The 57,671-nt window shown below is 47.2% G+C and carries 54 protein-coding genes, 1 tRNA gene and 2 pseudogenes (1 of these 57 running past the window's edge); 30 read left to right on the plus strand and 27 right to left on the minus strand.

Annotation, left to right across the window (positions count from 1 at the left end; all coding sequences use genetic code 11):
- Nucleotides 1-198: 198 nt before the first annotated feature.
- The 4 genes from K4A83_RS04045 to sigC all read right to left on the minus strand — a co-directional run bounded on the left by K4A83_RS04045 (nt 199) and on the right by sigC (nt 4,615).
- Complete coding sequence (locus tag K4A83_RS04045; protein WP_265263135.1) at nt 199-1,002, minus strand: EI24 domain-containing protein; 804 nt, start codon at nt 1,000-1,002, stop codon at nt 199-201.
- Between the two features lie 4 nt (nt 1,003-1,006).
- Entirely contained in the window at nt 1,007-1,681 is a 675-nt protein-coding gene (locus tag K4A83_RS04050) for a cysteine hydrolase family protein (RefSeq protein WP_407809807.1), read from the minus strand.
- 34 nt (nt 1,682-1,715) lie between these two features.
- Nucleotides 1,716-3,254 (minus strand): ABC transporter ATP-binding protein, encoded by a 1,539-nt coding sequence (locus K4A83_RS04055; RefSeq protein ID WP_407809808.1) that lies wholly within the window; start codon nt 3,252-3,254, stop codon nt 1,716-1,718.
- Nucleotides 3,255-3,337: 83 nt separating this feature from the next.
- Nucleotides 3,338-4,615 carry an RNA polymerase sigma factor SigC gene (gene sigC, locus K4A83_RS04060; RefSeq protein ID WP_456154564.1) on the minus strand — a complete coding sequence of 426 codons (1,278 nt, stop codon included), beginning with the start codon at nt 4,613-4,615 and terminating at the stop codon, nt 3,338-3,340.
- Nucleotides 4,616-5,198: 583 nt separating this feature from the next.
- Between sigC and carA the strand changes: the two genes are divergently transcribed.
- From carA to K4A83_RS04085, 5 genes are all read left to right on the plus strand, one after another.
- The gene (gene carA, locus K4A83_RS04065) at nt 5,199-6,347 is read left to right on the plus strand and encodes a glutamine-hydrolyzing carbamoyl-phosphate synthase small subunit (RefSeq protein ID WP_265263139.1); all 1,149 of its coding nucleotides are present in this window, start codon (nt 5,199-5,201) and stop codon (nt 6,345-6,347) included.
- Nucleotides 6,348-6,454: 107 nt separating this feature from the next.
- The gene (locus K4A83_RS04070) at nt 6,455-6,826 is read left to right on the plus strand and encodes an STAS domain-containing protein (RefSeq protein ID WP_265263191.1); all 372 of its coding nucleotides are present in this window, start codon (nt 6,455-6,457) and stop codon (nt 6,824-6,826) included.
- 276 nt (nt 6,827-7,102) lie between these two features.
- The gene (locus tag K4A83_RS04075; protein ID WP_265263140.1) at nt 7,103-7,558 is read left to right on the plus strand and encodes a Mini-ribonuclease 3; all 456 of its coding nucleotides are present in this window, start codon (nt 7,103-7,105) and stop codon (nt 7,556-7,558) included.
- 67 nt (nt 7,559-7,625) lie between these two features.
- Nucleotides 7,626-8,690 carry a 23S rRNA (guanosine(2251)-2'-O)-methyltransferase RlmB gene (gene rlmB, locus K4A83_RS04080; RefSeq protein ID WP_265263141.1) on the plus strand — a complete coding sequence of 355 codons (1,065 nt, stop codon included), beginning with the start codon at nt 7,626-7,628 and terminating at the stop codon, nt 8,688-8,690.
- Between the two features lie 117 nt (nt 8,691-8,807).
- Complete coding sequence (locus K4A83_RS04085; protein ID WP_265263142.1) at nt 8,808-9,092, plus strand: DUF1816 domain-containing protein; 285 nt, start codon at nt 8,808-8,810, stop codon at nt 9,090-9,092.
- Nucleotides 9,093-9,180: 88 nt separating this feature from the next.
- On the opposite strand, the gene K4A83_RS04090 is transcribed toward K4A83_RS04085, so the two are convergent.
- From K4A83_RS04090 to psbD, 9 genes and pseudogenes are all read right to left on the minus strand, one after another.
- On the minus strand, nt 9,181-10,008 hold the full coding sequence (locus K4A83_RS04090; RefSeq protein ID WP_265263144.1) for an alpha/beta fold hydrolase: 828 nt from the start codon (nt 10,006-10,008) through the stop codon (nt 9,181-9,183).
- Between the two features lie 28 nt (nt 10,009-10,036).
- The gene (locus K4A83_RS04095; RefSeq protein WP_265263145.1) at nt 10,037-11,083 is read right to left on the minus strand and encodes a polysaccharide pyruvyl transferase family protein; all 1,047 of its coding nucleotides are present in this window, start codon (nt 11,081-11,083) and stop codon (nt 10,037-10,039) included.
- 276 nt (nt 11,084-11,359) lie between these two features.
- Nucleotides 11,360-11,965, minus strand: coding sequence for a vWA domain-containing protein (locus K4A83_RS04100; protein WP_407809809.1), 606 nt, complete (start codon nt 11,963-11,965; stop codon nt 11,360-11,362).
- Between the two features lie 99 nt (nt 11,966-12,064).
- The gene (locus K4A83_RS04105; protein ID WP_265263147.1) at nt 12,065-12,751 is read right to left on the minus strand and encodes a J domain-containing protein; all 687 of its coding nucleotides are present in this window, start codon (nt 12,749-12,751) and stop codon (nt 12,065-12,067) included.
- Nucleotides 12,752-12,787: 36 nt separating this feature from the next.
- Nucleotides 12,788-13,083 (minus strand): annotated as a pseudogene (locus K4A83_RS04110) (RNA-guided endonuclease TnpB family protein); the annotation flags it as partial.
- Nucleotides 13,084-13,237: 154 nt separating this feature from the next.
- On the minus strand, nt 13,238-13,702 hold the full coding sequence (locus K4A83_RS04115; RefSeq protein WP_265263148.1) for an RrF2 family transcriptional regulator: 465 nt from the start codon (nt 13,700-13,702) through the stop codon (nt 13,238-13,240).
- A gap of 166 nt (nt 13,703-13,868) precedes the next feature.
- The gene (locus tag K4A83_RS04120) at nt 13,869-16,043 is read right to left on the minus strand and encodes an iron uptake porin (RefSeq protein WP_265263149.1); all 2,175 of its coding nucleotides are present in this window, start codon (nt 16,041-16,043) and stop codon (nt 13,869-13,871) included.
- Nucleotides 16,044-16,335: 292 nt separating this feature from the next.
- Complete coding sequence (locus K4A83_RS04125; RefSeq protein WP_265263150.1) at nt 16,336-16,617, minus strand: 4a-hydroxytetrahydrobiopterin dehydratase; 282 nt, start codon at nt 16,615-16,617, stop codon at nt 16,336-16,338.
- Between the two features lie 589 nt (nt 16,618-17,206).
- Nucleotides 17,207-18,265 (minus strand): photosystem II D2 protein (photosystem q(a) protein), encoded by a 1,059-nt coding sequence (psbD, locus tag K4A83_RS04130; protein WP_017306012.1) that lies wholly within the window; start codon nt 18,263-18,265, stop codon nt 17,207-17,209.
- A 257-nt stretch (nt 18,266-18,522) separates the two neighbouring features.
- On the opposite strand from psbD, the gene K4A83_RS04135 reads away from it, so the two are divergent.
- The 6 genes from K4A83_RS04135 to K4A83_RS04160 all read left to right on the plus strand — a co-directional run bounded on the left by K4A83_RS04135 (nt 18,523) and on the right by K4A83_RS04160 (nt 23,977).
- Nucleotides 18,523-18,786 (plus strand): hypothetical protein, encoded by a 264-nt coding sequence (locus tag K4A83_RS04135; RefSeq protein WP_265263151.1) that lies wholly within the window; start codon nt 18,523-18,525, stop codon nt 18,784-18,786.
- 272 nt (nt 18,787-19,058) lie between these two features.
- Entirely contained in the window at nt 19,059-19,721 is a 663-nt protein-coding gene (locus K4A83_RS04140) for an energy-coupling factor ABC transporter ATP-binding protein (RefSeq protein WP_265263152.1), read from the plus strand.
- 117 nt (nt 19,722-19,838) lie between these two features.
- Nucleotides 19,839-20,384: an NYN domain-containing protein gene (locus K4A83_RS04145; RefSeq protein WP_265263153.1), complete on the plus strand. Its 546-nt coding sequence runs from the start codon at nt 19,839-19,841 to the stop codon at nt 20,382-20,384.
- A gap of 271 nt (nt 20,385-20,655) precedes the next feature.
- Nucleotides 20,656-20,728, plus strand: a tRNA-Glu gene (locus tag K4A83_RS04150).
- A gap of 221 nt (nt 20,729-20,949) precedes the next feature.
- Nucleotides 20,950-21,921, plus strand: a complete 972-nt coding sequence (locus K4A83_RS04155) for an ABC transporter ATP-binding protein (protein WP_265263154.1) — start codon at nt 20,950-20,952, stop codon at nt 21,919-21,921.
- 355 nt (nt 21,922-22,276) lie between these two features.
- Nucleotides 22,277-23,977, plus strand: a complete 1,701-nt coding sequence (locus K4A83_RS04160; RefSeq protein WP_265263155.1) for a hypothetical protein — start codon at nt 22,277-22,279, stop codon at nt 23,975-23,977.
- A gap of 159 nt (nt 23,978-24,136) precedes the next feature.
- On the opposite strand, the gene K4A83_RS04165 is transcribed toward K4A83_RS04160, so the two are convergent.
- The 3 genes and pseudogenes from K4A83_RS04165 to K4A83_RS04175 all read right to left on the minus strand — a co-directional run.
- Nucleotides 24,137-25,171, minus strand: coding sequence for a fatty acid desaturase (locus tag K4A83_RS04165; RefSeq protein ID WP_265263156.1), 1,035 nt, complete (start codon nt 25,169-25,171; stop codon nt 24,137-24,139).
- A gap of 109 nt (nt 25,172-25,280) precedes the next feature.
- The gene (locus K4A83_RS04170) at nt 25,281-26,414 is read right to left on the minus strand and encodes a 5-(carboxyamino)imidazole ribonucleotide synthase (RefSeq protein ID WP_265263157.1); all 1,134 of its coding nucleotides are present in this window, start codon (nt 26,412-26,414) and stop codon (nt 25,281-25,283) included.
- 130 nt (nt 26,415-26,544) lie between these two features.
- Nucleotides 26,545-26,700 (minus strand): annotated as a pseudogene (locus K4A83_RS04175) (transposase); the annotation flags it as partial.
- Nucleotides 26,701-26,751: 51 nt separating this feature from the next.
- On the opposite strand from K4A83_RS04175, the gene K4A83_RS04180 reads away from it, so the two are divergent.
- The 4 genes from K4A83_RS04180 to rpsN all read left to right on the plus strand — a co-directional run bounded on the left by K4A83_RS04180 (nt 26,752) and on the right by rpsN (nt 30,229).
- Nucleotides 26,752-28,074 carry an RNA-guided endonuclease InsQ/TnpB family protein gene (locus tag K4A83_RS04180; RefSeq protein ID WP_265263158.1) on the plus strand — a complete coding sequence of 441 codons (1,323 nt, stop codon included), beginning with the start codon at nt 26,752-26,754 and terminating at the stop codon, nt 28,072-28,074.
- 169 nt (nt 28,075-28,243) lie between these two features.
- Nucleotides 28,244-29,131: a M23 family metallopeptidase gene (locus K4A83_RS04185; RefSeq protein ID WP_265263159.1), complete on the plus strand. Its 888-nt coding sequence runs from the start codon at nt 28,244-28,246 to the stop codon at nt 29,129-29,131.
- A gap of 6 nt (nt 29,132-29,137) precedes the next feature.
- Nucleotides 29,138-29,905, plus strand: coding sequence for a pantothenate kinase (locus tag K4A83_RS04190; RefSeq protein ID WP_265263161.1), 768 nt, complete (start codon nt 29,138-29,140; stop codon nt 29,903-29,905).
- Nucleotides 29,906-29,926: 21 nt separating this feature from the next.
- Complete coding sequence (rpsN, locus tag K4A83_RS04195) at nt 29,927-30,229, plus strand: 30S ribosomal protein S14 (protein ID WP_265263162.1); 303 nt, start codon at nt 29,927-29,929, stop codon at nt 30,227-30,229.
- Between the two features lie 69 nt (nt 30,230-30,298).
- Here rpsN and K4A83_RS04200 read toward each other — a convergent pair whose 3' ends face one another.
- Nucleotides 30,299-30,631: a hypothetical protein gene (locus tag K4A83_RS04200; RefSeq protein ID WP_265263163.1), complete on the minus strand. Its 333-nt coding sequence runs from the start codon at nt 30,629-30,631 to the stop codon at nt 30,299-30,301.
- 285 nt (nt 30,632-30,916) lie between these two features.
- On the opposite strand from K4A83_RS04200, the gene K4A83_RS04205 reads away from it, so the two are divergent.
- The 3 genes from K4A83_RS04205 to K4A83_RS04215 all read left to right on the plus strand — a co-directional run bounded on the left by K4A83_RS04205 (nt 30,917) and on the right by K4A83_RS04215 (nt 35,658).
- On the plus strand, nt 30,917-33,364 hold the full coding sequence (locus K4A83_RS04205; RefSeq protein WP_265263164.1) for an ATP-binding protein: 2,448 nt from the start codon (nt 30,917-30,919) through the stop codon (nt 33,362-33,364).
- A gap of 610 nt (nt 33,365-33,974) precedes the next feature.
- Nucleotides 33,975-34,958: an RNA polymerase sigma factor, RpoD/SigA family gene (locus K4A83_RS04210; protein ID WP_265263165.1), complete on the plus strand. Its 984-nt coding sequence runs from the start codon at nt 33,975-33,977 to the stop codon at nt 34,956-34,958.
- A 100-nt stretch (nt 34,959-35,058) separates the two neighbouring features.
- Nucleotides 35,059-35,658, plus strand: a complete 600-nt coding sequence (locus tag K4A83_RS04215) for a cation diffusion facilitator family transporter (protein ID WP_265263166.1) — start codon at nt 35,059-35,061, stop codon at nt 35,656-35,658.
- Between the two features lie 94 nt (nt 35,659-35,752).
- On the opposite strand, the gene prmA is transcribed toward K4A83_RS04215, so the two are convergent.
- Together prmA and serA are read right to left on the minus strand one after the other, a co-directional pair.
- On the minus strand, nt 35,753-36,643 hold the full coding sequence (prmA, locus tag K4A83_RS04220) for a 50S ribosomal protein L11 methyltransferase (RefSeq protein ID WP_265263167.1): 891 nt from the start codon (nt 36,641-36,643) through the stop codon (nt 35,753-35,755).
- An 89-nt stretch (nt 36,644-36,732) separates the two neighbouring features.
- Entirely contained in the window at nt 36,733-38,313 is a 1,581-nt protein-coding gene (gene serA, locus K4A83_RS04225) for a phosphoglycerate dehydrogenase (protein ID WP_265263168.1), read from the minus strand.
- 204 nt (nt 38,314-38,517) lie between these two features.
- On the opposite strand from serA, the gene K4A83_RS04230 reads away from it, so the two are divergent.
- The 3 genes from K4A83_RS04230 to xseB are packed head-to-tail and all read left to right on the plus strand — an operon-like array spanning nt 38,518 to nt 39,681.
- Nucleotides 38,518-39,024: a hypothetical protein gene (locus K4A83_RS04230; protein ID WP_265263169.1), complete on the plus strand. Its 507-nt coding sequence runs from the start codon at nt 38,518-38,520 to the stop codon at nt 39,022-39,024.
- Entirely contained in the window at nt 39,024-39,479 is a 456-nt protein-coding gene (dtd, locus tag K4A83_RS04235) for a D-aminoacyl-tRNA deacylase (protein ID WP_265263171.1), read from the plus strand. The genes K4A83_RS04230 and dtd overlap by 1 nt, the downstream gene beginning before the upstream one ends.
- The gene (gene xseB, locus K4A83_RS04240) at nt 39,472-39,681 is read left to right on the plus strand and encodes an exodeoxyribonuclease VII small subunit (RefSeq protein ID WP_265263172.1); all 210 of its coding nucleotides are present in this window, start codon (nt 39,472-39,474) and stop codon (nt 39,679-39,681) included. The genes dtd and xseB overlap by 8 nt, the downstream gene beginning before the upstream one ends.
- A gap of 523 nt (nt 39,682-40,204) precedes the next feature.
- Here the strand turns inward: xseB and K4A83_RS04245 are convergent.
- The 3 genes from K4A83_RS04245 to K4A83_RS04255 form a co-directional block, all read right to left on the minus strand.
- Nucleotides 40,205-40,534: a type II toxin-antitoxin system PemK/MazF family toxin gene (locus K4A83_RS04245; RefSeq protein ID WP_265263173.1), complete on the minus strand. Its 330-nt coding sequence runs from the start codon at nt 40,532-40,534 to the stop codon at nt 40,205-40,207.
- Complete coding sequence (locus K4A83_RS04250) at nt 40,522-40,782, minus strand: AbrB/MazE/SpoVT family DNA-binding domain-containing protein (RefSeq protein ID WP_265263174.1); 261 nt, start codon at nt 40,780-40,782, stop codon at nt 40,522-40,524. The genes K4A83_RS04245 and K4A83_RS04250 overlap by 13 nt, the downstream gene beginning before the upstream one ends.
- Nucleotides 40,783-41,307: 525 nt before the next feature.
- Nucleotides 41,308-42,483 (minus strand): WD40 repeat domain-containing protein, encoded by a 1,176-nt coding sequence (locus K4A83_RS04255; RefSeq protein ID WP_265263175.1) that lies wholly within the window; start codon nt 42,481-42,483, stop codon nt 41,308-41,310.
- Between the two features lie 262 nt (nt 42,484-42,745).
- On the opposite strand from K4A83_RS04255, the gene ffh reads away from it, so the two are divergent.
- Nucleotides 42,746-44,200, plus strand: a complete 1,455-nt coding sequence (gene ffh, locus K4A83_RS04260) for a signal recognition particle protein (protein ID WP_265263176.1) — start codon at nt 42,746-42,748, stop codon at nt 44,198-44,200.
- Nucleotides 44,201-44,465: 265 nt separating this feature from the next.
- Here ffh and K4A83_RS04265 read toward each other — a convergent pair whose 3' ends face one another.
- On the minus strand, nt 44,466-45,044 hold the full coding sequence (locus K4A83_RS04265; RefSeq protein WP_265263192.1) for a pentapeptide repeat-containing protein: 579 nt from the start codon (nt 45,042-45,044) through the stop codon (nt 44,466-44,468).
- A gap of 175 nt (nt 45,045-45,219) precedes the next feature.
- On the opposite strand from K4A83_RS04265, the gene K4A83_RS04270 reads away from it, so the two are divergent.
- The 3 genes from K4A83_RS04270 (at nt 45,220) to K4A83_RS04280 (ending at nt 49,235) form a co-directional block, all read left to right on the plus strand.
- A complete protein-coding gene (locus tag K4A83_RS04270) occupies nt 45,220-46,773 on the plus strand; it encodes a phosphomannomutase/phosphoglucomutase (protein ID WP_265263177.1) in 1,554 nt (517 codons plus the stop codon).
- Complete coding sequence (locus K4A83_RS04275; protein WP_265263178.1) at nt 46,766-47,872, plus strand: DUF3419 family protein; 1,107 nt, start codon at nt 46,766-46,768, stop codon at nt 47,870-47,872. The genes K4A83_RS04270 and K4A83_RS04275 overlap by 8 nt, the downstream gene beginning before the upstream one ends.
- Before the next feature lie 118 nt (nt 47,873-47,990).
- On the plus strand, nt 47,991-49,235 hold the full coding sequence (locus K4A83_RS04280; protein WP_265263179.1) for an FtsX-like permease family protein: 1,245 nt from the start codon (nt 47,991-47,993) through the stop codon (nt 49,233-49,235).
- A gap of 434 nt (nt 49,236-49,669) precedes the next feature.
- Here the strand turns inward: K4A83_RS04280 and K4A83_RS04285 are convergent, their stop codons facing one another.
- A complete protein-coding gene (locus K4A83_RS04285) occupies nt 49,670-50,722 on the minus strand; it encodes a pentapeptide repeat-containing protein (protein WP_265263180.1) in 1,053 nt (350 codons plus the stop codon).
- A gap of 213 nt (nt 50,723-50,935) precedes the next feature.
- On the opposite strand from K4A83_RS04285, the gene K4A83_RS04290 reads away from it, so the two are divergent.
- The 4 genes from K4A83_RS04290 (at nt 50,936) to K4A83_RS04305 (ending at nt 53,580) form a co-directional block, all read left to right on the plus strand.
- Entirely contained in the window at nt 50,936-51,352 is a 417-nt protein-coding gene (locus tag K4A83_RS04290) for a hypothetical protein (RefSeq protein ID WP_265263181.1), read from the plus strand.
- Between the two features lie 39 nt (nt 51,353-51,391).
- A complete protein-coding gene (locus K4A83_RS04295) occupies nt 51,392-51,766 on the plus strand; it encodes a DUF1257 domain-containing protein (protein ID WP_265263182.1) in 375 nt (124 codons plus the stop codon).
- Between the two features lie 115 nt (nt 51,767-51,881).
- A complete protein-coding gene (locus tag K4A83_RS04300; RefSeq protein ID WP_265263183.1) occupies nt 51,882-52,442 on the plus strand; it encodes a DUF4340 domain-containing protein in 561 nt (186 codons plus the stop codon).
- 109 nt (nt 52,443-52,551) lie between these two features.
- Entirely contained in the window at nt 52,552-53,580 is a 1,029-nt protein-coding gene (locus tag K4A83_RS04305; protein ID WP_265263184.1) for a tetratricopeptide repeat protein, read from the plus strand.
- Nucleotides 53,581-53,588: 8 nt separating this feature from the next.
- Here the strand turns inward: K4A83_RS04305 and K4A83_RS04310 are convergent, their stop codons facing one another.
- Nucleotides 53,589-54,443, minus strand: a complete 855-nt coding sequence (locus K4A83_RS04310; RefSeq protein ID WP_407809810.1) for a TVP38/TMEM64 family protein — start codon at nt 54,441-54,443, stop codon at nt 53,589-53,591.
- Between the two features lie 367 nt (nt 54,444-54,810).
- Between K4A83_RS04310 and K4A83_RS04315 the strand changes: the two genes are divergently transcribed.
- Entirely contained in the window at nt 54,811-55,362 is a 552-nt protein-coding gene (locus K4A83_RS04315) for a 2'-5' RNA ligase family protein (protein WP_265263186.1), read from the plus strand.
- A gap of 148 nt (nt 55,363-55,510) precedes the next feature.
- Here K4A83_RS04315 and K4A83_RS04320 read toward each other — a convergent pair whose 3' ends face one another.
- Nucleotides 55,511-56,242, minus strand: coding sequence for a Tic22 family protein (locus tag K4A83_RS04320; protein ID WP_265263187.1), 732 nt, complete (start codon nt 56,240-56,242; stop codon nt 55,511-55,513).
- Nucleotides 56,243-56,846: 604 nt separating this feature from the next.
- Nucleotides 56,847-57,671, minus strand: the final stretch of a protein-coding gene (locus K4A83_RS04325; RefSeq protein WP_265263188.1) for an endonuclease MutS2. Its footprint extends 1,572 nt past the window's final position; the window shows 825 of its 2,397 coding nt (coding positions 1,573-2,397); its start codon lies off the right edge, out of view — the gene reads right to left on this strand; the stop codon is at nt 56,847-56,849.

Below are 57,671 nucleotides of genomic sequence, written 5' to 3' on the forward strand. Positions count from 1 at the left end.
TGCGGTCGGTACTGTGCCTCAACTGTGGTGCAGAACAAGACCGGGATGTGAATGCCAGTGTAAATATTATGGCGGCAGGGCTTGCCGACCTGAATGGACAGGCGTTAAGCAGTGTGAGACCCCAATCGGGGGCGGTTGCTTGTCTGTCTACCCATCAGGAGTCCACTTAATGTGGACAGACTGGGAATCCCCGTGCCTTTAGGCCGGGGAGGATGTCAATTTAGGATACACCCGATCACACCAGAATAATGTTCCAGCACTGACACAGAGGGGAATGGTCAGTAAGTTTAACAAGGGAACACTACATAAAACCCAACAAACAAGGCTAAAACTGGCACTAGCAGGTAAGGTCATTAAGACAATTTTGACTTTTTTCCGAAAGGGAAAGCGACGACGTTCTGATGGACCGTCGAGGAAGTCAAGGCAAGCAATAAACGCGGTGAGGGATACCCAACAAATGGTTAAAAAAAGGGGGCCAACTCCCGGAATAAAACCCAAAATCAGTAAGGGAATAGCTAGACCTAACCAGAAAACCAGTTTTTTGAGTTCAAAGAGTAAGGCTCGCCAAATATCCCGGATGATGCCAATATCAATGGTGGTGGCCTGACCGAGGCGCTGTTCTTCTAGTTTTTCTGAGAGTAAACCATACCAAGGTGAGCCTAAAATGCTGCCAAATTGTAGCAATAAAAACCCGGTGATTAAGAGTAAGAGGATTAATATAAGACCTTGGAATACATAACCTAGGGCGAGGATAAGATTATCTAATAAGCCTAACCAAGGGGGTAAGGTGGCGATCGCATTATTCACCCCTTGAGTGACTTGTAAGGTCAACCGTTCCACCCCCCGAAGACCCGGCAGGAGTAAGCTGAGATATAATACAACCCCAATGATCAAATTCACCAAAATGGGCAAGATGAGATAAGCAAGGAGTTTAGGCGTTTGCCAAAAAACCGCGATCGCACGGAACGGATAAATTGCCCCAGAAACCAATCCACGCACCATGAATTCACCTAATCCCGTCTAACGCATTTAACACTTGATTAGCCGTTGCCGTCCACCCCACAATTCCCCCCTGCGCCGAAATCATCGCTAAAGTGGCCTGTTTAAACTCCGGGAAATAACTAGCTGTAGCATCTTCCACCAACAAACATTCATAGCCTCGATCATTGGCTTCCCGCATGGTACTTTGAACACAGACCTCCGTAGTGACTCCCGTTACAATTAAATGGGTGATACCTTGGGTCTGTAAAATGTCCTCTAAAGGGGTATTATAAAAAGCCCCCTTGCCCGGTTTCGGGATGATAAATTCTCCTCGTTCAGGGGTCAATTCCGGGATAATGGCGTTACCCGGTTCTCCTTTAATCAAAATTCTACCCATTGGCCCCTCATCTCCAATTTTCAGTAGTCCTTCCCCCCGCATTAACTTACTCGGAGGACAGTCAGAGAGGTCAGGAGCATGGGATTCTAGAGTATAAATAATCGGCCATTGTTCTTGGCGAAACTTCTCTAGCAGACGCTGGAGAGTAGGGACAATTTCCCGTAGGGTGTTCACTTCATTGCCCAGAGATTCACCGAAACCCCCTTGTTCAAGAAAATCCCGTTGCATATCAATGATGACGAGGGCAAATTGACCGGGTTTCGGGAGGGGATAGGGATAGGGTTGAGCGAGAATAAAAACCATAGGGACTATCTCAGGATCAATGGTTACTTCTTCATTATTGCCCTTGTGGGTGGACATGATCATGGCCAGCCATAGCTTGACCAATTTGCAGGAGATCCGCCTCAGAGATCGGGCTTTCATAGACTAAACGCCCTTCACTAATCACCAAAATGCGATCGCCCAAGCTTAACAACTCATCTAAATCCTCACTCACTAACAAGACCCCAACCCCCCGGTTTCGTGCCGCCACAATTTGCTCATGAATATAGTCTACCGCCGCAAAATCTAAACCAAAACAGGGATTCGCCGCAATCAGCAGTTGAATCTGAGGAGACGATAATTCTCGCGCTAAAACCGCCCGTTGAATATTCCCCCCCGATAACTGCTCCATAGGCGTTTCAGGGGAAGGAGTTTTAACCTTAAACCCTTGAATTAACTCCTGGGCCCGCTCCCGCATCGCTTTGAGGATTAACCACACCCCCCAACGAGTTTGGGGTGGACGGTCAAACGTGCGCAGAGCCATATTTTCCGCCACCGAAAAATGGGGAACACAAGCATTGCGCAGGGGTTCTTCCGGCAAAGCCACCACCCCATAGTCCAACATTTCTCGCCTTGTGGCATGGTAAACCTGACCTTGAATTGTGACCCGTCCCCCCGTAGCAGAACGCTGACCCGCCAAGACTTCCACCAGTTCCTTTTGTCCATTCCCCGAGACTCCCGCGATCGCCACAATCTCCCCCCGTCCCACCCTTAAACTCACCCCCCGCACCGCCTCCAGCCCATTATCTTTCAAAACATGGAGGTCTTGAAGCTCTAAAATCGTCTCCCCTTCCAGCCAAGGCGTTTTATTCAAGACTTTAGGCGGTTTCGCCTCCCCCAACATCATCACGGCCAAATCCGCCACCCCCAAATCCGCCACCTTTCCCTGACCAGCCACCGCACCCCGACGCAACACCGTCACCTCATCCGCAAACGCTGTCACCTCCCGAAACTTATGGGTAATCAGCAGAACACTCAACTCCCCCCGTTCAACGGCCTGATGGAGCAGTCCTAACACCTCATCGGCCTCTTGGGGAGTCAAAACAGAAGTCGGTTCATCTAAAATCAACAAACGGCTTTGTAAATACAGTTGCTTGAGAATCTCTAATTTTTGCTTCTCTCCTGCCGCCAACTGGCTCACAGGAACATCTAACGGCACTCGAAAGGGGGTAGTCTCCAAAAACGCCGCCAGGGCTTCATACTCTTGAGGCCAGTTCAGCCAATTTTTGCGATCATAACGAGCTAAGACCAAATTTTCCGCCACCGTCATGGCCGGAATCGAGGTGAAATGTTGATACACCATACCCACCCCATACTGATGGGCCCGGCGAGGAGAGTCAATGGTGCGAGATTGACCATTAATCACAATATCCCCTCGGTCAGGATGATAGTAGCCCATAACACATTTCACCAGCGTACTTTTTCCCGCCCCATTCTCCCCCAGCAAAGCGTGAAACGTCCCCGGTTTAATGCGTAGGGAGACGTGATCTAAAGCCACTAACGGACCAAAATGCTTGCTTAAATGGACAATTTCTAGGTTAGGGGGAGGGGTCATCATTGAGCCACCAAAAACGGAAAGACACCGCCTATTATAGGGGTGTCTTCCGGGTGAAAATTTATGCTAGGAGCTTAAACCCCCTAACTTAAAGACTCTAAATAGTCTCGCACCCGATTACGCCGTTTGGGTTGACGAAGTTTTTGTAATGCTTTGGCTTCAATTTGTCGCACTCGTTCCCGGGATAACTCCAGCGCTCGCCCGATTTCCGCTAAAGAATAAGGCTGTCCGTTGTTCAAACCGTACCGCATTTGAATCACATCCCGTTCCCGACTGGTCAAATCCGTGAGCATATGTTGCAATTCTCTAACCAAGGCTTCCCGCATTAGGGTGTCTTCGGGAGAAGCTTCTTCGGTTTCTAGGAGATCCCCTAACTCCGTGTCTTTTTCCTTACCGACTTTAATTTCTAAAGATACGGAACGAGGAACCCGTAATAAGACTTCCCGCACCTGATCCGGGGTCATATCCAGTTCCTTGGCGATGTCCTCGGTTTTGGCAGTCCGTCCTTTTTCTTGGGAAATCTTGCGTTGGGCCTTCTTGATTTTGTTTAACTTCTCGGTGATATGGACTGGGAGGCGAATGGTGCGGCTTTGAGTGGCGATCGCCCGAGTAATCCCCTGACGAATCCACCAGTAAGCATAGGTACTGAAACGATACCCTTTCGTGGGGTCAAATTTTTCTACCGCTCGTTCGAGTCCCAGCGTTCCCTCTTGGATTAAATCCAACAACTCCAGACCCCGATTTTGGTATTTCTTCGCCACGGAAACCACTAGGCGCAAATTCGCCTTAATCATATGTTCCTTAGCGCGAATCCCCGATTTTTGGATTTCCTCCAACTCCTCACCATTCAAATCTGCCAAAATTGCCCAGTGCAGTTTCCCGCTCCAGAGTGCCTGTTTCAGGTCCACCACATCCAAATTCACCTCCTTGGCCCAACGTTCCCAAGAAGGGCGATGTCCTAATTGTGCCGCTAAACGATCATGCGCTTCAATCAAATTCATAAAGCGCGCCATCAATCGGTTCTGATAGGATGCTAGGAGATGAGCAACCACTAACTGTTCCTGTACCCACTGTTCCTGTACCCACTGTTCCTGTACCCCAAGAGAACCCACGCCCTCTAAAATGGCTTTAATCAGGATGACAGAAGTTGGTCTGCGAGCGGCTGCCGCCCCCTGAGCCCGCAAATTCAACAAAGCAACATAGCGTTGAATGATTTGCGCCTCAGAAACCTCCTCATCTCGTTTTAATAACGGGACGCGGCCAATTTCGGTTAAGTATAAACGCACGAGGTCAGTAGTGTAGCGACCCGACCGTTTCGGAGCTTCTAGATTGGGTTCGGAGCCGTCCCAATCCTCCTCCATGAAGTCTGACGACAGGACTTGTGCCGCGTCATTGGACTCCTCAAAGGGAAAATCAAGGGTGTGAGACAATTCTAGATTGTCTTCCGGGGGGCTGATAGAGAAAGGAGGGGTTGGCATGGTAATTTCTCAATAACAAGCGGGGGCAACAACAGCATTAATCCGATTGGTCTGATTAAAGTTAATCCTAGTCAAGATTTTGCGTTGTGATGCAAACTGTGATCCATATCCCCGGGATAGAGTTGGTTTAAGCAAATCGGTTATAAATGATATAGGGAAATTGTGTGGATACAGTGAGGACATGAGAACATCCTTGACCTTCAGTATAAAGAGAAAGTAAGTCCTCAGTAGTGACTTTCGTCAAAGGATATGTTAATCTACATCACTTCTTACCCCGATTCCTGAAAAGTAAGTGATTTTCTCTCGGGTCGAATCTATAATGATTTTGGCATCACCACGAGTTGAGTCGTGACATCCTCCCAACTCTGAATCAATTGTTTAATTCCAGTGGATCTGGAAAAAAGGACTGGTAAAGTGGGGGATGGCTAAAACTAGCCATCTTTTATCGATTCATCTGAAAAGACCTATGCCCATTTCCCACGCTCAACCTGCTCTACTGGTGCTGGCTGATGGTACCTCCTACCGTGGCTTTTCCTTCGGTGCGCCTGGCACAGCGATTGGTGAAGTTGTGTTTAACACCGGAATGACCGGGTATCAAGAGGTTTTGACCGACCCCAGCTATTGCGGCCAAATTATCACCTTTACTTATCCAGAGTTGGGCAACACGGGAGTGAATGCCGAGGATGAAGAGTCTGCCCATCCCCAAATCCGCGCCGTGATTGCCCGTAATATTTGCTATCGTCCCAGTAATTGGCGCTCTACCCAATCTTTACCGGATTATCTCAAACAACATCGTATTCCGGGGATTTATGGCATTGACACCCGTTCCCTCACTCGAAAAATTCGCACAGTGGGAGCAATGAATGGGGCATTGTCAACCGAAATTCTGGATCCTGATGAGTTACTCCGTCAAGTTCAAGGCGCTCCTTCTATGGCTGGACAAAATTTAGTCAAAGAGGTGACGACTAAAACGCCCTATGAATGGTCTGATGTGACTGAGGGAAACTGGGAGTTTAAGGAAGGGGAAGCCATCACGGGTGAACCTTTACGGGTGGTGGCGGTGGATTTTGGGGTGAAACGGAATATTCTCAAGCGTTTGGCGAGCTATGGCTGTCAGATTACGGTGGTTCCGGCTAATACGCCCCCAGAAGAGATTCTCAAGTACAACCCGGATGGTATCTTTCTCTCCAATGGCCCTGGGGACCCCTCTGCGGTTCAGGAAGGTATTGTAACGGTGAAAAGCCTCTTGGAAAGTCAAAAACCGATGTTTGGCATCTGTATGGGGCATCAGATTTTAGGGCTGGCGCTGGGGGCGGAAACCTTTAAGTTGAAGTTCGGCCATCGGGGGTTAAATCAACCCTGTGGTTTAAGTCAGAAGGTGGAAATTACCAGCCAAAATCATGGTTTCGCGGTGACGGCGGAATCTTTAGGGGAGGATATTGAGATTACCCACTTTAATTTGAATGATCAGACGGTGGCGGGTTTGGCTCATAAGAAATTGCCCTTTTTCTCGGTGCAGTATCACCCTGAAGCGAGTCCAGGTCCCCATGATGCAGACTATTTGTTTGAAAAGTTTGTTCGTCTGATGGCGGAAAATCGGGCGGCGCAGAATTGATTGAGGGCAGGGGGCGATCGCCGCTTTTCCAATTCTTTTACCCAAAAAGACCGAATAACCGATATACTAGAGCATTGATTCTATAAGGCTACAGTGAGGAGGAAGTTATTCCTGAAGCACTTAACCTAACCGTAAGCTTAAGGGGCACGCGAGAAGTTAGGAAAGATTGCCAAATATTTCGGCTGACTGGGCTACTTGACGCTTTTTCTGAACCAACTTTTCGGAAAGTGTTAAGTGCCTGCATTGAGGATGGCCCCAAAAACACCATTCTAGTGCTATCACAAATTGATTTTGTCGATAGTTCCGGTCTAGGTGCGCTTGTGCAATTAGTTAAGCAAGCGCAAACCTTGGGTGGAAAGGTTCAAATTGTGACCAACGCCCGTGTGACTCAAACCGTGAAGCTCGTTCGCTTAGAAAAGTTTCTGTCTTTACAACCCTCGGTTGAGGTAGCACTGGAAAATATTCAAAGTGCTTCCTAGGGGGTCAGGCTCAGAGGGCCAAGCTCTGTTAAACGCTTTCTGATGTAATATGCTAGGAAAGCGTTTTAGCAGTTGTTTCGCCCGGCCTATCTTTAAATGTCACTCGTAAAATGTCAATCATAGGACTCCCGTTAGAACCGATGGGTTTAACGGTGGGAGTGTCAAAGTCTTCAATTATGGCGATCGCGTCCGAAAATCAGGAGGGAGGACGGGGTTTTGTTGTCCCATCCCCTCCGACCCTGCTCCAATCCCTGTTTTACGGGAAGGTCGTTTTTTGTGATTCAACCCTCGCCCTCAAGCCAATCTGATCCCGGTTCTCTGTTGGGGGAGCCTTGGGGAGAAGTGGATGCCCTGACCTCTTCCCTAGAGGGGCAGCCCGTGGAACGTCTCTCTCCCATCGCTTTGGCCTATTTGGGGGATGCCATCTATGAGCTTTATATTCGTCAGTATTATCTGTTTCCCCCCCGTCGGATTGCTCAATATCACCAGCTTGTGGTGGCTCAAGTCCGTGCAGAACGCCAAGCAACTCAGTTACAATTATTGTTGCCCCAATTAACGCCGGAAGAGTTAACGATGGTAAGACGGGGACGCAATGCTACCCATCGCCGTCCTCCCCGTTTGGCTCCCGAAATTTACCAACAAGCGACCAGTTTAGAAACTTTGGTTGGCTATTTGTATTTAACGAATCCCCAGCGCCTTCATGATTTGCTGGTGCAGTTGCAATTGGATTAGAGTTTTTAAGTTTTGCCTTTAACTTCTACCCGTTTTTTTCTTCAGTACACCCTAGGACTATTGTATTATGGATTTACCTCGTTCTTCCGCTAAACCTTCTTCGGCCCGTCCCACTCGGGGGGTTGGCAAACCTGCCGGGAAACGGATTCGCGCTCGGGTGAAAGGCAAACCCGCCCGGCGCGATCGCACCTTTGGAGAGGAGTCATTTTCGGCTCAGAATCCCTCAAACCGCCAAGGGACCCCCCATCGGGTGACAAAACGCTCAGAACAACCTGAAAGTCAAGAGTTAGGCGGTCGCAAGAAAATGATTTCCTCGGGTTATCACAGGAATCCCCTAGCCAAAGACCCATCAGAAACCCCAGAAAATCCCGATTTGATCTATGGTCGTCATGCCGTGTTAGCCGCCTTAGAAAGCGATCGCCAACTCAATCGCCTCTGGATTATTCCCCGTCTGCGCTATGATCCCCATTTTCACTCCCTGATTGAACAGGCCAAGGCTAAAGGCACCGTCGTGGATGAAGTAGCACCCCGTCGTCTGGAACAAATGACCCAAGGGGCAAACCATCAAGGAGTCGCCGCCCAAGTCGCCCCCTATACTTACTGGGAATTAGCCGATTTAATCACCCAGGCGAAAAGTAAAACAGAGCATCCGGTGATTTTAGTAGCCGACGGGATCGAGGATCCCCATAATTTAGGGGCGATGATTCGCACGGCCGAAGCGATGGGATCGCAAGGATTGGTGATCCCCCAACGGCGCGCCGTGGGGATCACCTCTGGCGTAAGTAAAGCGGCCACGGGAGCTTTAGAAAATTTTCCCGTAGCTCGGGTTGTCAATCTCAGTCGAGCGTTGGAAGAATTGAAGGCCGCCGGTTTTTGGATTTACGGCACAACAGCCGGGGCGGAAACCCCCCTCCATAAGGTGAAATTTGAGGGTGCGATCGCCCTAGTCATTGGTTCCGAGGGCAAAGGTCTGAATTTATTAACCCAGCGCAACTGTGATGTTCTGGTATCTATCCCCACCACGGGCAAAACCCCCAGTCTTAATGCCTCTGTGGCCACAGCCATGACCCTCTATGAAGTCTATCGTCAACGCTGGAGCGAAGCGGTTTATTTGGAAACTGTGTCTGAATAGACTTTAAAAAAATGAGCATCCAGAGTATAAAGGGAGTGAAAAATCCGTCATCGTTAAGTATTGTAAAGAGCAAGGCATTATAATGCCAGGTTGAATCCTGCTAAATCGGGGAAGAACATGAAAGATACTGTGGTTCAGATTCTTAACTTCTTTGGCTGGGCATGGTGGGTGGAAGTGAAAACCGAAAACCCCCGTTGCACCTATTATTTTGGCCCGTTCGCCAATCAACAGGAAGCCCAAGAAATGAGTAGTGGATACGTTGACGACCTCAAAGACGAGGGAGCGCAAGGCATTAGTGTTTATATCCAACGCATGAAACCGGATGACTTAACGGTTTTTGATGAGTTGGGGGAGACTCCTGACCATGAGAGATTCCCCACTCTTAGTGGTCAGTTATCCTAGGGGCGCAGGGGAGGAGAAATGAAGGGCAGTCTAAACCCTGTTGTTAGGGTCTGGTGAGTGGGTATTAGCCTGCCCGACATTCATCTCCTTACTGCGTCACTTCGGGATGAGCCTTTAGCCACTCCTGAAGGCGTGTTTGTAGAGCGCTGGGAACTTCCCAAGGGAATAAATGGGCTGTGTGGTGATAACAGTGCCATTCACAATTTGGTAACGCGAGAGCCGTTTCCTGACTTGACTCGGGGGTAATGTGAACATCCTCTGACCCGGCGAGCATAAGACAAGGAACCGTGATCTTCTGGAGATCCGGCAGTCGGTTATAACCCGATTGGAGGGCTTGACGAAGGGCTTGATGAGCCAAAGGAGAGGTTTGGTAATACGCGGGGGTTCCCTCACGAGCTAAGTAGCCATAAGCTTCGGTCGTGTGTTGTTGGAGCAAATAACGAAAGAGGGAGCGTTTGCCCCATTGTTCAATATTCCAAGACCAGCCCGGTCGCCAAGTATTTAGCAGTCCGGCGATGCCTGTCGCCAATAATTCAAAGGGGGTGGTTTTAGGATGACGACCTCGGGGACGGGCAGCGGTGCCGATGAGAATTAACCCAGAATAGCGTTGAGGCGATCGCAACATTAATTCCAACGCCAAAATCCCCCCCAAAGACCAGCCCAACAGCAGACAGCGTTCAATCTGTCTCTGATCCAGTAGTGCCTCCAAATCCTGCAAATGTTGGGACAAGGTGAAAGGGATTCCGGTGCGACTCCGACCATAGCCCCGCAAATCCGGAGCCAAAGTTAAACACTGTTGGGAGAGGGAATCCGTAAAAACCGACATAGCCCCTCCTGATCCCGGATGGCCATGTATACATAACACAGGGAAACCTTCCCCCCTGACATGAGTATAGATTGAACTACTCCCCAACATTAGATTAACCTCCAGATTAATCTTCTCCTTAGCGAATTTGCTCCAAACATTTTTGAGCCTGTTCAGATTCATTATTAATAAAATCTTCAGGTCTTTTATACTCCCTAAAAATTTTTTCAATTCTTCCTAAAGAAATTTCCTCCATAAAAGCAACTCTTCTTTCCTCGTATAATACGCCAGTTTTCTCAATATAGTTGCCAATCTTAGATTTTTTTTCACCAATTCCAATATTAGGAATACCTAAAATATCAGCCATAATGATTGAGTGTAACCGATTTCCAAAATGGAAGTCCATTTTACCCAAAACCTCTAAAACTTCTTCGGTCTTACTCCATGAATGAACTAGACAATTTTTCTCAGGAATATACTTTCTTAACAACTCATGAAACCGATTATCATTATTTTCCTGTCCCACATGACAGGGCAGTAAATGAATAACTGTATTATATTTTTCGATCAGTGGCATTAATTGCCGGCCATAAAATTGCGCTCGACCATCCCCCCACCAAAACATTCCAGAAAAGGATATTTCTTTAATTTCAGAATTGCGAAACCGACTTAAAAATGGATGGTATATGCTTAAATCTAAAAAGGCTAAATCTCCGCCTAAACCAACATTTTCATGATCCTTATTTAATTTTTTAGCCAATTCATAGGAAGAAGAATCTCGACAATATAGTAAGTTAGCCTTTTTAAATAATTCGTAGCTTGCATCTTGTACTTCTGACTTTATTCCTTCTAAACCAATTCCTAAGAATCCAAATTGTTTCCCCATGAGTTGAGCAATACTTTGCATCCTCAATAAATTGGTAGGTTTACTATCAATATTTAAAGTTCCTCCACCCCAAAAAATCTTATCCGCTTTCACAATCAACCCTAGACGTTTTAGCTTAGAGAGTTGCTGACTTGACCAAAAATTAATCTTTTCGCTGGTTTTAGGGTAATAGTTTGCTTTACATATCACATCAACTTGACCCACATCAGATCTCTGATCAAAATAATTAGTAAGCTGCTTAACAAATAAATCATCTCCGAGGTTTTTCTGTCCGTAATAACCCATCAACAAAATTTTCATAAGCTGGTTTCAAATTATTTTGATAATTAATAAGTTTTCACACTTAAATATGGCATCTATTGCGACGAAGAAGGGTTCACTCCTTTGATAATTCTTGCCTTGATTAGTTAAAAAGAACTGGTTTTTGGATGGAAAGATCAAAGTCTTACAGTCGTGTCAACGGCAATTGACCCAGAATGGTCTTGAGGCGATCGCAACATTAACTCCAACGCCAAAATTATCCCCCAAGACCAGCTTAATACCCCGCTCTTGACACTATCTCCCAAAGTGCCTAGCTTAGTCGGTGACAGCCTTTAACAACACATCCGTTAAGCTCATACTTTCCATATCATAAATCGTAATCGTATTGACAATATCAAACTTAGCCCCAATATCCTCTAGTTGCTTATCTAAAGCCACTAGAAACTGAGTTGCTAACTTATCCCGTCCCACCTGAATCAGGGAGATCCCCAATTCTTCATCCCGATCAATTTTGCGCGACGCTTCCACAATCAACCGCATCACAGGTTTCCGCTCATCTGGCTCCCCATCGGTGATCACCACAATCGTCTCCCCATTGGGTTTCGCCTCCCCAGCCTCCTTACGCTGGAAATAATTATCTAACGCATCAAACAAAACACTGGCCAGATCCGTTTTCCCCATCGGTTCATGTTCTTCAAACACCTGAGAGACTTTATCCGAGGTTACATTGTCATAGCGCTTAAACCGACCAGAAAATAGATAAACCGTGATCCCGTCAGGATCCAACTCCTCGCAGCGCTTCGCCAAAGCAAGAGTCGATTCTTGCACCGCTTGCCAGCGACTTTTGCCACCCGGTTGGTCTTGGGTGGACATACTGCCGCTTTTATCGATAATCAACGTATAGTCTCGTTGTTCAACAATCGAACCACTACCCACAGTTGGATTAACCTCCTCGTCTTGTGCTGTTCTTAATCTAGCCGATTCCGTCCCCTCCAGACCTTGAGAAAAAGCAAAAATTTCTCAAGAAAAATGGGACACAGAACATTGAGCCTCTTCGCGCAATCGTCGGGCCCGACGAAAGAGTTCTTTTCCGGTGGCTAAATAATGGTCATCGTAGTTCAACGTAAACCATTCCAATTCTTCCAGCGCGTCACTAATATGATTGAGACAATAGTATAAATTAGCCGCCACTCCCGCCACTTTGGCCGGATTGGGTTGGGAGACGAACAAGGACTGGGCTTGATTTAAGTCCTGACGACAGTTGTAGAGATAATTCTGAAACAGGCTCATTAATTCATCATCGAAAGGATCGGCGGCTAATTGCTCAATTTGCGCCTCTAGGGGGTTCAAAATCTGGCTAATGAGGAGGTTAACGGGCTGATAGACTCCTTGACACCAACGGACAAAATGGAGATCGCGATCGCGCCCGGTTTCCTGGGTCGTCTGATACTCCTCTTGAGAAGCCTTACTCCGCCTTTGTCGCTGACTTTGGACAACCGTTTGTTGTTGATCATATACTGAGCGCTGTTGAGGATCCCCCAACACCTCATAGGCCGCATTTAACTGGACAATCTTCTCGTGATTTGCCCGTTCATGCTGACTATCGGGGTGATATTGTTTCACTAAACGGCGATAAGCGCGTTTAATGTCGCCCTGACTAGCATGGGGACTAAGACCTAGCACCTTATAGGGATTATAATCTGACATAACAACCTAACATAGAGGCTTATTCCCCATTGCGAACTACCCCACCCTGCCGTTGGCGAGGATGGGGCTTCCTGATTCAACGGGAACTGCATCTAACAAAACCGATGTTTTGCCAAGTTGTCTTACACTCCCTCCCCAGGCATTATCGCTGGTTCCCAACGACAAGATCCGCAAGGCTTCATTTCTGATATTTTGTGCTTGGCTAGCTTGTGGTTTCGTAACATCCCTTTTACCTTCAGATTCTCTACAGCAATAACTTGGTTTTCGTTGACTATCTTGCGGGATAGTTTTTGTAGAAAGTCCTCACGGCAACGGGCAGTCTTGCCATAAACCGCCGATCACATTGTACCTGATCATCCGAGGATTCGCGATCGCTCAGTTGGTTTATTGGTTGCTATTCATCCCCTCCCTGCAAGGGAGGAAGGGGAATTCCGCAACATTTTGTTAAAATTCTTTTCCCCTAGCAACCCAAATCCCTCGCCCAGTTCATATGTAATACATAATATCTACTTTTTCTTGACGAGCATCCCGTTTTTCCAATAAATCTTGCAACGTATAACTCTGTAACAGTCTCTGCATTTGATCATACATCTCTCGCCAAACTTCCTCCACAACCATCGCCTCCACCGTTTGAGGGAGTCCTTCCGGTTTCATGCGACTATCCCCCTCCAAACAGTTAATAATATCTAACAGGGTGATTTTCCAAGGATCCTGTGCCAACAGATACCCCCCCTTTGCTCCCCGTTGACTTTGCACAAATCCCCCCCGTCGTAAAATAGCCAAAAGCTGTTCTAAATAGCGATCTGGGATATTTTGTTGGGCAGCAATCTGTTTGATTTGTAATGGTTCTCCTTGGGGATAGTGGCGTGTTAATTCCAACAAGGCCAAGAGAGCGTATTCGGTGCGGCAAGAAAGTTCCACAATGGTTTTAATCCCTTGGGAATAGAGCATTATTTCCAGTATACTCCCATTCTCCGGTCGGGTTTGCAGGATTCGTTCACAAAACGACAAGAAACCCCACTCGCTCTGAGTGGGGTTTCTCCTGTTGTAATCTGAACAACTCAGGGTAAAGTTAGCCCAATTTTTCAGAGTCTAACCATCCTGAACCTAACTTTCTTTAGAAGGAGAAGGTCGTTCTGAGTGTCCCGATAATCGCCGAGTCATTGCCTTTCCGTTGGTTAGGATCGGTAATCCAAAGCACACCGGGGGTAATACTGATGTTGTCAGTCAACTGGAATTTGTAGAACCCTTCAATGGTCCAAGAGGTGTCACGAGTCACCAGATTGCCATTGACTCCGGCCGCTTCAATGCTGCGTAAGGTCGGTTGAACCCCACCGAAGATTCCGAAAACGCTGCCAGGACGCCCTAAATCAGGAACGGCAAGTCCAGCACCATAGGTCCAGATATCCCCATCACCGCGACCCAACAGGCGGAAATCGGTGCGAGTCACAAAACCACTCAAGGACAGGCTATTCCCTAAACGGAAGGCTAATTCTGCCCCGTAGGAGTTGGTGACAGTAGGCACTGGACCACCATCTAGTAAGGCAGAGGGGTTATTGGCAATAAAGCTACCCACGGTTCCGGTTTGGGTATTGCGGGCGCGACCTTCAGCGAAGATGGGGCTGTTGGTGGCGTGATAACCGTGAACGTAGGTTAAGCCCAAGGCGATGGTATCGCTGATGTTGGCATTGATTTGGCCCAGGATGGCGTAATCTCCATCCACTAGTCCGGCGCCTGCTTGGGGAGTGCCGGGATTCCCAGCCATGTAGCCAATGGTTACGGTACTGGGTCCGAGAACGTTTTCTAGAGGGCTGAAACCAAAGCTCAGGGCTGCCCCTGCTCCACCACCAATGCGGTAGATGGGGTTGCGTTGGGCAAAGCTGGACAGGGAACCTTTCCCACCATCAAAGTCTTCAAAGTAGGGATTCAAAGTGGGGGCAATATCACTCCATTTCCCACCGACGGCGGAGATATAGGCTTGAGAGTTGCCAAAGGGGAAGTAATATCCTAACCAACCTAAATCTACGTTGTTAGGACGCGCTCCCGTGCCGAAGCCCAGTTGAGGATTATTGAAGGTTTGACCTGCTTCAAAGCTGCCAGAGTTGGCTAAGGTAGCTCCTGTTAGGGTGTTGGCGACGTTGGCGGGTCTAAACACGCCTAAGTTGCCAGCTTCTAAGCGAGTCACTAAACGATCTCGACCTGTAAAGCTGGTGTTTAAGTCTAAACGGACGCGGTTGCCGAGGACGGCTTTGCCGAGATCCCCCACTACGGCGGACACACCGCTATCGCTGCCAAAGTTGGTGGTAACAGCAATGATGGCTTCCCCAGACAGTTTGGTGGTGGTGGAGAATTGATTATCTTCGAGGAAGGCAACTCGACCTTCTAAACTATCGACTCGGGTTCCGAGGGTGGCTAGTTCTGCTTCAAACTCTTGGATGAGGCGTTGCAGGGTTTCTAGGTCGGCTTGGGTTACAAAGTCGGCAGTAGAAGCGGCAATTAAACGCTCAATTTGTTGTAAACAAGCGTTTAAACCGGCGGCGAATTCAAAACGACTGAGGGGACGTTGACCGCGATAGGTTCCGTCGGGATACCCTTTTAAACAGTCATAGCGACGAACTAGATCGTCTAAGGCTTGGAATGCCCAATCGTTGGGGGAAACGTCGCTAAATTGGGCGGCACCCGGGACTCCTTGACCCATTGAACCGTTAACGTCTTCGTTGCTATAACGGTTCAGTTGATCCAGCAGGGCGGGATTGGTTTCGGAGGGTAAGGCTTGAGCGACTTGGGCATTTTGCCCGGCTTGAATACCTAATAGTTCGGCAACGGAAGGTTCGTTGCTGGATTCGGTGCGCGCTAATTCTTCTAAGTTGTCTGGGTTGACGCGAACTTGGTTTAAGTTGGCTTCACTCTGACGAGTCAGGGGTTTAGCGGCAGTGGTTACGGGAGGAGTTGTGTTGTCTGAACGAACCAGTTCCTCTAAAACTTCTGTGGTGTCGTTCGTTCCTAATAGGGCTGAGAAATCAATTTCTGTGGCGGTTTCAGGCGCGACAGAAGCGGCAGCAAGTTCTACGGGTTGCTGCTGTGTTGCTTTCTTGGCTGGTTCTTGAGATAAACCTTCGGCTACTTCCTGAGAAAATAAGTCCTCAGAGAGTGTGGAAAATTCAGTGGAATCGGAAAATTGAGAAAATTGACTGGAACTGGGAACTGATTTAGTTTCAGTCGGGGAACCTGCTGCGATCGCAACAGTCGAAGAAGAAAGTACAAGAGCCGCCCCCATCAGGGCAGGACTCATCAATTGCAGTCTCCAAAGCTTGTTAAACATTGTCCTACTGGTCCTCACACCTTGCTAACAAGTGACATCCTGATTGTGTTTTAGCCTATCATACACTACTAGAATCAAGACTAACAGTCCTAGATACTGACTCAGCTTCCACTATTCAGATTGCTCGGTCTACCGATTATCTTCATTATAGATTGACCAGACAACCAATCAAGACAACAAATAATGGGTTTCCCGTTCAACTGATTTCGGGCCCTTTTAGGGCTTTCATCCTCCCATCATAGCGATTCTTAAAGGGATTGACTTAAATGATTTGGGAAATTTCCTGAGCGAGGGCAAAATCCTTGCTAGTTAAGCCTCCTGAATCATGGGTGGTTAAAGAGACGGTGACTTTATTGTAAGAAATTTCGAGATCCGGGTGGTGTCCGGCGGCCTCGGCTGGGTCTACTAATTGGTTGACAAAGGCGATCGCCGCCACAAAATCTTTGAATTGAAAGGTTTGATAGATTTTTTTCCCGTCCTGCTGCCAGCCGGACAGTTGACCTAGTTGTTCCTGAATTTCGCTGGCTGTTAAGAGTTGCGCCATCTGTTGATCTCCTGTGTTTTTGAAATTGCTATCCCTTTAAACACAAACTATCCGCCCTTACAAAAAAGTTAATATAACTTTCCTGTAAGGGCGGTCTAGCGGGTTTCCGTTGTTGAAGTCTGACTGCTGGATGGAACTCTACCAGCCCAGAAAATGTACTCGGTACTGTGTCCCCAATGGGTTTGTCCCGATTGGAAATTTTTCTTAGCTGTTAGAGAACAGCCCCAGCGCACAGCCGACTGTCACCAACTTGGAAACCCATGCTTTTACTACTATCACTCATGGGCATCACCTCCTTGTTGCCTAGACGGTTCTTCGTTTCAATGGTTTAGTCGTGGTTCGACGTGAACGACTTGCCCAATACCATAGCACAAACTTGTGAACTACGCCACCCTGCCGTTGGCGAGGATGGGGCTTCCTGATTAAAAGGGGGCAAAAATTTTTTAATTTTTGAGGGGGTCGGGGGGCTATAAATCCCGCGCTGTAACCGTGGGGTGAGCATCGGGAGGATGTCACCCTAGGGGAGAATAGCCAAAAGACTCCCGACAGTTGCCGGAAGTCTTTTGGAGTGAGCTAAAAAGCTTAACCCTTACAGAGCGTTACCGCGAGGTAGAACTTCTTCGGGGAATTCAAAGTTTTCGTGGGGTTGGTCTTGAGGAGCCATCCAAGCTCGCAGACCTTCGTTTAACAGGATGTTCTTGGTGTAGAACGTTTCAAATTCGGGGTCTTCTGCTGCCCGGATTTCTTGGGATACGAAGTCGTAGGCGCGCAGGTTTAAGGCTAAACCGACGATGCCCACTGAACTCATCCACAAACCTGTTACGGGAACAAACAACATGAAGAAGTGTAACCAACGTTTGTTGGAGAAGGCAATACCAAAGATTTGACTCCAGAAACGGTTAGCTGTCACCATGCTGTAGGTTTCTTCCGCTTGGGTGGGGTTGAAGGCGCGGAAGGTGTTGGCTTGGTCGCTGTCTTCAAACAGGGTGTTTTCTACGGTGGCGCCGTGGATGGCACAGAGTAATGCACCGCCGAGGATTCCGGCTACCCCCATCATGTGGAAGGGGTTTAGTGTCCAGTTGTGGAAGCCTTGCAGGAACAGGATGAAACGGAAGATGCCCGCTACTCCGAAACTGGGGGCAAAGAACCAACTGGATTGTCCCAAGGGGTACATTAAGAACACGCTGACGAAGACGGAGATCGGACCGGAGAAGGCGATCGCATTGTAAGGACGAATCCCTACTAAGCGGGCAATCTCAAACTGACGTAGCATGAAGCCAATCAGCCCGAATGCGCCATGTAAGGCCACGAAGGGCCACAGTCCGCCAATTTGACACCAACGGGTAAAATCCCAGTTGGCTTCGGGTCCCCACAGGAAGAGCAGGGAATGTCCGAAGGCATCGGCGGGGGAGGACACGGCTACGGTGATGAAGTTTGCCCCTTCCAGGTAGGAGGAGGCGAGTCCGTGGGTGTACCAGGAGGTGACGAAGGTGGTTCCGGTGAGCCAACCGCCCAAGGCCATGTAGGCACAGGGGAAGAGCAATAAACCTGACCAACCGATAAATACGAAGCGATCGCGCTTTAGCCAGTCATCGACTGAATCAAACCAGCCTCGTTCCTGCTGTACGCGCCCGACTGCAATTGTCATAGTGCGTAAATCTCCAAATAGTTATATATGGCTTTTCGACTTTACCCTTCACCCAAACTGAGAACATTAAGCAGATAAAGGGGTGAATTGTGAGTAAAGTTTACTTTTCTTTACTTAACTATAATAAGGGATACTGTTCAAGATGGCTACCCTAATCTTTAATAAAAGCTTAAAAGTCCCTGAGAATCCAAAGCGGATGCAAGGGGGACGGAGTAGCCGATAATCTAATCATTAAGTGAAAAACTGAGAAAAGCTGAATGTTCACAATTGATCTCGTTCTAAAATTTTCCCCCATCCCCGTATCCGTACAACGGAAGGAAGAAGCCGACGCGAAGGCTCTCTATCAGCAAATTGTCCAGGCTTTACCTCAAACTCCCCCCCAACTCATTCAACTGACCTGTGAAAAGCAACCGGATAAACAGGTAGCCGTGCTGAGTGATCAAATCAGTGCTGTCGTAGTGTCGGAAAAATCAGCCGCTATGGCAGGGCGTTCTACAGGATTCTTTGTGTCCGGTGAGTGAACCGCACCGAGATCGTAAATATTGCCCCATTCTCCCCCTAAGGGTGGAGGGTGGGGAATGGGTAATCTTGACAAGTTAAGACCCAAAGTTAGAAGTCAAGAGCATCGGGAGTCGGGAATCGGGGGTAATGTCATTGCGAGGTACGAAACAATCTAGTCGGGAGTCGGAAATAATTGTCAATTGTCAATTATCAATTCCCTGCTCCCCCTCTCCCCTGCTCCCCTGCTCCCCCTCTCCCCTGCTCCCCCTCTCTTACTGTTTACTGTTTAAACATGAAACAATCCGCCATTCGTGTTCATGACCTTAATTTTAGTTGGCATCCTAACGGGACGGTCTTAGATGCTTGTTCCCTCAGTATTCCTCGGGGAGAATTTTGGATGTTGTTGGGGACAAACGGCAGTGGCAAATCTACGTTACTCAAACTTTTAGCGGGTTTATTGACTCCCCAAGGCGGAGAAATCGATATTCTACAACCTGTGGGCTTTGTTTTCCAAAACCCTGATCATCAGTTAGTGATGCCCACCGTTGGGGCTGATGTGGCCTTTGGTTTAGTGGCGGAACAGTTATCCGATGAGGCCGTGATGGAACGGGTGCGGGAGGCTTTGCAAGCGGTGAACTTGTTGGAATTCCAGCGCCGCCCCATCTATGCCCTCAGTGGGGGGCAAAAACAACGCATTGCGATCGCCGGAGCCTTAGCCCGTCATAGTGAAGTCTTGATCTTAGATGAACCCACCGCCCTCTTAGATCCCGACACCCAAATTGAATTAGTCGCCCAAGTGAGAAACTTAGTTAAAAGTCGAGGCATTACAGCCCTCTGGGTGACTCATCGTTTAAATGAACTGGACTATTGCGACGGGGCGGTTTTATTAGAAGGGGGCAGAATTGTCGATCAAGGAGAACCAGAACGCCTCAAACAGCGATTAATGCAGCATTAGCTGACCGCTCCCTTAATGTGAGGAAATGTGAACAAAACTAAATTTACTGTTAAGATTAGTCAAGCCATATGAAGACTATGATTGCTAATTTTTTGTTACTGACCATACACTTGAACTATGAAACCCTCTACTACTCGGGCTTTTCTCCTGGTTGATGGCTATAACATCATCGGTGCTTGGCCCACATTAAAAGAAGTGCGCGATCGCGACAGCCTCGAAGCCTCCCGTCAACACCTCATTGAAGCCCTGATTAATTACAGCGCCTTCCAAGGCCTAGAAGTGCAAGTCGTGTTTGACGCCCATCTCCAACGCACCCCCGCCTACCGAGAACCCCACACCGACCATTTATCCGTTTATTACACCAACTTTGAGCAAACCGCAGACACTTATATAGAAAGAACCTGCGCCACCTTTAGACATACCCTAGAAGGCTTTCAGCGTCGGCTTATAGTCGCCACATCAGACCGCGCTCAACAACAGACCGCCATCGGCTACGGTGCCGAATGGATGTCCGCCTTGCAACTGGTGAACAATCTAGAACAATCTCATCACCAGCACCGCCGCCAACACCGACCCCAGAAAAAGCATCAGGGTCGTTTTTTATTCCATTCCCTCGATCCCCAAGCTCAACAGCGTTTAGCTCAGTTACGGACAGGCTTTTAACAAAATGTTGCGGAATTCCCCACTTCCTCCCTTGCAGGGAGGGGATGAATAGCAACCAATAAACCAACTGAGCGATCGCGAATCCTCGCCAACGGCAGGGTGGGGTAGTTCGCACGACCCCACTCTTGCCGGATGGGGCATTCTCAGCAATGTTTTCCTAGGCCTCCGAATCAATTCTCAATTCTCACTGAGCAAGTTGCCAAAAAATTTGAGGAAAACGGTTGACATATCCTGACCAGTTCGCTATATTTAGAAATGTCCGAAAAAACAAGCCCCCATCGTCTAGAGGCCTAGGACACCTCCCTTTCACGGAGGCGACAGGGATTCGAATTCCCTTGGGGGTACTCAGAAAGGAAGCTTAGGAAAATTTCCTAAGCTTCCTTTTTTGTGAAGTTCTCCCCCGCTAACCCTACGGGTATAACGGGCGACCCCTGCTGACTTTAGGTTGGGTTTTTTGGTTTCCCATAGCTGCGGGAGGGGGGAGACTTGAAGCCTCAAAATGATCCGAAATTTCTAGACTAGAATCTGAAGAACGGTCTAAAGTGTAACGGATCTGATCTGACCTATGATGCAACCGGAAACGACTCTAAACCGAGAATTGGCGATCGCAACCCACGGACTAACCAAGCAATTTGATCGCCAGATTGCCATTAACGACCTAGATTTGCGCGTAGAAGCCGGAGAAGTTTATGGTTTAATCGGCCCCAACGGAGCGGGAAAAACCACCCTCATCCGAATGTTAACCGCCGTCGAAGAACCCACAGCCGGAGAAATTTATTTATTTGGCGATCGCCTGCTCCGAGACGACAGCAACCCCAAACTCAAGCAACGTCTAGGCTACCTCCCCGACGATTACCCCCTCTACGATGATCTCAACGTCTGGGACTACCTCGATTATTTCGCCCGTCTCTATGGTTTAAAAAACCCCCGTCGTCGTGAACGCATCTATGAAATCCTCGAACTCATTCAACTCGCCGAAAAACGCCACAGCCCCATCACCACCCTCTCCCGAGGCATGAAACAACGCCTCAGTTTAGCCCGCACCATCATCCACGAACCCATCCTACTCTTCCTAGATGAACCCGTCTCCGGCCTAGACCCCATCGCCCGGATGCAATTCCGCGAAATCATCAAAATCCTGCAAGAAGCAGGCATGACCATCCTCATCTCCTCCCATGTTCTCAGCGACCTCGCCGAACTCTGTAGTTCCGTTGGCATTATGGAACTAGGGTTTCTCATTGAAAGCACCTCCCTCCAAGACCTCTACCAACGTCTCGCCAGTCCCTATATCACCCTAAAAGCCCTCAACAACCTCGACATCCTCAAGGCCGAACTCAATAACTGTCCTTGGGTGTCCAGTTGGGAAGCCCTCCCAGAAAACGGACACTTTCGCCTCCACTTCTGTGGCACCCCAGAAAACAGCGCCACCCTCCTCCGTACCCTCGTTCAGTCTGGTATTGCTATCACAGAATTTACATTAAGTCAAGAAGATTTAGAAAGTATTTTCTTAAAAATGGGACATAAACAGGCCTCCTAGGGGAAATTTCCCAAAACCGGGAGCAGTTCGCTACTCTAGTGAAGGGATGTCAACAAACCAGACACTTTTTCTCGTCCCCCACGTCATCAACGGTTAATTCATCGACGGTTCAGTTAGCCCAAGTTCACGATGAATAGTCTAGGGAGCATAAAATATTTGCCCGTTAGACCTTTCCAGTTGGGACAATCCTTGAACAGAATAGTGTAAGCATCGCCCTTTTTTCCTCTAGTCTCATGGGTGATCTCCCCCCATCATTAACGTTTATTCCTGAACGTTTATTCCTTAGTATTTTTTCAAACCTAAGTGCATCTAAACTTAGTCCAAAACCTAACCCAATTGGAGGTTAATTTACACTATGCCGCTTAATATTCTAAACAGAATAGGGGAATGGAATCCCCAAATATTTCGGGAATTTAAAGGTCGTTGGAAATCTCGCAATGTAATCGTCACCCTCGGAATTTCTGCGGTGACTCAACTGATTACCCTCGTTTTTTTCTGGAGTCAGATTCCCTTCATTAAACAATATACCAGTCGTTATTGTTTACATCCCATTGATTTTGACAATAAATGTCTTCAAGATGCGGGGAGTCGAGTTTTAACTGAGTCCATAAACTATGAACTCTTATGGCTAGATTGTTTTGTGACCATTGCCATTGGAGTAATCGCCATTTTATGGATACTCGGGACTTATTTCCTAATTGAAGATATCTCCAAAGAAAGCAACCGAGGCACCTTAGAATTTATCCGTCTCAGCCCTCAAACTAGCTGGAAAATTATCGGAGGGAAATTAGCGGGTGTTCCCTCCTTATTATTCTTGGCTGTCCTTGCTGCTCTACCCTTTCATCTCTGGACAGGATTAGCGGCTCATATTCCTTTAAACCTGATTTTAAGCTTTTATCTGTTAGTCGCCCTGAGTTGTTTATTTATCTACAGTGCGGCTTTATTAGTGGGTTTTGTCACCAATGGATGGGGAGGAACGCAAACCTGGTTAGCCAGTGGATTACTAGCCATTATCTTTGCTGGTTTTACCCTATTTAGTCTAGGCTTAAATAACTCATCTGATGTCGTTATTCACAATGCCCTAGACTGGTTCACTATCTTATTGCCCCAGCGTATATTGCCCTTTTTAGTCAGTCAAACCCCTCATAGTTTAGGCACTATTGGCTATTTGAATATTAATGACTTCACCCTAAAGTGGTTTGGGTTCTCCCTTGGGCAGTCTTACGGCATGACCTATGCTTTTATCTCCGTCAATTATTTGTTAGGAATTTATTGGCTGTGGCAAGCCTTAATCCGACGTTTTCATCAGCCCAATACAACCCTTTTAAGCAAGGCTAAAAGTTACTGGTTTTCTGGTGGGCTAAGTCTTGTATTATTAGGATTTACTACCCAACAACCTGCTTGGGGAACAATGAATGATCATTTGCCCAAAAATGTGGGGGCGTTTTGCTTCTTAATCGCGCTGTTTAGTTATCTATTGATGGCGGTTTTAACCCCTCATCGGCAAACTTTACAAGACTGGGTGCGCTACCGTCATCAACAACCCAAGGAAAAACGGGGATTGTTGCGGGATTTGGTGTGGGGAGAAAAGAGTCCGGCCACTCTTGCGATCGCACTTAATTTGTTGATCATCTTCTCCATTTTACACCTCGGTCTGGTGCCATTCTTCCCCCATCTGACCCTAAACATCTTGCAAGCTAGTTTAATCACCAGTACAGTGATTTTAATGTATGCCAGTGTGATTCAGTGGATTTTACTCATGAAATCTCCCCGTCGTAGCGCTTGGGCATTAGGGACATTCTGTGGGATGCTTTTAACCCCCATTTTACTCTCGTTCCTCTTTGGTCTTCATTATCCCAACGAGGGGTTACTATTGTGGTCGATTGTATCCCCTACCATAGTATCTGACAGACCTCTCGCTTTTACTCACCTTTTGTTAAACGTCATTAGTCAAACCTTAGTGATTGTTACTGTAAATGCAGAAATGTCTCGTCAATTGCGAAAACTGGGCGCTTCTCAAACCCAAATGTTACTGACGGCAAAATCAGCCCCTTAAAAGCTTGTCTCTGCTAAAAGTTACGATGTTTAGACAAGGCAAAGGGAGGAAAATTAATTTTCCTCCCTTTCTGCTAGTCGGGAGAGGGGGAGCAGGGAATTGATAATTGATAATTGACAATTGATAATTGACAGCAGAACCTTCACTTGATCTTAACTTTCACTTGATCTTAAAAGGACGATACCCTTGTTCTGGGTCGTATAAGTGACATTGGGTGGTGATTTGGTTCATTAAGTCCCAAGAAAATTGGCGGGTTTTGATGGCGCTGCCCCACTGGGTGATCAGACTCTCGTGAGCTAGTCGTAGATTGTAGGAGGGGATGGCAACAGAAAGATGATGGGGAACATGAACATTGATGTCGTGACAGAGAATTTCCACCCAACGGGGATAGGTACAATGGACGGTTCCGGCGAGTTGGGCCTCTACTTCGTGCCAGTCTTGGGGGGATTTAAAGTGAATTTCGGGGATGGTGTGATGGACGATGGTAAAGGTACTCATCCAGAAGTGATAGACTAACCAGGGCATCAGCCAGAGTTTCACGAAGCCCCAGAGTCCGGTGGTGGCGAGGAGGAGGGGAAAGGCGATCGCCGCAAATAGAATCACCACCCCAATGGACAGTTTCACTTTCCCCTGATCTCGGGCTTGAAAGTTATCTAATTTAAAGTGCATTAACCCCCAATGGGCAATAGACCCAATCCACCACAAACGCCCTCGGATAGCTTGGTAAAAGACGCGAATTAACCAAGGTTTGGCTTGATAATCGCTCTCAGTCCACGGTTCCCAAGCGTTATCTAACTCTAGTTTGTTGGTGTGGGCGTGGTGTTGGTTGTGCAGAATCCGCCAACTGTGGAAGGGGTAAATGAGGGGCATCATGAAAATGTGACCCACTAAATCATTCACCCAGCGACGTTTAGCAAAAGAACGATGACCACAATCATGACCGATGACAAACCATCCCGTCAGGGCGGTTCCGGTCCAAATCCAAGTCAGGGGTAAACAGTACCAAGGCAGGGCAATAATACCGAGATACCCGATGAGAACCGCACAAAGGCTGATTACTACAGAAGTCCAAGCTTTACGGCGATTTTTCTCAAAGCATTGGCGGGGTAGGGTTTTTAAAACATCTTTGAGTTGCAGCGTGGCGAGTTTGGGGGAAACCAATGTCTGGATAAACTTTTCCGTCGTGGCGGTCATGAATTTTTTTCCGTCTCCGTAAAATATTAAAGGCAGTTAATAAACCTTTACATATATACCACGCTGGGACGGAATTACTTGCATCACCTAGGAATTTGTACTGATTTGTTCAAGAAGGATACCAAAGCTGCTCAATGGGCTGTGCGATCGCCAACCCCCCCGCCTCATCCAAAGGCTCCTCACTCAAAACCGTGATATGAGCCAGTTTCCGACCCGGACGCGACTCCGCCTTTCCATACCAATGCAAAGTAGCCCCCGGAATTTCACTCAAACGCGCCCGCTTCTCTTGATAATCATGGTAAGCCGTCTCATAGCCCAATAAATTCACCATCACCACCCCCCCCGTCTTCAACTGCGGCACAGGCAACGGTAAACCAGCCACAGCCCGCAACTGCATTTCAAACTGAGACACTTCACAAGCATCTAAAGTGTAATGACCAGAATTGTGGGTACGGGGTGCAATTTCATTCACTAACACCCGTTGATCTTGAGTTAAAAAAAACTCAATGCCAAAAATCCCCACCACCTCAAGACTATTTAACAACGTCGTGGCCGCGTGAATAATCTCCGCTTCTAACGCCGGAGCCAAAACCGCCGGAGCCATCACCCGACGACAAACTTGATTAATCTGTTGAGTTTCCACCACCGGATAAACCACCACCTCCCCCGTTAGGCTTCTCGCCGCCATCACCGCCAGTTCTCGCTCAAAGGGGATAAAAGACTCCAAGAGAATCGAAGGCCGTCCTAGACGCTCCCAGAGTTCAATCAGTGCCTCCCGACTTTTGAGAATAAAAGTCCCCTGACCATCATAGCCATGTCGTCTCGCCTTCAGGACAACGGGAAAATCACAGGGCGGAATAGTCCCATCTGGTTCTAATAATTGATAATCTGGGACTGGAAGCCCCATCTGTTCAAGGGATTGGTGTTGAGTATATTTATCCAACAGGGGAGCTAGAGCATCCAAACGCGGCCGAAAACACACCCCCGCCTCTTCAAGGGGTCTAAGTGCATCTAGGTCGATAAATTCGTTTTCAAAGGTAATCACATCACAGCATTGGGCTAATTTAGCCGTCGCTGCTGCGTCTGCAATGGGAGCATAAATAACCTGATCGGCAATGCTCACGGCCGGATCATCCGGGCTAGGTGTTTGTATGATTAATTGCAGTCCTAATTTTTGCGCGGCCGCGGCCATCATCCAAGCGAGTTGACCGCCGCCAATTATCCCAATTCGTTGGACTGTCATGGTTTTTCCCTCTTGACTCGAAATGTTCCACTGGATGGTTGATCATAGAAAATATGGCGGTAAGCGGGAAACTCAGCGGCTTTAGCCCTGAGAGGGAATCGACTCGTCGAATTTATTCGACGTGGTCTTTTTAATTTTTAGCATGATGCGGGTCTTCAATATATCGTTTGATGACTGCACTGCTGACATTACCCGCTGTACTGACCAAGTAACTGTTAGTCCATAACGTAGGTAACTTTTTGAGTTCTGGAAATTCTTTTCTGAGATAGTTACTACTACGTCCTTTTGACAACTACTAATTTAACTGATAGTCTAAATTCAGTCAACTAAAAAGGATATGCCTACATCCAAAAAATTGATCGGTGTTCAACAAATATTGTTGCACCCTGACCAAGAAACAGAAGCGATTTTAAGGTATTTGTGTGAGCAATCAGGCAAGCTTTACAACACGGGTGTTTATTTCGCTCGCCAAATATTTTTTAAGACTAGCAAGATTTTAACAGGTAAGTTTGATTTAGCTTATGAACCCTCGGTTTCTAAATCAATGGTTGCTCGGTCTTTACCATCCACACCAGCGCAACAAACACTATTGTCTGTACTGGAGGCTTTTAAGTCTTTTAAAAAACTCAGGGAGAAATACCTTAAAGAGCAGTTACATTTTAAGCCTAAACTACCTGATTATCTTCAAGGTACTAAGTTATTTAAAGTGGCTTACCCCAATAGTGGAGGTCAAAAGCCTAAGCTTATTGATGGACAATTGCGATTTTCTTTGGGTTTAACAGTTAGACGTTGGTTTGGTCTGTCGGATTTGAAATTACCAATGCCTTCTAATTTTGATTATTCAAGGGTTAAAGAGTTTACCATTCTTCCCAAAAATGGGGCTTTTTACCTTGAGTTATCTTATAATATTGACCAAGAAAGCCATGACTTAGACATTAATCAAGCGTTATCCATTGACCTTGGCACTGCCGATAATCTGGCCGCTTGTGTTGATACTTTGGGTCATTCTTTCTTGATTGATTCTCGTGCAATGAAGGCCTTGAATCAGCTCTGGAATAAGAAAGTATCAACCCGGAAGGAAGGTAAACCAGAAGATTATTGGGATAGCTGGTTAGACCGTGTAACCCGTAAGCGTAACCATCAAATACGTGATGGTACAAATAAAGCGGCAAAACTGATTATTGACCACAGCCTAAAATATGGGATTGGTACATTGGTAATCGGTTGGAACGATCGATTTAAAGCTAATGCTGATCTGGGTAATTTAAACAATCAAAAGTTTGTTCAAATGCCATTAGGCAAACTTAAAGACAGGCTGAAACAGCTTTGTGAATTACACGGTATCAGATACCAAGAAACTGAAGAAAGCTACACTTCAAAAGCCAGCTACTTAGATGGAGACTCCCTACCCCAATACGGTGAACAACCGTCAGGGTGGAAAGCATCGGGAAAGCGTGTTCAACGTGGGCTATATCGTTCAGCTAATGGTTTTGTTGTCAATGCAGATTTGAATGGGGCGGCAAATATCCTCAGAAAAGTAGCCAGAAAGCTAGGCTTAGACCTTAGCCAACTGGGTAGACGGTGTTTGACGACCGTAGCGAGAGTCAGACTTTGGACAATACCAAAATCTACTCTGTCCGCAGAATCTCAGTGTCTTTAGACCTGAGAGTGTCAAAGCGTGACTTGGGGTGGGGAACTCTCAACTCCGTTGTTGCTTCTTGTACTGCACTAAGATTCTCCTGAAAACCCCCCATCATGGGTGAAAGCAAAATTTAGGCTGAATTTTAGCAGATCAACCCTATTGGGGGTTGTAATTTTTGAATGGGTTTATGAAAAGAAAACAAGATTTCGCAAAAAACTGGCGCAGAATTGGCTTATTCTTCACCCTGAGTTTATCGGTTCTCTTTGCCACAACTTCCAGCGCGACCGATGATCCGACGGTGGTTAGACCCCCATCTTCGGGTCAACCGGCCCAAGTCGCCCGTCAGATGGGCAATGGTTTGGTCTGGCCGACGACGGGGATTATTTCCCAAGGATTTCACACTTACCACACCGGGATTGATATTGCAGGCGCTCCCGGAACCCCCATTGTGGCGGTTAAAGAGGGGGTCGTGGTCACGGCAGGTTGGGATGATTGGGGTTTGGGGTATGCGGTAACGTTACAACATCCGGATGAATCCCGGACGGTCTATGGTCACAATCGCCGTTTACTGGTGCGTCAAGGGCAATCTGTCCAACAAGGACAACTGATTGCGGAAATGGGCAGTACAGGCAACAGTAGCGGCCCGCATCTCCATTTTGAGTTTTATCCGTCTCAGAGTCGTCAAGCGGTCAATCCAATGTATCAGTTGCCGCCCTTGGTGGGGGGGCGCATTCCTACCACGGAGTCTCAGGCCGCAGAACCGAATCTGGGGGTAATGGGACAAGGGGCGAGTCGCCCGGAATCTAACCAACGGACGGCATCCACTCTGACCTGTGATGAGGCGTTGTTAGACCGGGAAACAACTAATTTCTACGTCCAAGTTTGTCGTCAAGGCGGACAATTGTATTATATTGGGCGGTCAAAATTAGAGGCTCAAAGTGTGGTGCGTTTGCCTGCTTTCCCGGTGGCTGGAGGATATCGCGCCCAAAATGGCAGTTTTTCCTATGTGGTGCGGGGGGAACGGGTGGAGGTGTTTCGCAATGGTGTCCGTTTACGGACGGAATATTTTCTTTAGGGGAAGATGACTATGGAACTGGAGGCGTTAGCGCTTTCGATTGGCAATTCTCGTCTACATTTTGCGGGGTTGCGTGGGGATAAGATTGAATGGGTGGCTCATGCTGCCCATTTACGGGGGGGTTTGGAGGAGTTACCGGAGGCTATTACCTCGTTTTTGTCCCTTTCCCTGCCCCTTTATCTGGCTTCGGTGGTGCCGCAACAAACGGAATTCTGGGAACTGTATCCCCACACTGAGATCCTCACCTTGGCGGATTTGCCCATCCAAGGGCTATATCCCACGATGGGCATTGATCGGGCGTTGGCGCTCTATGGGGCGCTGAGAACCTATGGTGCGCCCTGTTTGGTGATTGATGGGGGAACGGCGTTGACGTTCACGGGGGCAGTTCGGGGGGGAAATGGCTACCAATTGGCGGGAGGGTCTATCCTGCCGGGTTTGGGGACTCAGTTTCAATCCCTTTACCGTAATACGGCTGCTCTGCCCTATCTCTCCCTCCCTCTGGCTCTGCCTGAACGCTGGTGTCATGATACGAATGAGGCGATCGCCAGTGGAATTTTGTACACGGTTTTGGCGGGGGTACAGGATTTTCTCTCGGACTGGGGGGCACGGTTTCCCAAGAGTGCTATGGTGGTGACAGGGGGAGATCAGGCGCGTTTTCTGGCCTATTGGCGATCGCGCTATCCCGAAAGCCCCTTTTCTCTGATCGGCGACCCTTACCTAATTTTTGCTGGGATTCAAGCCTGTATTCATGGTAGAATGAAAAACGCTGTCTAAATTAACAGGCTTAAAGCTGGTATGGCAAAAAAATCTATGATGGAGCGCGAGAAAAAGCGCCAACGTTTAGTAGAAAAATATGCAGCGAAACGGGAAGCATTAAAAGAAGAGTTTAGAACTTGTACCTCCCCCGCGCAAAAACTGGAACTCCACCGCGAATTACAGCGTTTACCCCGCAACAGCGCCAAAGTGCGGGTACGGAATCGTTGCTGGGTAACAGGTCGTCCTAGAGGATATTATCGTGATTTTGGACTCTCTCGCCACGTTTTCCGGGAATGGGCCCATGAGGGATTGCTCCCCGGTGTGGTTAAGTCGAGTTGGTAAGGGATTCCTAAGAAGCAAGAAGGGGCAAGGTTTAACGAAAAACCTCGCCCCTTTTGCTTTGGGGGAATTTTACCCGTTGCCACAACAGCGATCAATGCCGAGACTATCTAAGAGAAGATCACTCACCGCATTGGCGATCGCAAACTCACTGTAAAAACTTTTGCTAAAATCAAAAGCCTGCATTTCCGTTACAATAGCGATAACCAGGGAGCCTAGATCATTCTCCCCTTCTAGGCGTTGACGCATGAAAATCTGAGCAGCACGTTCTGCTATTTTCCTATTCACCAGTTCAGGGATAAACTCGTGATCTAGCCACTGCTGCAAGGCTGATTGTAACCATTTTCCTTCTTGTTGGGCATCTTCTACGGGAGGTAAAGTAATCGGAGGAATGGGTTGTGTCATAGGAACTTATGTCACAAAGGGGAATAAACAGCTAGAGAAATGCGGTATCGTAAAAGTATATCCTATCCTAGTCTTGCCTTAAAGCAATCTGACCTTAAACCAATCAACTTATGGTACGACAGAATTGTAGTTTAGATTCTTTCTAGCACGTTCTGTAGCAATGATGGACGCTTAATCTCAAGACGATTTTTTTCGCTGATCTCTTCAATCCTAATTGATGAGATAATTTCGACTCTCTTTAATCTATCTTACAGGCAACCGTTTCTCATCTAATTCTTACTTCCTATGCCAACTCCCGTTCAAAAATTACTCAATTCTCTCTCAAAAGATGAACAAGAATCCATCAACACTCCCGGATGTATTCAGCCTCACGGTGTTTTACTGGTTTTACAAGAACCGGACTTAAAGATTCTCCAAGTTAGTGCCAATAGCGACGTGATTCTGGGACTTTCCCCTCAATCCTTAATTTCTAAAAATCTATCGGCGGTTTTTGAACCCTCCCAAATTAAAAAATTAAAACGAGTTCTACAATCGCCCAATCTGGTCGGTATGAACCCCATTAAGTTATCTTTCCAAGGGGATGAATGTTACCGATGTTTTGATGGGATTGTCAATCGAACAGATGGGGTTCTGATTTTAGAACTGGAAGAAAACACCAGCGTTCATCACTTCAGTTTTTTGGATTTTTATCAACTGATTCAAAACACAGTTGTTGAACTACAAAAAACAGAAAGTATGCTACATCTTTGTGAAGTAGCCGCTCAGAAGTTTCGCGAAATTTCCCAGATGGATCGGGTGATGATTTATCAGTTTCAACGCCAAGGACATGGTTTAGTCATTGCGGAAGATAGACGGGAAGATTTAGAGACATTTGTCGGCTTAAGCTATCCCGCTAGTGATATTCCCGCCATAGCCAGAAAACTATTTTCTAAAAACCGAGTGCGTCTGATTCCTAATGTTTATTATCAACCCGTTCCCCTCGTTCCCTTAGATAATCCTCTCACAGAAAAACCCCTCGATTTAGGTCAATCGGTTTTACGCAGTGCTTCTACTTGTCATTTGCAATACCTACAAAATATGGGGGTGAGTGCTTCCTTAGTCGTGCCGATCCTGCGACATGGAGAACTCTGGGGACTGATTGCCGGTCATCATTATACCCCTCAATATTTTCCCTATGAAGTGCGGGCTGCTTGTGAGTTTTTTGGACAAGCTCTATCAGCAGAATTATCCTCCAAAGAAAGCTATGAGAGTTATGATGCTCGTTTAGTCATCCAAGACATTCAAGGGCAATTACTCACCCAAATGACCCAAGCGGATAGTTTTGTGGATGGTTTAGTAGAAGATTCCCAACAACTACTAGATTTAGTCTCTGCCACTGGGGTAGCGATTTCTTTAGGTGATAAAATCACGACCATCGGCAAAACCCCTAGTCATAAAGCCATTATAGCCCTCTTGCAATGGTTGGAAGAGGGTCACTTCCGGGATAAACTCTACTGCACTGACTCTCTGGCTCTTGAATATCCTTCAGCTATCCAGTATAAAGACATTGCCAGTGGTTTATTGGCGATCGCCATTTCCCAATCTCAACAAAAATATATCCTCTGGTTCCGCCCCGAAGTCCTTCAAACCGTAGACTGGGCAGGCAACCTCAATGATAGCACCTATCAAACCGACGAGGGGAATGTTTCATTATGTCCGCGTCGTTCCTTTGAACTGTGGAAAGAAGAAGTTCAACTGACTTGTTTGCCTTGGTATGCCTATCAAATTGAAGCCGCTTTAGATTTGCGCAAAAATATTATTAGTATTGTCATTCGTAAAGCGGATGAACTGGCACAATTGAATCAAGAACTCTATGCTGCCCTACGTCAATTAAGGCAGGTTCAAACCCAGTTGATTCAAAGTGAAAAGATGTCTAGTTTGGGGCAAATGGTGGCGGGAATTGCTCACGAAATTAACAATCCTGTGAATTTTATCTATGGCAATTTAGCCCACGCGGAAGCTTATAGTAAGGGCTTGATTGATTTGGTTGAACTCTACCATAAACACTATCCTGAACCCCATGAAGAGATTCAAGAAGAGTCAGAAAACCTCGATCTAGACTTTTTGATTGAGGATTTACCGAAACTGTTATCTTCCATGCACCTTGGAGCTGAGCGCATCCGTGAAATTGTCCAATCTCTGCGTAATTTCTCCCGGTTAGATGAAGCAGACGTGAAACCTGTGGATATTCATGAAGGGATCGATAGCACCCTTCTAATCCTCAGTAATCGTCTCAAGGCTAAGACCGATGCGCCCAGTATCCATGTGATTAAAAAATACGGTAAAATTCCCCCGGTTGAATGTTACCCCAGCCAACTCAATCAGGTTTTTATGAATTTGTTGGCAAATAGCATTGATGCCATTGAAGAATATAATCACACTCGCACATTTCGGGAAATTCGGGAAAATCCCAGTACCATTCTCATCGAAACCGAATTAGTGGAGCAGATGGTTCGCATTCGCATCAAAGATAATGGCATGGGAATTCCTGAATCGGTTCAAAGCAAACTCTTTGATCCTTTTTTCACAACTAAACCTGTGGGCAAAGGAACCGGGATGGGATTAGCCATTAGCTATCAAATTATTACCGAAAAGCATCAAGGTACACTCTGCTGCATTTCTCAACCCCATCAAGGGGCAGAATTTATCATTGAGATTCCCCTCCATTCTAAGTCAGGTGCTTCCCCAGCTTAGGTTCATCAAGGGTTCAATTTTTTGAATCACCCGATTGGGGGAAGTAGTTTTAAGGGAATCCTAACTATAGTAAGAAGGTAAGAGAACTCCACAAGGGAGAGTCAATCATCAGGAAAACACCCTCAGCAAATTCCCCCATTGCAATGGTGTTTTCTCTGTTGACTTCTCCTAGGTTGTGATCAGGGATACCCCAGTAAAAGACCTCTGGTCTGTTCAGTTTAGTTCTCCAATCTGTTCGGAAATCCGCCCCTATTGTGTGGGGAGATTATGACCACCTCTCGTCATTCTCACAATCTTTAAGATTTGATGAACCTTTTTGCCTTTACGAACGTCTAAAGGTTGGTTATTATAAGATTAAGGTAAAGTCATAACGACTTCGATTTACCAGAAGTTTCCTGATAACTCAGATGGGTAGACGATGAAAACGATAGAAGAACAAGCAGAGGGGAGGAGAAAACGGAAACCACAGAAAATCGAGACTGATTCACTCCATCTCCCGCAAGGGGGAAAGGGGGGGAGTGATTGGACAGATGCACGCCTTTTTACTGCATAGAGAGGATAAACCTCAGAGAAAAACCTGTTGCGACTTTTAAGGAGTCATTACCACACGATGCCTACTGCCAACATTGACACCAAAGCGACTCACACTAAGATTTCTGGAGATATGGTGCGGACTTATCTCCAAGAAATTGGGCGGGTACCCCTGCTCACCCATGAACAGGAGATTATTTATGGAAAACAGGTTCAAAAAATGATGGTTCTGCTGGAGGAATACAGTGCGCTGCAAGATTGCTTGCGACGGGAACCGACTCGGGCAGAATGGGCGGCACATCTCAAGATGAGTGAAAGTGAATTAGGGCAACTGTTGCGCCAAGGGAAACGGGCGAAACGGAAAATGATTGAGGCGAATTTGCGCTTAGTGGTGGCGATCGCGAAAAAATACCAAAAGCGCAATATGGAGTTCTTGGATCTGATTCAGGAAGGGACTTTAGGCTTAGAACGGGGAGTGGAGAAATTCGATCCCATGAAAGGCTATAAATTCTCCACCTATGCTTACTGGTGGATTCGTCAGGCCATCACTCGTGCGATCGCCCAACAAGCTCGCGCCATTCGTTTACCCATTCATATCACCGAAAAACTGAACAAAATCAAGAAAATTCAACGGGAACTCTCCCAACAATTGGGACGCAGTGCCACAGCAGGCGAAATTGCTCAAGAATTGGGCGTTGAACCTTCTCAAATCCGGGAATATCTGAGCGTTGCCCGTCAGCCTGTTTCCTTAGATGCGCGAGTGGGAGATAACCAAGACACCGAACTCTGTGACTTACTCGAAGATGACGGGATTTCTCCCGACTTATTCATCACTCAAGAGTCTTTGCGCCAAGACTTGCAGAATTTGATGGCCGAATTAACCCCCCAACAGCGTAAGGTGATTAGTCTGCGCTTTGGTTTAGATGATGGTAAAGGGATGTCCTTAGCCAAAGTTGGGGAACGGTTAAACCTGAGTCGGGAACGAGTGCGCCAACTCGAACACCAAGCCTTAAATCACTTACGAAAACGTCGGGCTAAAGTGAAAGAGTATCTGAGCGCCTAAATAGAATTGATGTGTGAGTTGCCCATGATTAGACTATGCTCTAGTCATGGGCTTTTCGTTTTGTTTAAACCGCGAAAAAAAATAATCCCCCTAAAATGCTATGTCAGATTGTGGATGTCACATTGAAGCCGAAAATAAGCAAGAACGGAAAACCCTGTGGGTTTTGTTGCTCATTAATGGAAGTTTGTTTGTGATTGAAGTCTTCACGGGGATTTTCGCCGAATCTACCGCTTTAATCGCCGATTCCTTGGATATGTTAGCAGATATGACAGTCTATGCTTTATCCCTTTATGCGGTAGGCAAATCCCGTCAGCACAAAAACCGTGCTGCTTCCTGGAGTGGCGTTTTTCAAATCACCTTAGCGGTTTTAGTTCTAGTTGATGTTTGGCAACGGTTTATTACAGGCAGTTCTCCTGAGTCGGTTTGGATGATGGGAATTGCGGGTTTAGCGTTGCTAGGAAATAGTTACTGTTTATATTTAATCTCCAAACATCGCCAAGGGGAAATTCATATGCGAGCCAGTTGGATTTTTACCCAGAATGATGTGATTGCGAATGTGGGGGTAATTGTAGCGGGTTTATTGGTGGCCGTTTTGGATTCCCGTTTCCCAGATTTGATTGTGGGATTGATTATTTCCCTAATTGTCTTGCGAGGGGGTGTAACGATCTGGCATGAAGCACGAGTCAATGGTAAACAGTAACAAGCATCTCTCGCTATATCAGAAGGAGAATAGTTGAAAAATGGGTAATAAAAAGCCGTCCTGAAGGACGGGGCTTGTATCCCATTATTTTCGGTCAAGGTCGTCGCACATTAAAACAACACCATTCTCCCCGCTTCCAAAGGGTGGCCACAATCCAACCATGAGCTTCCAAAGTATCCGCAATGGGTTTAGCTTGTTCTAATAAAATGCCACTAAAAATCCCCCATCCTTTTGGTTTTACTAAGTCCGTCATCTGAGGAATGAGTTCTAGAATCACCTCGGCTAAAATGTTGCAGAGAATGCCATCTAGGGGTTCTAGGATAAGTTGAGGAATAAGATCAACACTCCCCTTGTGAATGCTGAGTTGATTTGAGTTAATACTGTTTAAATCGCGGTTGCTTTTAGCCGCACGAACAGCTAGGGGGTCGGTATCGACACTATAAACCTGTTGGGCACCGAGCAGAACCGCCCCGATGGACAAAATCCCGGAACCACAGCCAATATCTGCCAGCGCCTGACGGGGTTTATCTGCTGTAATGCGGATTTCTAGTGATTCTAGACAGAGTTGGGTGGTGGGGTGGGTGCCGGTGCCAAAGGCCGCACCGGGATCTAAACGGATAATCACTCGGTCAGTATCTGGGGGAGGGGTCAACCAGGCCGGATAAATTAAAAAGCGATCGCCAATTTCTTGGGGTTGCCAATACTGTTTCCAGCTACTCGACCAATCTTCCTCATCAATCAAACTCCATTTCGTGATGGGTGCAGGCAGTTCTAAGGTCAGAGCATCCTGTCGCAACAACAAGGAGAGGGCGGCTAAATCTAATAACTGGGCTGATTCTTGGTCTAAATAGGTGGTAATTAACCAAGAATAGCCCCGTTGTTCCCCGGCCATGCCACGACAACCAAATTGCTCCAGTCGCCAGAAGATCGTATCTTCTAGAATTGGGTCGCAGAGAATTTTGATTTCCCACCAGTTGTTAGCCATGCGTTTTGAGGAATGAGGGCCGATGAGCGATCGCCAATTCCGGAAATCGGCGATCGCCCCTTCTGTACTAAATTAAAAGGAACATCCCCTTAAAGGGCAACAGTATAAGCGTCAGTAATCCCCGGAATGCGTTGAATTTCGCCAATAATCCCCTCGGGTAAAGGATCATCCAAACTCAAAGCCATTACCGCATCCCCTCGGACAATCTTACGCCCCACCTGCATACTGGCAATATTGACATTAAATTCACCTAGCAGCGACCCCAAACGACCAATAATCCCCGGCATATCCCGGTGTAGAGTGAATAACATATAAGGGCTAGGAGGCAAGTTAATGGGGAAACCGTCCAAATTCGTCACCCGGATTTCACCATCGGACAAGAGAGCTCCCGTCACCGAATGTTGTCCCAAAGAGCCTCGCGCTTCCAAATACAACGACCCCGAGTAATCCGATGCCGACGCATCTTTTGTTTCAATCACTCGGATGCCCCGTTCCTTTGCCTCTAAACTAGCATTAACATAGTTCACCCGTTCGCGTAAGGCCTTAGATAATAACCCTTTCAAAGAAGCAATCACAATGGGCTGACTTTGAGCCGTAGCTAAATCCCCTTGTAGACGGACATTGAATAAATCCACCCGTCCGCCGGCCAATTGTCCCACTAGAGTCCCGAGGGTTTCCGCCAGTTGTAAATAGGGCTTTAACTGCTCCATCACATCGGGATTCAGCCCCGGAATATTCACCGCCGAACGGGCTGGTAAACCTAGCAGAACATCGCGAATTTGCTCGGCCACATCAATCGCCACATTGACCTGAGCTTCTGCCGTAGAGGCCCCTAAATGGGGGGTGAGGATGACCTCTTTCCCCAACTCCCGTAACTTGGACTCCCCAAGGGGTTCTTCATTGAACACATCCAAAGCTGCCCCAGCAATCCGCCCCTCTTTTAAAGCCTTTGCTAACACATCCTCATCGACAATGCCCCCTCGGGAACAGTTGATAATGCGGGCGGTGGGTTTCATTTTTGCGATCGCCTCCTCCCCAATTAAATTGGTCGTCTCCGGCGTTTTCGGCACATGGAGGGTAATATAATCCGCCTCTTGGAACAAAATATCTAAATCCACCAAACGGCAGCCCAACTGTTCCGCCCGGTCCGCCGAAATAAACGGATCATAGGCCAACAACTTCATCCCCAAAGCCTTCGCCACTGTCGCCACATGGGAGCCAATTTTCCCTAAGCCCACCACGCCCAAGGTTTTCTTATAAACTTCCGCCCCGATAAAACTCTTGCGGTCCCACTTGCCCGCCTTCACCGAGAGATTGGCCTCGGGAACATAGCGAGAAAGGGATAACATCATAGTCAAAGCGTGTTCCGCCGCCGCCGTGGTGTTTCCCTCGGGAGAATTCACCACCACCACACCTCGACGAGTGGCAGCCGGAATGTCCACATTATCCACACCAACACCCGCCCGACCGACAATCTTTAACTGAGTTCCCGCCTCAATCACTTCCTGCGTGACCCTTGTACCGGAACGGATCATTAGGGCATCATACTCAGGAATAACTTGTATTAATTCTTCTGGACTCAGACCCGTTTTAACATCGACCTGAGCCACTTGAGATAAAATCTCAATCCCCGCTTGATCAATGGGGTCAGAAACAAGGACTTTGGACATAGTAGCTAATCTAGTTCATACAGCGCATAGGCATTTTAAGGGGAAATGGGGCAACATGGATGGAATCATTGGAAAGATTTTCAGTTTTTCGTCTTGGTTTCCCTAGCCATTTGCTTTAAGATCAAGTCCACCCCGGTCTAGCACCATGAACCATCAGTCATTGACAATGGAATCTTGAGCCTTGAGTTTTAGTAATGAGTTAAAATGAACTATCTTTTTGCTGTCTTCCCCGACCGAATTAAAGCCGAAGAAGCTTATACAGCCTTGGAAAAAGCCGAAATCCCTCCCCAGCAAATCTCAATTCTAGGGCGTGGCTACAAGAGTGCCGATGAATTTGGTTTAATTGATCCTGCTGTCCAAGGACGCAAACAAGCCCTGTTTATGGCTTTTTGGCTCGTCCCCTTTGGCTTCATTGCGGGATTTACCTTTAATCTCCTCACCGAGTTTAATCTCTTCCCTTGGGCAGGAGCTTTGGGAAATCACCTGATTGGCGGTCTTTTTGGAGCCATTGGGGGGGGTATGGGGAGCTTTTTTGTGGGGGGTGGCATTGGTGCCGCTTCGTCGAGTGGGGATGCTTTACCCTACCGCAATCGACTCAATGCAGGCAAGTATATTGTCGTGGTCAGAGGATCGGAACAATTGAAAAATCAAGCTACTCCTATCTTGCGACAATTTGAACCAGAATCCTTACAGGGATATGCAGAAACCTAATGCGTGTTGTAATTCAAAAAGTCCGGTCTTCTTCCGTCTTAGTTAACCAGAAAATTGTGGGGCAAATTGACCGGGGCTTAAATCTTTTAGTAGCCATTGCCCCAACCGATACCCCGGAAGAATTGGACTGGATGGCGAGAAAATGCTTAGATTTACGACTTTTCGCTGATACAGAAGGCGGACGGTGGGATAAGTCTGTGCAAGAAATCGGCGGAGAGTTATTAGTCATTAGTCAGTTTACGCTCTATGGGGACTGTCGGAAAGGTCGTCGTCCTTCCTTTAGTAATTCGGCTCCCCCAGACCAAGCTGAAGCTCTGTATAACCAATTTGTAGAACGTTTAAAAGCCAGTGGGTTAAGGGTAGAAACAGGTCAATTTGGGGCTATGATGCAGGTGAATATTGAAAATGATGGACCCGTAACACTATTGTTGGAACGTGAGAAACATTATGTCTGAGTGGAACTACGAAACAACGGTTCAGGAACTAGAGGCCATTATTCAAAATATTGAATCTGGTCATTTACCACTTGAAGATATTTTTGAGCAGTTTGAGGAAGCGGTGCAGCACCTCAAAAAATGTGAAGATTTTTTGAACCAAGGTCAGGAACGAATGACTTTACTCATTGAGACACTAGATGATTCTGTGCTGTTGGATTGATTGGTTGACTGTATAGCGAGGCAATATTGGAAAAAGATGCTCAATGAGTTGCAACAACCGTTCAGTTTCAGGAGGAGTTAATCCAAATCCATTTCTCTCAAGAGGGCGAGTTGCAACATTCCAAAACTCAATGCAATTTTGAGAAGCGATTCGTAGTTGATGCTCATCTTGACGCACCTCTCCAGAAACTTGGCCAATAACATATCCTTGAGGATCGATAATTACCAAAGTTGGTCATGCCCGCACTGCATACTGTTGCCAAATATAAAAATTATTATCCACAATTACCGGATGTTCGATGTCAAACGCAAGGGGTTTCGGACCAAATCAAGGAGGTTTTCCCGTCCCGGTTCATGGAGGGCGGCAATCAGAGCATCGGCAGAAGTTGGTATTGAGGTTGTCATGGCATTATGGTTGGAGGAATCAAGAAATAATCACTAAAACATCGTTTATCGTCTCGGTAATGAGCGATCGCCCTGGCTTGGGGTTGAGGTGATGATGAGCGGATACCCCCTCGATTAGCTCACTCGGCAAACATCTCCGCCAAGGTGTCGAGAACTCGGCTTTGCTCATCTGGACTAATTTGACCCAGTTTTTTGACCAATCGAGTTTTATCAATGGTGCGGATTTGATCCAGAACAATTTGCCCCTCCTTACCCTGAAACTGACAGGCAATCCGAGTCGGGTAGGCTTTCCCTTTCGTCGTCATTGGTGCAATAATCACCGTGGCAATATAACGGTTCATTTCATCGGGTGATATAATCACACAGGGTCGTGTTTTCTGAATTTCACTGCCAATTGTGGGATCAAGATTAACAAAAAAAACATCAAAGCGCTTGGCTACCACTCCCATTCACTTTGCTCCCAATCGGTACTGTTAACTTGATCAAGAAGAACATCATCTTGTTCTTTCGCCATTGCTGCAAAGGCTTGCTCCCAGCCTGTTCGTAACGGTCGTGCGGTGCGAATCGTCAGATGATCGCTCTCCACTTCAATTTCAACCTCTGTCTGAATACCGCTTTGCTCTAACAGCAGTTTAGGAATACGCACCCCTTGGGAATTGCCAATTTTAACGATTCGGGTTCTAATCACTTTGCTCATGCTGGGATGGCCTTAAAAGCAGGATGTAATTACATTGTAACCACAACCCAAGAAGCGGTCAAGTACAAGGTGTTCTCGATACTATAGCTAGTCCTAATGAGACGTGAACTCTGGGCTATTGTTCTATGTCGATTCCAGGCGAGCCTTTTTTGCACGACTCAGATAGGTTCGCTATGTCAATTAAATCAATTGCTAGACTGAGGAACTTGAGTATAATTTTAGAGTATGCCAACAGTTCTACGAGTCGCTCCTTACCGCTTCTATTTTTACAGCCATGAACCCAATGAACCCGCACCGAATGCCGCAAATCTGAATTTGAAAGGATAGACAGTAAACTTCAGAACTGTCAGGCAAAACAACTACAGGCAGCACCAGCGGCTCATTCACGCTTTCAGCAACAGCTAGTACCCCCTGATGATTGCGATCGCTCTGATCCGTTACACTCTACACCCCCATATTCTCGATATTAGCACCTTATTCAGCAGACCCCATGTAGAAATGGCGTTCATTAACCATAGATGCTCCTTAAGGAACACCCCAAATTTTTAACTCATTATCTCGACCTAAACTGATTAAGTTTTGACCATTTTCTGTGAGGGCAAGGGCGGTAATCTCTTGATGATGACCGGAGAGGGAATGGATTAATTCTGTGGTGTAGGGATTCCAAAAATAAATCATGCGATCGCCTCCAGCTGTGATTAAAATACGACCATAGGGCGTAAACCTAAGACAGTGGGTTTGAGGAACCATAATGACTCGCCGAACTTTTTGCAGGGATAAGTCCCACAACGAGAGATGCCCTGCCCAGTCAGTCGTGACGAGGGTTAATTCATCGGGACTGAGGGCAAAATGAAGAGTATAAGTGTGTAGGGTACGAGGTCGGTCCCGGGTGCGCAAGTCCCAGAGTTTTAGGGTTCCATCTTGACTGCTGCTGACTAGGGTGTTGCCTGTGGCACTAAATTGTAACGCCAAAATGCGATCGCTATGAGCGCCAAGGACTAAATGTTTCCCCAGTGTCCCCACTAATTTCCCAGTTTTGAGACTCCACAGACGCAGCACCGCATCACTGCCTCCCGTTGCTAATACTTGTTGTTCCGGGGAAAAGGCGATCGCCTCAATACGGCCTTGATGACCCGAAAACTCCCATTTTAACTCCCCCTCCTCCCACACTTCAATCCGAGCATTTTTCTGTTGAATCACCCGAATCAAACAGTCAGGAGAACAGAGAAAAAGAGTTTCATTACGCTGTCGGGGGAGGGAAGATAAAACCTCACCCGTGGCGATGTCCAAGACTTCTAGGGTTTTTCCTTTCCGGTGTGCGATCGCCCGTCCCAACCCATCCACCGTCGCCCCCCGTCCCACCCGCATTCCCCCCTGTTCCTCAAACAGATGATAGGGCAAATAAGCCCTTAACGCCCGCCGTACATCCTCCTCCCCTCGATGTCGCAATAACTGATAGGCCACCCGTTGCACCTGCTCCGACTCATCATAGAGTGCCGTAATAATTAACTCTAAGCCCCCTTTTTCGTACTTTAAAGCCTCTTGCAACGCCATTTTGCGAGATTCCACCACCGGACTACTCGCCCGCTTTCTCACCCCCTCCAGACCCCCCAAAACTAACGCCGTCTCCGGGGTAACAGATTGGTGGAATCCCATCACCACATCAAAATCTCTCGGTTGTTGGGGTTGACCATGAACCATAGGAGCAAATGTAACCAAAAAACCTCCCCTCCCATCTTAAACCCAAAAAGAGGACACCCATACATAGGGCTTGCTGAATAACTTGGGGAGCAGGGGAGTCGGCAATAATTATCAATTATCAATTGTCAATTATCAATTCCCTTGTTGAGTCTAGCGTTGGGCTTTTTCAGCAGACCCTACATAATGCTAAAATCAGGAGAAACCTAAACGGTAAACATCAAGGATTGTCGGCGCTGGTTTAAGAACGCAGGAATAAAAAATTATGTTTGATGCTCTAGCAGAACGCTTAGAAGACGCTTGGAAAAAATTACGCGGTCAGGATAAAATCTCCGAAACCAATATCAAAGAAGCCCTCAAGGAAGTCCGGCGCGCCCTACTTGAAGCCGATGTCAACCTGCAAGTCGTTAAAACCTTTATCAGCGAAGTCGAAAAACAAGCCCTCGGAGCCGAAGTCATCTCCGGAGTGCGCCCCGACCAACAATTTGTCAAAATCGTTTACGACGAATTAGTAAACGTCATGGGCGAAAGCAACGCCCCCCTCGCCCAAGCCGACACCCCCCCCACCGTCATCCTCATGGCAGGGCTACAAGGCACCGGGAAAACCACCGCCACCGCCAAACTCGCCCTCTATCTGCGCAAAGAAAAACGTAGCTGTTTAATGGTCGCCACCGATATTTACCGCCCCGCCGCCATTGACCAACTCATCACCCTCGGTCAGCAAATTGATGTCCCCGTTTTTGAACTCGGCAAAGACGTAAACCCCGTTGAAATTGCCAAACAAGGCGTTGCCAAAGCCCGAGAAATGGGCGTAGATACCGTCATCATCGACACAGCCGGACGCTTACAAATCGACCCGGAAATGATGGCCGAATTAGCCCAAATTAAAGCCACCGTACAACCCCACGACACCCTACTGGTTGTCGATGCCATGACCGGACAAGAGGCCGCCACCCTCACCCGCACCTTCCACGAAGAAATCGGCATCACCGGAGCCATCGTGACCAAAATGGACGGCGATAGTCGTGGGGGGGCTGCCCTCTCCGTGCGCTGCATCTCCGGCCAACCGATTAAATTTATCGGGGTCGGGGAAAAAGTCGAAGCCCTACAACCCTTTTATCCCGACCGCATGGCCTCCCGCATCCTCAACATGGGCGATGTCGTGACCTTAGTCGAAAAAGCCCAAGAGGAAATTGATCTTTCCGATGCCATGGCAATGCAGGAGAAAATCCTCGAAGCCCGCTTTGACTTTAACGACTTCCTCAAACAAATGCGCCTCTTGAAAAATATGGGGTCTTTAGCCGGGGTCATGAAATTAATCCCCGGCATGAACAAAATTAGCGGCGATGTATTGCAAAAAGGCGAAACTCAACTGAAACAGACCGAGGCCATGATTAACTCCATGACCAAAGAGGAACGAGGCAACCCGGATTTATTAGCGAAATCCCCCAGTCGTCGCCGTCGCATTGCCCAAGGGTCTGGTCACAGTGAGGCCGAAGTATCTAAATTGATTGCCGACTTCACCCGGATGCGCGCCATGATGAAACAAATGGGCATGGGAGGCGGAATGCCCGGAATGCCCGGAATGCCCGGAATGCCCGGGATGGGCAACCCCTTCGGCGGGGGGGGCGCACCTCAGCCCGGTTTCCGAGGCTACAGTGGAGGTAGCAAGAAAAAGGCCGGTAAAAAGAAGAAAAAGAAAGGATTCGGCACTCTGTAGGGGTTTGATAGGGGGCTGTGAACTACCCCACCCTGCAAGCGAGGAAGGGGAATTCCGCAACATTTTGTTAAAATTACCAGAAAAATCCGGTTTTTTCCCTCAGCTTTGCCCTGGGAAAGCAAAAGCTTCCCCTTCTCCTCTCCAAGTCACAGCATCTAGGTTTCTGGCTCGACAAGTTTGAGCCGAAGTCCCAAGAAACCTAGTCATCACTGAGCTAGACTTGTTCCCCAGAAATGAGCTAGATTTAAGCCAAATGAGCCAAGGTCTACAATTCCACCGCTTGATATTGTGGGCTAGATTGACTCGTCACAAAGATAGCTCCTTGACTCGTCAATAACGTCACCAATTCAGAAGATAATCCTTCCACACAACTAAACTCCGCTTTTTCTACCTCCACATCTACCCAAGTCACACCTTGGGCATTCGTCTTGATTAATTTGGCATGATTCAAAGCCGTATCGACTAATTTTGCTCGCTTCAACGTCGCATTACTTAAATCCACATAACTTAAGGTGGCATGACTTAAATCCGCCCCACTTAAATCCGCCCCACTTAAATCTGCCCCACTTAAATCTGCCCCACTTAAATTCGCCCCAATTAACTCCGCTTCACTTAAATCTGCCCCGCTTAAATTAGCATTACAAAGATTAGCATTAATCAAATTGGCTCGGAAGAGATTAGTCCCTAACAAATTCGCCCGATAGAGATTACAACTAAATAAGTTACAGCGAAATAAACTCGCACCGCTCAAATTCACGCCCTCTAAGTCGCAGCGAAACAGATCCAAATCCCGAAAATCTCTCGCCCCGGCCGCATATTTTTGTAACAAAGTATTTACATCCATCATGGTTTGTATCGCTAAGGTTGACCAATACTTCTATTGTCCCAAAATCCCAGAAATTCATCAATTTTGTAAAGTTATTTTGCAATTTTAGGCGATCTTCTCCGAGTATCTTGTGACCCGGGGATGTTTTGCTGAGGTGTTCTATAATGTTCGTGGAGTTGTACCGATTAAGACTATGATCACTATCCCAGCTACTTTTAACTGGAAAAAGCTACAAAATGGCTCAGATATTCGTGGGGTTGCTTTGGAAGGAGTGCCAGATGAAGCGGTTAATTTAACCCCGGAGGTGGCGACACTTTTGGGGCAAGCTTTTGTCCAGTGGTTGAGTGAAAAACTCGTCAAACCTGCGCCAGAATTAACAGTAGGGGTAGGGCGAGATAGTCGGTTGTCGGGGATTGAATTAATGGAGGCAACAGTCAGGGGGATTCAAGCCTTGGGTTGCCGGGTGTATGATTTTGGAATGGCTTCAACTCCAGCTATGTTTATGAGTACCGTTACGCCAGATTTTGCCTGTGATGGGGCTATTATGTTAACGGCAAGTCATTTACCATTTAATCGCAATGGTTTTAAGTTTTTTACAGCAAAAGGTGGACTTGAAAAGCAAGATATTAGGGCAATTTTAGGGTTTTCTGAAGGTCAAAATTTCCCCCCAAATGTGGAGAGAGGGGTCATAGAAAAACGAGATTTTATGGCGGTTTATGCGGCGAGTTTGGTCCAAAAAGTACGGGAAGGAGTGAATGATCCTGACAGGTTTGAACGGCCGTTAGAGGGATTAAAAATTATTGTTGATGCCGGGAATGGGGCTGGGGGCTTTTATGTGGATCAGGTGCTTAAACCCTTGGGCGCAGATACAACAGGGAGTCAATTTTTAGACCCGGATGGGATGTTTCCAAATCATGTGCCGAATCCTGAAAATAAGGAGGCAATGGCGGCAATTTGTCAAGCTGTTTTAAGCCATAAAGCCGATTTGGGTATTATTTTTGATACGGATGTTGATCGGGGGGCGGCGGTTGATGAAATGGGTCAGGAGTTGAACCGTAATCGTTTGATTGCTTTGATTTCGGCTATTGTTTTAAGGGAACATCCGGGGTCAACGATTGTCACAGATTCGATTACGTCTGAGGGGTTATCTAAGTTTATTGAGCAGGAGTTAAAGGGGGTTCATCATCGCTTTAAACGGGGCTATAAAAATGTGATTAATGAGGCGATTCGTTTAAATGAGGAAGGACAGGACTGTTGGTTAGCTATTGAAACGTCAGGACATGGGGCGATGCGAGAAAATTATTTTCTCGATGATGGGGCTTATTTAATTACTAAGTTGTTGGTGGAGTTGGCTAAGGCTAAAGGGGAGGGGAGATGTTTGGGGGATTTAATTGCCCGGTTGGAGGAACCGGTAGAAAGTGAGGAGTTACGGATTAAGATTGCCGGGGAAGATTTTAAGGAGTATGGGAATGAGGTGATTAAGGCGTTGGAAAAGTTTGCTGGGGAACAACCGAGTTGGGGGATTGTGCCGCGTAATTATGAAGGGGTGCGGGTGAATTGTCAGGGGGAGCAGGAAAGGGGCTGGTTTTTGTTGCGTTTGTCTCTGCATGATCCGGTGATTCCTTTAAATATTGAGTCGAATGTTAAGGGAGGTGTGAATAAAATTGCGGGATCTTTATTTGAGTTTTTACGGGGTTTTGATCGTTTGGATTTATCGGCTTTTCAGGTTAATTCTGGGGATGCCTAGTGAAATTGTTAAGTTGGCTGATTTTTCTCGGATTCGCTATGCCCAATGTTGGGAGGATGCGGATGTTTTATTGCAGGGATTGGCGATCCAACCGGATGATGTTTGTTTATCGATTGGATCGGCGGGTGATAATACTTTAGCGCTGTTAGCCTGTTCTCCGAAACGGGTGATTGCAGTGGATTTTAATCCAGCCCAAATTGCTTGTTTAGCTTTGCGGGTGGCGGCTTTTCGGGTGTTGAGTCATGGGGAGTTATTGGCGTTTCTGGGGTCAAAATTGGCGACGGGGGGGGAACGTCGGGCTTTCTATGGGCGCTGTCGGGGGCTGTTAGATGAGGCAGTCCGCCAGTTTTGGGATGGTCAGGAGAGGGCGATCGCACAAGGTTTCGCCCGTGTAGGTAAATTTGAACGATACTTGACAACATTCAGAAAGTATGTATTGCCTTTAATTGGCGATCGCACCACCCGAGAACATTTCCTCCAAAACCACCCCCAGTCCGTCCGGGAAGCCTTTTATCAAACCCACTGGAATCATTGGCGATGGCGCTTACTCTTCCGGCTATTTTTCTCCCGTCCCCTCTTAGGTCGTTGGGGGCGAGATCCCCAATTTTTCCGCTACGGAGAAGGCGCAATCAGTCAACACCTCCTACAACGCACCGAGTACGCCCTCACCCAGCTAAATCCAGCCGAAAACCCCTATCTACAATGGATTCTCACCGGATACCACCCCCAAGCCCTCCCCTTTGCCCTCCGCCCGGAAAACTTTGACCCCATTCGCGACCATCTCAACCGTCTCGAATGGCACAACTCAGCCCTAGAAGACTTTTTAAGTCAAAATCCCCATCTGTCCATTAACCGCTACAATTTGAGCAATATTTTTGAGTATATGTCCCCAGACAACAGTCAAAAACTACTCCAACAAATCATCCAACAGAGTCCCCCCGGCAGTCGTTTATTATATTGGAATCTTTTCGTCCCCCGTTGCCGTCCGGATAGCCTAGCGGCTGATTTGCGCCCTCTGAGCGACTTAGCTAACACCCTCTTTCAACAAGATAAAGCCTTTTTTTATCAAGCATTAGTCATTGAAGAAAAAGTACCATAACATCCTCCCGACGCTTATTGTCAACAATAGAGTGCGGGATTCCCAAGCTAAACCCGTGTAGATTGAGAATTAATAATTGATAATTGTTAATTATTCCCCATTCCCCATTCCCTGATTCATGGTATCTATCGCCCGCAAAAACCTATTTGAAGACCTGCCCCGTTTTCTCGTAGCCCAAGCAGGCATCATGTTTGCTGTCAGTCTTGTCACCATTCAAACCGGACTCTTAAACGGTTTCACTCGGTCCACCGCCCTCCTCATTGACGCATCCCCCGCCGATATTTGGATCACCTCCGATGAATTAGTTCACATGGAACTCACCCTGCCCCTTCTTTTAGAACAGGTGAACCAAGCCAATCAAATCCCCGGAGTAGCGCGGGCGGAACCCTTAATGACCGGACTGGGACGCTGGCAGATTCCGGGGGGGGAACTCACCCCCCTACGGTTATATGGCTTTGACCCCAATGGGGTGCTATTTCGTCCCGGTCAGTTACAATCCGGTCAACTCGCAGACTTAAACACACCCTACAATGTGCTAGTGGATCAAGGGAGTTTGAACAGTTTATCCGTCCGAGGAATTGGCGATCGCGGTTTTATCGGCAATCTCCCTGCTACCATTGTCGGCATTACCTCCGACTCCCAATCCATCACCTCCGCCACCTATATTTTTTCCTCCCTCGAAACCGCCAAAGCCTTCGCCAGTGCTGGATTCTCTTCCAGTGTAGACTGTCGAATGCAGCCCGACGGCACCATCCAATGCACCACCTTATATGAAAAACAAGACCAACCCCTTGAGGGAGTCCCCACACCAGAACCCATGAGTTCCGCCGACCCCATTCAATATATCTTGATTCAAGCCGAACCCGGTCAAGATATTGAAGAATTACAAGCCCGTTTAGAGGCCGCCTTTCCTAATACCAAAGCTTGGACAAAAGAAGAAATTTCCCAAGCCACTCGAACCTATTGGCAAAAGCGCACAGGGATCGGTTTTATTCTCGGTTTAGGGGCAACAGTCGGGGTCATTGTGGGCATAGTCATTGTCGGTCAGATTCTCTATTCCTCCGTCGCCGATCATTTAAAAGAATTCGGCACATTAAAAGCAATGGGCGCCTCAAATCGAATGTTATATGGGGTGATTATTGAACAAGCCGTTTATATGGCCGTTTTGGGATATATTCCCGGAATTCTCCTCTGTTTAGGATTAGGAAAATGGACAATGGCCAGTCAAGGAATAATGATTTTAATTACCCCCTCTACAGCGATTGTCGTTTTGGGAATTACCTTAGTCATGTGTGTTGGGTCTGCTCTTTTTGCCATTCAAAAAGTCACCCGTGTAGATCCCATTATTGTGTTTAAAGCCTAGTAAAAATTGCTGATGCTACATCAATGGCTCGGGGCAGATTTGAACTCCTGACCTTGGGCGTATGAGTCCCCTAGTATGCGACCTAGGACTTGCTAAATAACTCTACTCGTGGGTCTAGGGAACAGGGAACACCGGATCTGGAAGGGGATAGGATAGCCTTTTTTGCCCTTCACACCTTGTTTATCGACCTCAAACAACTAGATGTATGCTAACATATACAGCACAAATTGTCATGCTAAGAGTGATCCCTGAGCCTTAGCTAAAGAAGCGCACCTGTACTGATCCAAACCGAACTCCCTACCGACATGGAGCATCAAGGCGATCGCCTAAATCGTCTTGAAAGATGAAGTCTACAAAGAAATTTTTGGGCAAGCGGAAAACTTCAAAAAATATCAGCAGAGAAGCTAAAGCCAAAATGCCTAGTGAACTACACCCTAATTCAACACAGCGCCCTGCTCGATAAAATACTGCCGCATTTCCTCCGTTAGCCCAACGAGGTGGCTAACTTGAGCCGCTTTTAAAATCGCGCTGTGCCACGTAGTATTACTAACATTCGCCTCGGCTAGATTGGCTTGAGTGAAATTAGCCCCCACCAAATTGGCCAAGGCTAAACTAGCTCGGTGTAAGTCAGCACCCGTCAAGTCACTATCACTTAAATAGGCTCCACTTAAATCAGCCCCGCTTAAATTAGCGCCCCGTAAGTCGGCCTCGCTCATGTCAATATCATTTAACTCAGCCCCTCGTAAGTTAATCCCAGCTAATTGCGCCCCACTTAAATCTACACCATTGAGTTGGGTTGCCAAGAAGTTCCCCCCAGCAAAATCCGTTAAGGGATTGAGTTCCACTAACTCCGCTAATTGCAAAATGTGATCGGTGTTAGCATTTAAAATGGCTTGGCGATCATGATCTAACTTGCCCACCGCTTCGGGAGTGGGGGGATTAACCCAGTGTTTCGCTAAAAAACGAGCCAGCACCCGCTCTAAAATGGCGTGTTTGTTCGGGCTAATATCGTGTCGCCAGAGGTTTTCCGCATCGGTAAGGACGATGTGGCTCGGGGAGGGGGTGAAGCGGAGCGTGACAACTGGGGGGGTATTGGGGGCAAAGATGCCGAGGGGATAGGGCTGGCTGGTGCCTTGTAGAATGGCATAACGGGGTTCACTGAAACAAAGCCACTGGGGTAAAGCACTATTTGGGACTAAGCTGAGGGATAGAGCAAGAGGTCGTGTCTCCGTGTTGTGTTGGAGAGAGAGAAAGGCGGGATTCTCATTCTGAGAGGCTTCTCTAGCACACTCTAGGGTTAAGATCCCCCCTTTGATGCCAAATCTGACCCGACCGTTCAGTAACTCTGTCCACTGTTGTCCAAAGGTGAGTTTCACCCCTAACTCTCCCTCGCCAAATGATTCCCCTGTGGTGGCTAGGGGGAGGAGTTCTAGATTAACTGCATCAGGATAGGGATTGTGGAACTCTAATGCGGGACGATTCGACATAGGAATGGCTTCGGATCAAAATGTAGAGCAACGCTGTTACCATAGCATATCCGAGGGAATAGGAGATAGGGAATAGGCAAGCTTCAGTGATTCCTGATTACCGACTTGTTTCCTCGGTCAGGCTAACGCCAACACTCTTGTCCAAATGATGGGAATCCCACGGTAACAACACTACACTAGAGATAAATGCGCCAACTTATCGGACATACTCCTATGATGACTTCTATTCATTCTCTCGCCTTATTATTATTCTTGCTTGTCCTCCCCCTGCTGGGTTGCGAGACTCCCTCGGGGGACATCACCCTACCTTTACCGGATGATGTTGCAGAACCTCAGCCTTCTCTGGCTATGGTGGAAGAGGTGATGGTGGAAGTGGAGCAAGGGGATTCCCAACAAGTGACCTTAAAAGTGACGGGCATCTTGCCTGATGGCTGTGATTTACCCTTACAAGTTGAACAAGAACGGGAAGGGTCCCAAATCACGGTACAACTTTATCGACTGTTGCCTCCGGATGTAATGTGTCCGGCGGTGGTGGTGCCGTTTGAGAAGGACATCCCCCTAAATGAGGGGTTGGAGTCTGGGAGTTATCGCCTGATGGTGAATGAAAAAACCCTAGATTTTGAGCTATAGTCAAAGTCACAGTCGAACCATATAAGGCATAAAAGAACAATGTCTCATTTCACCACTATTAAGGTTCAAATCAAGAATGGCGAGGTGCTGCAAGAGGTTTTGCAAGAACTTGGCTATCAGGTTGAACAAAACGCGGAAGTACGCGGATATAAGGGCATGACGACCCAAGCGGATTATGTTATTCGTCAGAGCAATCGCTATGACTTGGGTTTCCGACGCAATGGGGAAAATTATGAACTGATTGCGGATTTTTGGGGAAGTCAGGTTAATCAGCAAGAGTTCCTCAATCAGGTGAATCAAAAATATGCCCACAAAACCCTGTTAGCTACAGTGCAGGAACAAGGATTTCAGGTGGAGGAGCAAGAAACTTTAGAAGATGGGACTGTGCGGGTTTTAGTCGGACGTTGGGTCTAGTGATCGAGTCTGAGGACTTGGGCAGCCCTTGCCATTCATGCCCCAGATGTTGGGAGGTTGGAACTGAAGATCCTACTGTTCCACTCCCATTCTTCTAAATTTAAGGAAACTTTTGATGAAATTGCAACGCACCACTTGGGGACTCTTGATGGCTGCCCTTGTGTTGGGGGGAGGAGTCTATTTCTATGAAATGATTGTTAGGTCTTATCAAACTGAGGTAGTAGCACGACAACGGAAGGTGATTGACTTGAAGGAGCAGGATATTCAAGAGATTACCATTGAAAAAGAGGGTCGAACGCTACAGTTTGAACGGGTCGAGGCGGAAACTTATAATTGGCGGATGGTGAAACCGCAAGAGGAAATCGCCAATGATGCGGCGATCGCCTTTTTAACCAATTTGTTGGTGGAAAAGGAGCGGGATCGGATGTTTCTGATTGCGGCAGAGGAGAAGGACACCTATGGCTTAGAAGAGCCTTTTGCGACTTTGACTTTAAAGGTGGCTGGGGAGGATCATACTCTGATTCTCGGCAGACCTAACTTTGATCAAAAGTGGGTTTATGCTCAAATTAACCCCCCCTCAGAGACTCCCGAAGAGTTAGAAGTTACCCTTATCCCCATTGAGTTTAGATACGCGGTTGAACGGGATCTCAATGAGTGGAGGCGTTCGAGTCGATAAGAGAAAAAGCCGGGGGGTGTCAACTTCCTCATCCAGCACTTTCTCTCTTTCCTATTGCCCCAGAATTCAGCTAGGCTTTAAGAAGAGCGGGACTGAGGGGGCGGGGACATTGACTAAATCAGAACAACCGATTAAGAAATATTTAAATCCCAATCAGACTATTGGGGTGGAGTCTGAGACTCATCCAGATTTGCCTTTTGCCAATGAAGAACAAGCAGAGGATCTGTTGGAACAAGGAATGCAGGCACTTCAACAGGGTGAGTTAGAGATAGCGCTTTATGCTTTGCAAGAGTCGGTTCAGCACTATCGCGGGGTGGGCAACCCGGAACAAGAGGCGAAAGCTCTGTATTATATTGGTTTGGTGGAATATGGACGGGGCAACTATGAACTGACGTTAAGTTGGGCGGAGTCTTGTTGTGATCTCTTGACTCCGAGGCCACGGTGTCGCCTGCTGGGACAAGCGTTGAGTTTGATGGGCAATGCTTACCGCCATTGTCACCATCCGGATGAGGCGATCGCATTCCAAACCCAAAGTCTTAAGGTTTTTCAAGAATTGGAGGATTTGTCCGGTCAAATGGCCGCCTACAATAACCTCGGTCTGGCCTACAAAGCACAGGGACAAATGCAGAAGGCCATTGAGTGCCAACAGGAGGCTCTGGAAATTGCCCAAAAGTTGGAAGATCGCAATATTATTGCCCAAATTTTGCGTAATTTAGGCAATGCTTGTTATTCTTTGGGCAATTATCGGGGGGCAATTCGCTACTATGAAGAGCGCTTTCAACTCGCCCAAGAAATGAAGGATGAACGGACGGCTGTGCAAATTTTGCGTAATTTAGCCAATGCCTCTTATACCATTGGTGACTATCAACGGGCGATCGCCTATAGTGAACAACGCCTCCACATTGCCCGTCACTTGGGAGATCACCGTTCCCAAGAACAAGCCCTCGGCAGTTTGGGCGTGGCCTATGATGCTCAAGGGGATTATCAAAAAGCGATTCGCTGTTATGAACACCGTTTAAAGGTGGCTCGTATTCTCAAAGATCACCGGGTAGAACGTCAAGCTTTAGGTAGTCTTAGAACGGCCTGTTATGCCCTTGGAGATTATGCCAGAATTATGGAGTATCAATCGGAAGTTTGAACCCAAAATTACTCTTTAACTACGGCTTCATTTAACGCTTTTTTGGCGATTTTCGTCACATAAACCGTCACGGCAACCGTGGCGGCAAAACCCAGTATTCTAATCCCCCACTCGGCCACCGGATTAGCACTGGGACTTTCCGCCCCAATCCGGGCTAAATTCCCGGCTAAAGAGCCAATATAAACATACATAATAGTTCCCGGAATCATGCCCACTGAAGCGAGAACATAATCCTTTAAAGATACTCCTGTAATCCCATAAGCATAGTTTAATAAATTAAAGGGAAAAATCGGAGAAAGTCGGGTTAATAAAACAATTTTAAATCCTGCTTGACCTACGGCCTCATCAATGGCTTGAAACTTGCTATTCTCGGCAATTTTCGCCGCCACCCAGCCCCTAGCAAGATACCGACCCACTAAAAACGCCCCAGTTGCTCCTAATGTGGCCCCAATGAACACATAAACAGACCCCAAGGCCACACCAAACACAATTCCAGCGCCGAGGGTGAGAATAGAACCCGGCAAAAAGGCGACAGTTGCCACAATATAAAGGAACATAAAGGCGATCGCACCAACAGCCCCTAAACCGTCAATCCATTGTAAGGCATTCAATAACCACCCTTGAGGATTCATAGTATTTCCGGTAACATCTTGGGCTAAAGCGGGATTGGCCACTAAAACCATTCCCAATGTGAAACTTGAAACCGCAACTGCTTCTAAAATATAACTGCCTATAAAAGCACAAAATGCCAAAATTGTAAAGCACTGCCAAGTAGAAGGTTTAAACCAAGCTGGAGGACAAGAATCCGCTAAAGCTTGACGTTTAAATTTTTGACGTTTAATTTTGTTTTTTCCATTTAACATGAGTCTCAATAGTTCCCTAGTTCTAGGAACATTAAACTGAGGGAAAATGAGGGAAAGATGAAGGAAAACTGTGCCGAAAATAAAAGTTCCTCTGGGGGAGAGGGGGAGTCGGGTGTCGGGAGTTGAGGGTAATGTCATTGACTCACTCTAGTCAGAAACCGGGTTGCGTTCAATGTCTAGTTTTCTCGATACACCCTAGCAAAAACCCGGTTTCTCATCTCGGGAGTCGGGAGTCAGGAGTCGGAAATAATTGTCAATTGTCAATTATCAATTATCAATTCCCTACTCCCCCGCTCCCCCTCCCCTCACGGCATAATAAGACTATCTTAAGTCCGTTATCTTGCCCGTCAAAGGAGAGACTTTTGTGGTGTTTCGTTATTTTCTCGCCTTGTTACCCCCTGTGGAAGTGCAACAACAGGCCAATGAGTTAAAAGAATATTTTGCCCGGGTGTATGACAGCCGAAAAGCATTTAATGCACCGCCTCATATTACCCTGTACCCGCCCTTTTTGTGGTCAGAGACTCGCTTGGCAGAATTAACTCAGATTCTGGAGCAGTTTGCCCTCAATCAAAAGCCAATCCCAATTGTTCTTGATGGTTTTGGGGCATTTAAGCCTCGGGTGATTTTTTTGCGTCCCCGGAAAACGCCGGAATTAATGGAGATTGAACAAACATTAGGGGCTGTTTTGATGCAGGAATTAGGGTTAGTTACTCCACAAAAAAACCGTTTTTTTAATCCTCATCTGACCTTAGCCTTTCGAGATTTAACGCGGGATAATTTCAAGGCGGCTTGGTCAGAATTTGAAACGCGAGAATTTCACGCAGAGTTCACCGTAAATCAGTTAACGCTGTTACGGCATCAAGGACACCATTGGCAAATTGAGCGAGAATTTGCCCTCAACACCGTTACTGGGAGATGATAAAAGACCCAAAGACCCCACTTAATATGTGAAAATTGGAGGAAGAGGCTGTTTCACCACCCCATACACAGAGAAAAGGCCTGATGGACAAATCCACAGACCTAATCTTTATTGATCTTCTCTGGGGTCTTTTCTCAACCCTCAGCTTCTAGCGAGGTTGACGAGATTGGATGTATTGAATCGCCGACTGAGAAGGCACCAAAACGATTTGATTTAACCCAGCATTGTTGCTCGTTTCCATCGCTTGAATCACACCTTCTAAAGGCACAGCTTGAATAGACACCGTAGAAGCAAGACTAGGTTCTTGTTCTTTAAAGCGCTCAATCATTTGTTGCAACTGTTGCTTATCAAAGAAGAACGGAATCACCTGTTCATCCCCTTGTTGCAATGTTAAATAACCCTGTTCCGGGCCACCCCGTGCCACAAATAAGGGAGTTCCTTGGAAATCTTGACTCAGTTGGCGAGCTTGTTGTACCTGTTGCTCAGTGGGAACATAGGTAAAGCCAAAATTGGCTTGAGTATTTTGGCTTGCTTGACGATCTAACTGGTAAATCTCAGCCAACGACACCACAACCACCTGTACTTGATTTCCTAAAGCAGGATTATCGCGTTTGAGGTTTTGTACAAAACGTTCTGCATCTTGGGGGCTAATGAACACACCCGCCACACTCCCCGCACTGGGGTTATCTGCATCAACTTGAGCCACTAACGGTTTCCCTTCGCGGTCTGCAATAGTAAAGACAGGGACATTTTGTAAGCGTTCCACAATTTCTTGTTCCGTTAAAGCTAACACTTCAAGCGCTCCACCCAATACAGTTCCTGCCATTGCAGCACCAGCAATTCCCAACATAGCAAACCGACGTAAAAGTGACTTCATCATAACCTACCTCAAAATACATTGTCCTAAATATTAAACGGCATCCTCACGGCAGAACGCCTCACAAAGACAACCGCAGCAAACTGGGATAATTTTGGACTCCACTCTAGGAAACCCTCGTTTTAGGGCAAATCTAAAAGCGAGATTGTTTAGACTCACAACCCAAGGGAGTGGAATTTGTCTCCAAAATACCTTATTTGTTTGTCCTTTGTGTATCCTTTGACCCTCATCCCCCCGATAGAGTTCCGGGAATCCATCAGCATTTCTGCTGAACTTTCCCGCCTTGTGACACACTCCCGACAGAAACCGCCTAGGCGGTAGGGTGCGGGGCTTCCTCTGGGCTGCCCCAGACTTGCGTTTTATCCTAACAAATTTAAGGGGGGTTTTGGAAAAGCACTCAACCCCAGTGCTGTGATATCCACATTGATGCAGTAATGAAGCTCACCCTACCTGCCTGGGGCGAGGTAGGGGAATGCGTCGCTATTTTGGCCAATTTCGGACACAACTGCATTTTCCCTATTACCTAGGGCTTGCTGAATAACTCGGGGAGTCGGGAGTCGGGAATGAGGAGAAAAGGCTTAACTTGTCAAGATTGAGGGTCGCCTTGTCATATCAAATAGGCAATGGTTACACCGGAACCCCCTTCATTTTGGGGGGCGAGTTCAAAGCGCTCTACTTGGGGATGGCGAGTGAGCCACTCATGGACTCCTTCCCGTAATTTCCCGGTTCCTTTGCCGTGAATAACCCATAAAATGCCGCTTTGAGTCGCCTTATTAATGGCCTGTTCTAAATCGGATTCGACTTGATGAACTCGTTTCCCGCGAATATCTAGGGTATTGCTAGAGGTGCGAATGGCGACGGGGGGTTTCGCTGGGGGCGTAATCGAAACCGTGGGGGTTTTGCGGGGTTCTTTGGGGGGGAGTTCTACTTTTTTCCCATCGAGGGACTCAATATCGGTGATGGGGATGGTCATTTTCATTAAACCAAAGCGCACGGATAGTTCCTCTTGATTGTCGCTGAGGCTCAAGACTTCGGCGGTTTGCCCTAAACGAGGGACTCGCACCCGTTCGCCAATTTTGGGTAGGTAGCTGGGTTTCTTTTTGGCCCGAGGGGCGGGTAAATGACGCTGGGCGACGTGCTGGAGGGCTTGGGTGGCTTTTTGGGCGTTTTGTCCGGTTTTGGGCTGTTGTTGCAGTTCTCGGATGACTTGGGCGATTTCGGCTTTGGCTTGGGCGATCGCAGTTTGAACGGCCTGTTCCTGAGATTGTTTTAGGGCTTGTTCCCGTTCCTGTAAGGATTGGGCGCGTTGGGATACTTCCTGATAAAATCGTTCGGCTTCGGCTAATAATTGGGCGGCGGCATCGGCTTTATCTTCCTGTCGTTTCCGTTGGGCTTCTAACCCGGCAATCACTTCATTTACGTCTTGGGAGAG

This window comes from Spirulina subsalsa FACHB-351, assembly GCF_026130165.1.
Classification (GTDB): Bacteria; Cyanobacteriota; Cyanobacteriia; order Cyanobacteriales; family Spirulinaceae; genus Spirulina_A; species Spirulina_A subsalsa_A.

Coding starts and splice junctions, on each gene's coding strand:
- K4A83_RS04185 (WP_265263159.1), top strand. CDS start 28,244: ATGAAAAGAAAACAAGATTTCGCAAAAAACTGGCGCAGAATTGGCTTA.
- K4A83_RS04135 (WP_265263151.1), top strand. CDS start 18,523: ATGTTCACAATTGATCTCGTTCTAAAATTTTCCCCCATCCCCGTATCC.
- K4A83_RS04200 (WP_265263163.1), bottom strand. CDS start 30,631: ATGACACAACCCATTCCTCCGATTACTTTACCTCCCGTAGAAGATGCC.
- serA (WP_265263168.1), bottom strand. CDS start 38,313: ATGTCCAAAGTCCTTGTTTCTGACCCCATTGATCAAGCGGGGATTGAG.
- K4A83_RS04180 (WP_265263158.1), top strand. CDS start 26,752: ATGCCTACATCCAAAAAATTGATCGGTGTTCAACAAATATTGTTGCAC.
- K4A83_RS04310 (WP_407809810.1), bottom strand. CDS start 54,443: ATGTTAAATGGAAAAAACAAAATTAAACGTCAAAAATTTAAACGTCAA.
- K4A83_RS04215 (WP_265263166.1), top strand. CDS start 35,059: ATGTCAGATTGTGGATGTCACATTGAAGCCGAAAATAAGCAAGAACGG.
- K4A83_RS04120 (WP_265263149.1), bottom strand. CDS start 16,043: ATGAGTCCTGCCCTGATGGGGGCGGCTCTTGTACTTTCTTCTTCGACT.
- K4A83_RS04210 (WP_265263165.1), top strand. CDS start 33,975: ATGCCTACTGCCAACATTGACACCAAAGCGACTCACACTAAGATTTCT.
- K4A83_RS04320 (WP_265263187.1), bottom strand. CDS start 56,242: ATGATGAAGTCACTTTTACGTCGGTTTGCTATGTTGGGAATTGCTGGT.
- K4A83_RS04265 (WP_265263192.1), bottom strand. CDS start 45,044: ATGGATGTAAATACTTTGTTACAAAAATATGCGGCCGGGGCGAGAGAT.
- K4A83_RS04255 (WP_265263175.1), bottom strand. CDS start 42,483: ATGGTTCATGGTCAACCCCAACAACCGAGAGATTTTGATGTGGTGATG.
- dtd (WP_265263171.1), top strand. CDS start 39,024: ATGCGTGTTGTAATTCAAAAAGTCCGGTCTTCTTCCGTCTTAGTTAAC.
- K4A83_RS04275 (WP_265263178.1), top strand. CDS start 46,766: ATGCCTAGTGAAATTGTTAAGTTGGCTGATTTTTCTCGGATTCGCTAT.
- K4A83_RS04190 (WP_265263161.1), top strand. CDS start 29,138: ATGACTATGGAACTGGAGGCGTTAGCGCTTTCGATTGGCAATTCTCGT.
- K4A83_RS04285 (WP_265263180.1), bottom strand. CDS start 50,722: ATGTCGAATCGTCCCGCATTAGAGTTCCACAATCCCTATCCTGATGCA.
- K4A83_RS04300 (WP_265263183.1), top strand. CDS start 51,882: ATGAAATTGCAACGCACCACTTGGGGACTCTTGATGGCTGCCCTTGTG.
- K4A83_RS04170 (WP_265263157.1), bottom strand. CDS start 26,414: ATGACAGTCCAACGAATTGGGATAATTGGCGGCGGTCAACTCGCTTGG.
- K4A83_RS04090 (WP_265263144.1), bottom strand. CDS start 10,008: ATGTTGGGGAGTAGTTCAATCTATACTCATGTCAGGGGGGAAGGTTTC.
- ffh (WP_265263176.1), top strand. CDS start 42,746: ATGTTTGATGCTCTAGCAGAACGCTTAGAAGACGCTTGGAAAAAATTA.
- K4A83_RS04115 (WP_265263148.1), bottom strand. CDS start 13,702: ATGCTCTATTCCCAAGGGATTAAAACCATTGTGGAACTTTCTTGCCGC.
- rpsN (WP_265263162.1), top strand. CDS start 29,927: ATGGCAAAAAAATCTATGATGGAGCGCGAGAAAAAGCGCCAACGTTTA.
- K4A83_RS04085 (WP_265263142.1), top strand. CDS start 8,808: ATGAAAGATACTGTGGTTCAGATTCTTAACTTCTTTGGCTGGGCATGG.
- K4A83_RS04230 (WP_265263169.1), top strand. CDS start 38,518: ATGAACTATCTTTTTGCTGTCTTCCCCGACCGAATTAAAGCCGAAGAA.
- prmA (WP_265263167.1), bottom strand. CDS start 36,643: ATGGCTAACAACTGGTGGGAAATCAAAATTCTCTGCGACCCAATTCTA.
- K4A83_RS04295 (WP_265263182.1), top strand. CDS start 51,392: ATGTCTCATTTCACCACTATTAAGGTTCAAATCAAGAATGGCGAGGTG.
- K4A83_RS04125 (WP_265263150.1), bottom strand. CDS start 16,617: ATGGCGCAACTCTTAACAGCCAGCGAAATTCAGGAACAACTAGGTCAA.
- K4A83_RS04045 (WP_265263135.1), bottom strand. CDS start 1,002: ATGGTGCGTGGATTGGTTTCTGGGGCAATTTATCCGTTCCGTGCGATC.
- K4A83_RS04205 (WP_265263164.1), top strand. CDS start 30,917: ATGCCAACTCCCGTTCAAAAATTACTCAATTCTCTCTCAAAAGATGAA.
- psbD (WP_017306012.1), bottom strand. CDS start 18,265: ATGACAATTGCAGTCGGGCGCGTACAGCAGGAACGAGGCTGGTTTGAT.
- K4A83_RS04165 (WP_265263156.1), bottom strand. CDS start 25,171: ATGACCGCCACGACGGAAAAGTTTATCCAGACATTGGTTTCCCCCAAA.
- K4A83_RS04055 (WP_407809808.1), bottom strand. CDS start 3,254: ATGACCCCTCCCCCTAACCTAGAAATTGTCCATTTAAGCAAGCATTTT.
- K4A83_RS04155 (WP_265263154.1), top strand. CDS start 20,950: ATGATGCAACCGGAAACGACTCTAAACCGAGAATTGGCGATCGCAACC.
- carA (WP_265263139.1), top strand. CDS start 5,199: ATGCCCATTTCCCACGCTCAACCTGCTCTACTGGTGCTGGCTGATGGT.
- K4A83_RS04270 (WP_265263177.1), top strand. CDS start 45,220: ATGATCACTATCCCAGCTACTTTTAACTGGAAAAAGCTACAAAATGGC.
- K4A83_RS04050 (WP_407809807.1), bottom strand. CDS start 1,681: ATGGTTTTTATTCTCGCTCAACCCTATCCCTATCCCCTCCCGAAACCC.
- xseB (WP_265263172.1), top strand. CDS start 39,472: ATGTCTGAGTGGAACTACGAAACAACGGTTCAGGAACTAGAGGCCATT.
- K4A83_RS04095 (WP_265263145.1), bottom strand. CDS start 11,083: ATGAAAATTTTGTTGATGGGTTATTACGGACAGAAAAACCTCGGAGAT.
- K4A83_RS04105 (WP_265263147.1), bottom strand. CDS start 12,751: ATGTCAGATTATAATCCCTATAAGGTGCTAGGTCTTAGTCCCCATGCT.
- K4A83_RS04160 (WP_265263155.1), top strand. CDS start 22,277: ATGCCGCTTAATATTCTAAACAGAATAGGGGAATGGAATCCCCAAATA.
- sigC (WP_456154564.1), bottom strand. CDS start 4,615: ATGGAGGAGGATTGGGACGGCTCCGAACCCAATCTAGAAGCTCCGAAA.
- K4A83_RS04145 (WP_265263153.1), top strand. CDS start 19,839: ATGAAACCCTCTACTACTCGGGCTTTTCTCCTGGTTGATGGCTATAAC.
- K4A83_RS04245 (WP_265263173.1), bottom strand. CDS start 40,534: ATGGGAGTGGTAGCCAAGCGCTTTGATGTTTTTTTTGTTAATCTTGAT.
- K4A83_RS04250 (WP_265263174.1), bottom strand. CDS start 40,782: ATGAGCAAAGTGATTAGAACCCGAATCGTTAAAATTGGCAATTCCCAA.
- rlmB (WP_265263141.1), top strand. CDS start 7,626: ATGGATTTACCTCGTTCTTCCGCTAAACCTTCTTCGGCCCGTCCCACT.
- K4A83_RS04140 (WP_265263152.1), top strand. CDS start 19,059: ATGAAACAATCCGCCATTCGTGTTCATGACCTTAATTTTAGTTGGCAT.
- K4A83_RS04290 (WP_265263181.1), top strand. CDS start 50,936: ATGATGACTTCTATTCATTCTCTCGCCTTATTATTATTCTTGCTTGTC.
- K4A83_RS04280 (WP_265263179.1), top strand. CDS start 47,991: ATGGTATCTATCGCCCGCAAAAACCTATTTGAAGACCTGCCCCGTTTT.